The 57,671-nt window shown below is 36.2% G+C and carries 50 protein-coding genes, 1 pseudogene and 1 riboswitch (2 of these 52 running past the window's edge); of the genes and pseudogenes, 22 read left to right on the top strand and 29 right to left on the bottom strand.

From position 1 onward, the window contains the following. The 5 genes from BK577_RS06090 to BK577_RS06110 all read right to left on the bottom strand — a co-directional run. Positions 1–1,345, bottom strand: partial view of an ABC transporter ATP-binding protein gene (locus BK577_RS06090; RefSeq protein ID WP_078432111.1) — the 5' portion only. The gene continues 404 nt to the left of window position 1, outside the view; the window shows 1,345 of its 1,749 coding nt (coding positions 1–1,345); it begins with the start codon at positions 1,343–1,345; the stop codon falls past the left edge of the window. Between the two features lie 499 nt (positions 1,346–1,844). Continuing rightward, complete coding sequence (locus BK577_RS06095) at positions 1,845–2,441, bottom strand: hypothetical protein (protein WP_078432112.1); 597 nt, start codon at positions 2,439–2,441, stop codon at positions 1,845–1,847. 19 nt (positions 2,442–2,460) lie between these two features. Next, a complete protein-coding gene (locus BK577_RS06100) occupies positions 2,461–3,633 on the bottom strand; it encodes a ParM/StbA family protein (RefSeq protein ID WP_078432113.1) in 1,173 nt (390 codons plus the stop codon). 426 nt (positions 3,634–4,059) lie between these two features. After that, on the bottom strand, positions 4,060–4,902 hold the full coding sequence (locus BK577_RS06105) for an oxidoreductase (RefSeq protein WP_078432114.1): 843 nt from the start codon (positions 4,900–4,902) through the stop codon (positions 4,060–4,062). Between the two features lie 94 nt (positions 4,903–4,996). Continuing rightward, positions 4,997–6,046 carry an NAD(P)/FAD-dependent oxidoreductase gene (locus BK577_RS06110; protein WP_078432115.1) on the bottom strand — a complete coding sequence of 350 codons (1,050 nt, stop codon included), beginning with the start codon at positions 6,044–6,046 and terminating at the stop codon, positions 4,997–4,999. Between the two features lie 255 nt (positions 6,047–6,301). Here BK577_RS06110 and BK577_RS06115 point away from each other — a divergent pair, with 255 nt between their 5' ends. The 4 genes from BK577_RS06115 to BK577_RS06130 all read left to right on the top strand — a co-directional run bounded on the left by BK577_RS06115 (position 6,302) and on the right by BK577_RS06130 (position 10,189). Beyond that, positions 6,302–7,147 carry an ABC transporter ATP-binding protein gene (locus tag BK577_RS06115; protein ID WP_078432116.1) on the top strand — a complete coding sequence of 282 codons (846 nt, stop codon included), beginning with the start codon at positions 6,302–6,304 and terminating at the stop codon, positions 7,145–7,147. Continuing rightward, positions 7,098–8,036, top strand: a complete 939-nt coding sequence (locus tag BK577_RS06120; RefSeq protein ID WP_078432117.1) for an iron-hydroxamate ABC transporter substrate-binding protein — start codon at positions 7,098–7,100, stop codon at positions 8,034–8,036. The genes BK577_RS06115 and BK577_RS06120 overlap by 50 nt, the downstream gene beginning before the upstream one ends. A gap of 138 nt (positions 8,037–8,174) precedes the next feature. Next, on the top strand, positions 8,175–9,185 hold the full coding sequence (locus tag BK577_RS06125; RefSeq protein ID WP_078432118.1) for a FecCD family ABC transporter permease: 1,011 nt from the start codon (positions 8,175–8,177) through the stop codon (positions 9,183–9,185). Next, complete coding sequence (locus BK577_RS06130; RefSeq protein WP_078432119.1) at positions 9,182–10,189, top strand: FecCD family ABC transporter permease; 1,008 nt, start codon at positions 9,182–9,184, stop codon at positions 10,187–10,189. Before BK577_RS06125 ends, BK577_RS06130 begins: the two co-directional genes overlap by 4 nt. Positions 10,190–10,249: 60 nt before the next feature. On the opposite strand, the gene BK577_RS06135 is transcribed toward BK577_RS06130, so the two are convergent. Continuing rightward, on the bottom strand, positions 10,250–11,581 hold the full coding sequence (locus tag BK577_RS06135; RefSeq protein ID WP_078432120.1) for a S8 family peptidase: 1,332 nt from the start codon (positions 11,579–11,581) through the stop codon (positions 10,250–10,252). Between the two features lie 175 nt (positions 11,582–11,756). Here BK577_RS06135 and BK577_RS06140 point away from each other — a divergent pair, with 175 nt between their 5' ends. From BK577_RS06140 to BK577_RS06165, 6 genes are all read left to right on the top strand, one after another. Beyond that, the gene (locus BK577_RS06140; RefSeq protein ID WP_078432121.1) at positions 11,757–12,050 is read left to right on the top strand and encodes a Dabb family protein; all 294 of its coding nucleotides are present in this window, start codon (positions 11,757–11,759) and stop codon (positions 12,048–12,050) included. 275 nt (positions 12,051–12,325) lie between these two features. Continuing rightward, positions 12,326–13,018 (top strand): response regulator transcription factor, encoded by a 693-nt coding sequence (locus tag BK577_RS06145; RefSeq protein ID WP_078432122.1) that lies wholly within the window; start codon positions 12,326–12,328, stop codon positions 13,016–13,018. Beyond that, on the top strand, positions 13,011–14,015 hold the full coding sequence (locus BK577_RS06150) for a sensor histidine kinase (protein ID WP_078432123.1): 1,005 nt from the start codon (positions 13,011–13,013) through the stop codon (positions 14,013–14,015). The genes BK577_RS06145 and BK577_RS06150 overlap by 8 nt, the downstream gene beginning before the upstream one ends. Before the next feature lie 104 nt (positions 14,016–14,119). Further along, positions 14,120–14,881: an ABC transporter ATP-binding protein gene (locus tag BK577_RS06155; protein ID WP_078432124.1), complete on the top strand. Its 762-nt coding sequence runs from the start codon at positions 14,120–14,122 to the stop codon at positions 14,879–14,881. Further along, positions 14,871–16,817 carry an FtsX-like permease family protein gene (locus BK577_RS06160; protein ID WP_078432125.1) on the top strand — a complete coding sequence of 649 codons (1,947 nt, stop codon included), beginning with the start codon at positions 14,871–14,873 and terminating at the stop codon, positions 16,815–16,817. The genes BK577_RS06155 and BK577_RS06160 overlap by 11 nt, the downstream gene beginning before the upstream one ends. 134 nt (positions 16,818–16,951) lie before the next feature. Further along, positions 16,952–17,935, top strand: a complete 984-nt coding sequence (locus BK577_RS06165) for a glycoside hydrolase family 43 protein (protein ID WP_078432126.1) — start codon at positions 16,952–16,954, stop codon at positions 17,933–17,935. A gap of 48 nt (positions 17,936–17,983) precedes the next feature. Here BK577_RS06165 and BK577_RS06170 read toward each other — a convergent pair whose 3' ends face one another. Beyond that, positions 17,984–20,077, bottom strand: coding sequence for a carbohydrate-binding domain-containing protein (locus BK577_RS06170; protein WP_078432127.1), 2,094 nt, complete (start codon positions 20,075–20,077; stop codon positions 17,984–17,986). A 413-nt stretch (positions 20,078–20,490) separates the two neighbouring features. On the opposite strand from BK577_RS06170, the gene BK577_RS06175 reads away from it, so the two are divergent. The 5 genes from BK577_RS06175 to BK577_RS06195 all read left to right on the top strand — a co-directional run bounded on the left by BK577_RS06175 (position 20,491) and on the right by BK577_RS06195 (position 27,837). Beyond that, positions 20,491–21,177, top strand: coding sequence for a response regulator transcription factor (locus BK577_RS06175; protein ID WP_078432128.1), 687 nt, complete (start codon positions 20,491–20,493; stop codon positions 21,175–21,177). Beyond that, on the top strand, positions 21,170–22,486 hold the full coding sequence (locus BK577_RS06180; RefSeq protein ID WP_078432129.1) for a sensor histidine kinase: 1,317 nt from the start codon (positions 21,170–21,172) through the stop codon (positions 22,484–22,486). The genes BK577_RS06175 and BK577_RS06180 overlap by 8 nt, the downstream gene beginning before the upstream one ends. A gap of 101 nt (positions 22,487–22,587) precedes the next feature. After that, positions 22,588–23,286 (top strand): polyphosphate polymerase domain-containing protein, encoded by a 699-nt coding sequence (locus BK577_RS06185; protein WP_078432130.1) that lies wholly within the window; start codon positions 22,588–22,590, stop codon positions 23,284–23,286. Positions 23,287–23,340: 54 nt separating this feature from the next. Next, entirely contained in the window at positions 23,341–24,024 is a 684-nt protein-coding gene (locus tag BK577_RS06190; RefSeq protein ID WP_078432131.1) for a DUF4956 domain-containing protein, read from the top strand. A 384-nt stretch (positions 24,025–24,408) separates the two neighbouring features. Continuing rightward, positions 24,409–27,837, top strand: coding sequence for a bifunctional 2',3'-cyclic-nucleotide 2'-phosphodiesterase/3'-nucleotidase (locus tag BK577_RS06195; protein ID WP_425435936.1), 3,429 nt, complete (start codon positions 24,409–24,411; stop codon positions 27,835–27,837). Between the two features lie 40 nt (positions 27,838–27,877). Here the strand turns inward: BK577_RS06195 and BK577_RS06200 are convergent, their stop codons facing one another. After that, positions 27,878–28,810 carry an L-lactate dehydrogenase gene (locus BK577_RS06200; protein ID WP_078432133.1) on the bottom strand — a complete coding sequence of 311 codons (933 nt, stop codon included), beginning with the start codon at positions 28,808–28,810 and terminating at the stop codon, positions 27,878–27,880. A 144-nt stretch (positions 28,811–28,954) separates the two neighbouring features. Between BK577_RS06200 and BK577_RS06205 the strand changes: the two genes are divergently transcribed. Next, positions 28,955–29,485 (top strand): PH domain-containing protein, encoded by a 531-nt coding sequence (locus BK577_RS06205; protein ID WP_078432134.1) that lies wholly within the window; start codon positions 28,955–28,957, stop codon positions 29,483–29,485. Continuing rightward, on the top strand, positions 29,469–30,899 hold the full coding sequence (locus tag BK577_RS06210) for a PH domain-containing protein (protein WP_169908131.1): 1,431 nt from the start codon (positions 29,469–29,471) through the stop codon (positions 30,897–30,899). Before BK577_RS06205 ends, BK577_RS06210 begins: the two co-directional genes overlap by 17 nt. A 55-nt stretch (positions 30,900–30,954) precedes the next feature. Here BK577_RS06210 and BK577_RS06215 read toward each other — a convergent pair whose 3' ends face one another. The 4 genes from BK577_RS06215 to BK577_RS06230 all read right to left on the bottom strand — a co-directional run bounded on the left by BK577_RS06215 (position 30,955) and on the right by BK577_RS06230 (position 36,294). After that, on the bottom strand, positions 30,955–32,088 hold the full coding sequence (locus tag BK577_RS06215; RefSeq protein WP_078432136.1) for a glycerate kinase: 1,134 nt from the start codon (positions 32,086–32,088) through the stop codon (positions 30,955–30,957). Between the two features lie 40 nt (positions 32,089–32,128). Then, positions 32,129–33,397, bottom strand: coding sequence for a GntP family permease (locus BK577_RS06220; RefSeq protein ID WP_078432137.1), 1,269 nt, complete (start codon positions 33,395–33,397; stop codon positions 32,129–32,131). Positions 33,398–33,649: 252 nt separating this feature from the next. Then, on the bottom strand, positions 33,650–35,104 hold the full coding sequence (locus BK577_RS06225; protein ID WP_078432138.1) for a phospholipase D family protein: 1,455 nt from the start codon (positions 35,102–35,104) through the stop codon (positions 33,650–33,652). A 251-nt stretch (positions 35,105–35,355) separates the two neighbouring features. Continuing rightward, the gene (locus tag BK577_RS06230) at positions 35,356–36,294 is read right to left on the bottom strand and encodes a hypothetical protein (RefSeq protein ID WP_078432139.1); all 939 of its coding nucleotides are present in this window, start codon (positions 36,292–36,294) and stop codon (positions 35,356–35,358) included. Between the two features lie 431 nt (positions 36,295–36,725). On the opposite strand from BK577_RS06230, the gene ahpC reads away from it, so the two are divergent. Both ahpC and ahpF read left to right on the top strand, forming a co-directional pair. Then, entirely contained in the window at positions 36,726–37,289 is a 564-nt protein-coding gene (ahpC, locus tag BK577_RS06235; RefSeq protein ID WP_026562954.1) for an alkyl hydroperoxide reductase subunit C, read from the top strand. Between the two features lie 12 nt (positions 37,290–37,301). Beyond that, positions 37,302–38,831 (top strand): alkyl hydroperoxide reductase subunit F, encoded by a 1,530-nt coding sequence (ahpF, locus tag BK577_RS06240; protein ID WP_078432140.1) that lies wholly within the window; start codon positions 37,302–37,304, stop codon positions 38,829–38,831. Positions 38,832–38,880: 49 nt separating this feature from the next. On the opposite strand, the gene BK577_RS06245 is transcribed toward ahpF, so the two are convergent. The 4 genes from BK577_RS06245 to BK577_RS06260 all read right to left on the bottom strand — a co-directional run bounded on the left by BK577_RS06245 (position 38,881) and on the right by BK577_RS06260 (position 43,368). Continuing rightward, positions 38,881–39,537 carry a TetR/AcrR family transcriptional regulator gene (locus BK577_RS06245; protein ID WP_078432141.1) on the bottom strand — a complete coding sequence of 219 codons (657 nt, stop codon included), beginning with the start codon at positions 39,535–39,537 and terminating at the stop codon, positions 38,881–38,883. 28 nt (positions 39,538–39,565) lie between these two features. After that, positions 39,566–40,630 carry an ABC transporter permease gene (locus BK577_RS06250; RefSeq protein WP_078432142.1) on the bottom strand — a complete coding sequence of 355 codons (1,065 nt, stop codon included), beginning with the start codon at positions 40,628–40,630 and terminating at the stop codon, positions 39,566–39,568. Further along, entirely contained in the window at positions 40,630–41,352 is a 723-nt protein-coding gene (locus BK577_RS06255; RefSeq protein ID WP_078432143.1) for an ABC transporter ATP-binding protein, read from the bottom strand. Before BK577_RS06255 ends, BK577_RS06250 begins: the two co-directional genes overlap by 1 nt. Positions 41,353–41,823: 471 nt before the next feature. Continuing rightward, positions 41,824–43,368, bottom strand: coding sequence for a malate:quinone oxidoreductase (locus BK577_RS06260; protein ID WP_078432144.1), 1,545 nt, complete (start codon positions 43,366–43,368; stop codon positions 41,824–41,826). A 384-nt stretch (positions 43,369–43,752) separates the two neighbouring features. Here BK577_RS06260 and BK577_RS06265 point away from each other — a divergent pair, with 384 nt between their 5' ends. Then, positions 43,753–44,310: a PadR family transcriptional regulator gene (locus tag BK577_RS06265; RefSeq protein ID WP_139367275.1), complete on the top strand. Its 558-nt coding sequence runs from the start codon at positions 43,753–43,755 to the stop codon at positions 44,308–44,310. Between the two features lie 2 nt (positions 44,311–44,312). Next, positions 44,313–44,789, top strand: coding sequence for a DUF4188 domain-containing protein (locus BK577_RS06270; protein ID WP_078432146.1), 477 nt, complete (start codon positions 44,313–44,315; stop codon positions 44,787–44,789). A 33-nt stretch (positions 44,790–44,822) separates the two neighbouring features. Here BK577_RS06270 and BK577_RS06275 read toward each other — a convergent pair whose 3' ends face one another. From BK577_RS06275 to BK577_RS06285, 4 genes and pseudogenes are all read right to left on the bottom strand, one after another. Further along, positions 44,823–45,767 carry a GGDEF domain-containing protein gene (locus BK577_RS06275; RefSeq protein ID WP_425435937.1) on the bottom strand — a complete coding sequence of 315 codons (945 nt, stop codon included), beginning with the start codon at positions 45,765–45,767 and terminating at the stop codon, positions 44,823–44,825. Beyond that, positions 45,756–46,396, bottom strand: a pseudogene (locus BK577_RS26345) (histidine kinase N-terminal 7TM domain-containing protein); the annotation flags it as partial. The gene BK577_RS06275 and the pseudogene BK577_RS26345, both read right to left, overlap by 12 nt. Positions 46,397–46,465: 69 nt before the next feature. Next, positions 46,466–47,464, bottom strand: a complete 999-nt coding sequence (locus BK577_RS06280; protein WP_078432147.1) for a Gfo/Idh/MocA family protein — start codon at positions 47,462–47,464, stop codon at positions 46,466–46,468. A gap of 174 nt (positions 47,465–47,638) precedes the next feature. Then, positions 47,639–49,015 carry an L-cystine transporter gene (locus BK577_RS06285; protein ID WP_078432148.1) on the bottom strand — a complete coding sequence of 459 codons (1,377 nt, stop codon included), beginning with the start codon at positions 49,013–49,015 and terminating at the stop codon, positions 47,639–47,641. Between the two features lie 285 nt (positions 49,016–49,300). On the opposite strand from BK577_RS06285, the gene BK577_RS06290 reads away from it, so the two are divergent. Further along, complete coding sequence (locus BK577_RS06290) at positions 49,301–49,591, top strand: helix-turn-helix domain-containing protein (RefSeq protein ID WP_169908134.1); 291 nt, start codon at positions 49,301–49,303, stop codon at positions 49,589–49,591. 76 nt (positions 49,592–49,667) lie between these two features. Here the strand turns inward: BK577_RS06290 and BK577_RS06295 are convergent, their stop codons facing one another. The 9 genes from BK577_RS06295 to BK577_RS06335 all read right to left on the bottom strand — a co-directional run. Beyond that, positions 49,668–50,150: a methylated-DNA--[protein]-cysteine S-methyltransferase gene (locus BK577_RS06295; protein WP_245823440.1), complete on the bottom strand. Its 483-nt coding sequence runs from the start codon at positions 50,148–50,150 to the stop codon at positions 49,668–49,670. Further along, complete coding sequence (locus BK577_RS06300) at positions 50,140–51,051, bottom strand: DNA-3-methyladenine glycosylase family protein (protein ID WP_078432151.1); 912 nt, start codon at positions 51,049–51,051, stop codon at positions 50,140–50,142. The genes BK577_RS06295 and BK577_RS06300 overlap by 11 nt, the downstream gene beginning before the upstream one ends. Continuing rightward, the gene (locus BK577_RS06305) at positions 51,048–51,590 is read right to left on the bottom strand and encodes a bifunctional transcriptional activator/DNA repair enzyme AdaA (protein ID WP_180321212.1); all 543 of its coding nucleotides are present in this window, start codon (positions 51,588–51,590) and stop codon (positions 51,048–51,050) included. The genes BK577_RS06300 and BK577_RS06305 overlap by 4 nt, the downstream gene beginning before the upstream one ends. Before the next feature lie 410 nt (positions 51,591–52,000). Then, positions 52,001–53,350 carry an amino acid permease gene (locus BK577_RS06310; protein WP_078432153.1) on the bottom strand — a complete coding sequence of 450 codons (1,350 nt, stop codon included), beginning with the start codon at positions 53,348–53,350 and terminating at the stop codon, positions 52,001–52,003. Positions 53,351–53,517: 167 nt separating this feature from the next. Further along, positions 53,518–53,597: riboswitch (glycine riboswitch) on the bottom strand. A 435-nt stretch (positions 53,598–54,032) separates the two neighbouring features. Continuing rightward, positions 54,033–54,365 carry a chaperone CsaA gene (csaA, locus tag BK577_RS06315; protein ID WP_078432154.1) on the bottom strand — a complete coding sequence of 111 codons (333 nt, stop codon included), beginning with the start codon at positions 54,363–54,365 and terminating at the stop codon, positions 54,033–54,035. Positions 54,366–54,698: 333 nt separating this feature from the next. Beyond that, entirely contained in the window at positions 54,699–55,283 is a 585-nt protein-coding gene (locus BK577_RS06320) for an AraC family transcriptional regulator (RefSeq protein ID WP_342743273.1), read from the bottom strand. Positions 55,284–55,396: 113 nt separating this feature from the next. Continuing rightward, positions 55,397–56,245 carry a sulfurtransferase gene (locus BK577_RS06325; RefSeq protein WP_078432155.1) on the bottom strand — a complete coding sequence of 283 codons (849 nt, stop codon included), beginning with the start codon at positions 56,243–56,245 and terminating at the stop codon, positions 55,397–55,399. 169 nt (positions 56,246–56,414) lie between these two features. Beyond that, entirely contained in the window at positions 56,415–57,488 is a 1,074-nt protein-coding gene (locus BK577_RS06330) for an ABC transporter substrate-binding protein (protein ID WP_078432156.1), read from the bottom strand. Beyond that, a protein-coding gene (locus tag BK577_RS06335) for an ABC transporter permease (protein WP_078432157.1) crosses the window boundary here: on the bottom strand, positions 57,485–57,671 show its 3' end. It continues 617 nt past the right edge of the window; 187 of the gene's 804 nt are visible here — the last part of the coding sequence; its start codon lies off the right edge, out of view; its stop codon occupies positions 57,485–57,487. Before BK577_RS06335 ends, BK577_RS06330 begins: the two co-directional genes overlap by 4 nt.

Raw genomic sequence — 57,671 nt, forward strand, 5'->3', positions numbered from 1 at the left:
GAAGTGCTTCCTCAATTTCTTTCTCTGTCACCTGTTCTTTTCCAAACTGTAAATTTTCACGAATCGTTCTGGAAAATAAGATTTGTTCTTGTGGAACATATCCAACCCAGGAATGAAGTGTGTCCAGTAAGATGGATTCAATCCGTTGACCTGAAATCAAGATCTCACCGGTACCTGTTGGATACTCCCTTATCAGCTGCTTAAGCAAGGTTGTTTTACCTGAACCCGTTTTTCCAACAATGCCGATTGTTTGACCTCTTTTCACCTTTAAGTTGATGTCTCGAAGGTTATCTGTTGTTGACGTTGGATATTGAAATGTCACATGTGAAAAAACAATTTCCTCGGGAATATTTAGCTTAACAGGTTCATTCACATCCTTAACATCCTCTTCATAAGTCAGGATTTCATTCACCCGGTCTAATGAAGCGTTTCCACGCTGGAGGATGTTAATCAGTTCTCCGACCGCAAACATTGGCCAAATCAGCATTCCGAGGTATATATTAAAGCTTACAAGCTCTCCTAATGTAATCATCTGATGAAAAACAAGATATGCACCATATCCCAAACCGATACAATAGCTTAACCCTACTAATATTTTAATCGTCGGTTCAAAAAGGGCATCAACTTTTGCAACAGCAATGTTTTTCTCATATACATCCTCTGTCATATTCTTAAAACGTTGTTCATCTGCCTTTTCCTGAACGTATGCGCGAATTACCCGTACACCTGCTATTGATTCAAGTACATTGTCATTTAAGTCACCAAAGGCATCCTGGGCAACCGTAAAGCGCTTGTGAATGAGCTTACCGAAGTAGTTAATAGCTATAGCCATTAGCGGCAATGGAATAAGCGCAGCCAGTGTAAGTTGCCAACTAATCGTAAACCCCATCACAAAGATAATAATGATCATAAAGATCGTTGAATCAACTAACGTGAGAATCCCAAACCCTGCTGTCAATGAAATCGCCTTTAGATCATTTGTCGCTCTGGCCATTAAATCTCCAGTTCGATTTTTCTCATAAAAGCTTGGAGTCATTGATAACAAATGTCTCATGAACCTGTATCTCAGAATCCGTTCAATAAGGTGTGCTCCGCCAAACAACTGGTACATCCATACATAGGTAATTCCATAACTAAGAATGATAAGAGCAATGAAGAAAAATAATAGCTCCCATAACCGCTCCCCTGTCATTTGACCAAACTGAATATCATCAATGGCAACCCCAATAATTTTTGGCGGAATCACGTCTAATATACTAACGATAATTAATAATGAAACGGCAACTGCATACCGTTTCCAATGTTCTTTAAAGAACCAGCCTAATTTCCCAAATACTGAAAACATTTACAATCCCTCCCCTTAATATGAATGAATGTCAATCCGGTTAGCCACCCTTCATCCAATCTAAATCAATACGATTAATCAAATGCTTCATCATGTTAAAAACTCCCTTCTCCTTATAAGATAAAATCTATATAAACGAGCTAAAAAGCCCGGATTTGGAAATAAGACACAAAAAGGCATTATGCGAGTGTGCATAATGCCAGATAAACAATATAAAAACGCACATCACGATTATCGTGACCTGCGTTTGAAATAAACGTTCCCAAAAAGGTTTTAAAAAGATTAATGTTGTTGGTGGCGGGTCACTTTACAATATGAAATTTTTAATGGTTTATTCATCATTACATTTTCCATTTTGTAACCCTCCAATTCCGTTAAAAATATGATCTTGCTCCATTGTATTATTTTCCCAATATTTCTGTCAATGCATTTTCAAAAAATATTTACGTGAGGATGACTCAGTAATTTGCGCCTATCTAAGTCTTATTCCTCACGCTTTTTATTTATTCATTTTTGCTAAAAAGTCACCCAGAAGATCTTCCATATCTTCTGATTCCTCTTGAGTCTCCTCTTTAGTAGAAGCAAGCTCTCTTTCTATTCTGGCAAAATCAAAGTCTACTATATCATCATCGTCAAGATTTGGAATCTCTTCTTCTTCAGGTATTGCCGACTCTACTATCTCTACCTGTTCAAGGTCTTGATTTCCATCAACATCCACTTCCTGCAAGTACAATGCTTCATCAATATCCAGCGCATTACTTGTTAATGAGGCCAAAATTGAAGTTGCTCTCACAGGATCTGATAAAATTTGATAGACGATGCTTCCCAGCAATGCTTCTGAGTGTGAATGTTTCAACCAATTCCGCTGATCTTTTGATAAATGCTTGGGCATTGGAAGACTAATCATTTCTCTATCCTTTGCTAAGGAGCTTCCAACGCCTTCTAAAACAAATTCTGCAATTTTACTTGAAAAGTTTCGTTTTTCAGTTTGTTTAAGCTTTTCCAACTGTTTAATAAGATGATCAGGTGTATCAGATGGAAGGCGAAATGTAATAGCTTGTCCCCTTTTTATTGTTGGTGCACCCTTTTTATTCATGTAACCACCTTAATTTGTTTTAGACTGTTTGCTTTTCGTTTTTCTTTTGTGGTTCACTTGTTTTTCTGACAAAGTCAGAGATTAATTTATAGTATGCGTTCGCCATCATCCAGATGCTTTCTTTTTCATCCTCAAAGAATTCAATATTGTAGCCATCTAAACTATTATTTAACATCTTAATATACTCTTTTAAAACAATAGATCCTCCTCCAACGAAATAGCAGATTTCAGTTTGGGAGTTCTTTTGCCAAACATTACGAAGATGACGGTATTGTTTCTTTGCCAGTTCAAGAAGAATGCGATCTGTAATGTCATGAACATTTGTACGGCTTCCTTTTACCATAATATGATGTCTGTCATTTTTTCTTGTAATAATATCCACAACATCACGGCGGCTATCAAGCTCAACTCCGTGCTTTGTTCGAATTTCTTCTCTTATTGCTTCTAATGATTCTGAAACACCTAAATTAAAGCCTTGTGCTTTATCATCATCAACATTTCGATTCTTAATAACCGCAACATCTGTTGATAATCCACCAATATCTTGAATTAAAATCTGTTTATCAATTAAATCACGATTGATGATTTTTAAATCCTTGTCCATCACCAGATTAATATAAGCTGCAAATCCTTCAGGATATACTTTTACCTCATCAAACTTAATATTAACCTTTATACCTTGGTACTTTGGCGTTACTAGAAATTCCACTTGATGAACAGAGCCTAATAATTGTGAACGATAGCCTACATCTTTTCCTTCTTTCACTTCACGAAGTGGTAAGCCTGTCCCAAGTGTGTAATTCGCATCAATGACATTATTTGTCTTTTTAAAAAAATTGGAGTTTTCTTCACGCACAGCATCCAATGCTAATGAAGTAAATAACATGACAAGTGTTTGATCTTCTTCAGACTTGCTGCTGCCTGGATCCAGCTCACTTGGATTATCACTTTTCGTTGCTAAGTTTCCTACACGATAAATAGCATTGTTCTCTTTAAGGGCAGGGGAGTGAACTCTTATATGAATACCATCTAAAGGGTTCTTTTCATTTAACTCTTCTATACCTATGACAGGGCGATCTTCTGTGTCTCTCGCAATAACGTTAGGAATATATAATTCGTAATCTCCTTTTCCAAACAGAGCCTTCACGCAATCATTACCAACATCAACAGCTGTTATTCTTGTTTTACTCATAAAACCATCCCTCTCCTAAAAATGAATATTAATTCTATTACTTCAAGAGTAAGGGGAGGGTGTAAGAGCGTCAATCATACTTTCGATGTGTTCAATATGAATACAAGTGTACGAATTTGTTTACATTCGAAACAAAATTGTATACATCCTATTAAAACGCTATGTATTCATGTTTGTGTACAAGTAAACGCATTTGTACACATTGAGTATACACTTTGTATACATGTTTACAACTATGTAAACATACAAAATTCGTTACTATTCGACCTAAAAAACCCTGTCTTTTGACTTAGTTAGAATCCTTATTAAATGTCTTTTCATTGAAAAAAATGATGGATTTTGGTGAAAGATTTTGGTTATTTTAAACTTAGTTGCTATGTAAAAACTAAATATATTAAAAATAGAGACTTGCCAAAAAGCAGTCTCCTATTTCATCAGTTTATTTAGAATGAATTTTTCTAACCATGACCAGGGTAAAATTGCTTTTAATAGAATGGTAGATTTAACTCCCTTCCCGATTGGGTAGCGTAATGATGTGCCCTCTTTTACTGCGATTGTGGCGACAAGTCTGGCTACATCATAAGGATCTCCAAAATCAGTGGATCCTTTTACAATATACTGCTCCAGTTTTGTCATTACTTTATAATATGGTGAATCTTTACGTAACGATTTATCAGTTACCTGTTTACCACTGGTCCAAATACTTGTTTGATAGGAGCCAGGTTCTATTAAGACAACCTCTATCCCAAATGGTTTGAGCTCCAACCTTAGCGATTCACTCCACCCTTCAAGTGCATACTTGGAGGAAACATATGGAGATAGACCGGGGAAGCCCACACGTCCACTAATGCTGCTCATGTTTATAATCTTCCCCCTCCCCTGCTTTCTCATCGTTGGTAATATGGCTTGTGTCACCCCAATAACTCCAAAAAAGTTTGTCTCGAACTGTTGACGATATTCTTCAAGCGAAACTTCTTCAGCAAATCCTGCTCCGGCAAAACCGGCATTATTCAAAAGAATATCAATTCGACCTTTCTCTTCTATATAACCTTTCAAATGGATAATTGACTCATTCGAGGTGACATCTAACGGGACTACTTCTATGTACTCTTTTACTCCGCATCGCTCAGCTTCAGTTATAAGTGCTATTTTTTTCTTTATATCCCTCATTGTTGCCGTCACATAAAACCCTTTTTTCGCCAGCTCTATAGTCGTTAATAACCCTAAGCCGCTGGACGCTCCTGTAACTACAGCATGTTGTTTATCCATGAAAACCTCCATTGCCATTCTTCTCAAAACTCTTAAGTCTCATTTTATAATATTATCCAATAAAAAAATGCCCCTAAAGAATGGGACATTCATTTTACTTGATCATCTGCTTAACAAGTTCTTTATTCCGCTCTTTAAATAACTCATTATGCGAAGACACCATTCCGACTTTATAGGCGTCTGGTTGAATATATTGCTTTGCTTTATTTACAGCGTTTGCTGCATCTTGAAAAGCTCCTGCAATCAGGTTAAGTTTTCCTTCATGCTTCAAAATATCACCCGCTGCATAAATTCCTTTAATCGAAGATTCACTACTGGATGTGCCTTCAACAAAATATTGATCAATTAAGGATACATCCAACTGACTATTTTTAAGTAATGATGCATCTCGTTCATAGCCATGATTAATAATGACATCATCTACAGGTAAATAGGTGACTTCTCCTGTTTCTTGATTTGTTAATTCTACCTTTTCAATATCTTCATGATTTTCACGAGCAATAAGCTTTGTAATCGATGTTTGATAAATGCAAGTAGCCGTGCTATTCATCAATTGTGTGATTTGGGCTTCATGTCCGGTTAAGTTTGGCTTTCTATGTACTAAATAAACCTTTTTTGCAATTGGTTCCAGTTCATTGGCCCAGTCTATTGCTGAGTTCCCTCCCCCTGAAATGACAACCGTACGATCTTTAAATCGTTTTAACGATTTTACTGTATAATGTAGGTTTGAAACCTCGAACTTTTCTGCCCCTTCAATTTCAAGCTTTTGCGGATTTAATATTCCACCGCCAACAGCAATGATGACTGTTTTTGATAAATGCTTTTTTCCTGAAGATGCTAACAATGTAAAAATTCCATTTTCATCACGTGAAATCGATTCGATTTTTTCACCTAAAACGACTGTTGGATCAAATGTTAATGCTTGCTGAACTAATTGTTCAATTAATTTTTCTCCAAGTATTGGAGTTTGTCCCCCAATATCCCATATCATTTTTTCAGGATATACATGTATTTTTCCACCGAGCTGTGGTTGAAATTCAATTAATTTTGTTTTCATTTCTCTAAGTCCACTATAAAAAGCTGAGTAAAGTCCTGCTGGCCCTCCCCCAATGATCGTAACATCATATATTTCTTGTGAGTCCATTCCTTTCACTCCTTAGCCTGAATATCAATGATTATCATTCTCATTTACTATACAACGCTTTCCTAACTTTTACAACATGAAATTATACATTGACAATAGTAAAATGGAATTATAGAATTTAATTATTCAGTAATGATAATCATTTTCATTACAATAGTTTCTTTATTACGTATAAACTGCGGATAGACATAAAAACTAAGTAAACGCTATCCATTCTAATATTCAAAAAAACCTATATAAACGGAGGTTACATATATGGTTCGCCTTTACACTAATAATTTAAAAATCGGATATGGTGAACGGTTGATTGTAAAAGATCTTAGTGTAGAGATTCCAGATAAAAAAATTACAACCATCATTGGATCAAATGGTTGTGGAAAATCTACTTTATTAAAAGCTATTACAAGGATCATTCCACATCAATCGGGAAATGTCGTTTTAGACGGAGGAGATATTTCTAAGGAAAATACGAAAATCCTCGCAAAGAAAATGGCAATCCTTCCCCAGACACCTGAAAGTGCAAGTGGGTTAACTGTAGGCGAACTAGTATCTTATGGACGCTTCCCCTATCAAAAAGGCTTTGGTCGTTTAACAAAAAAAGACTATGAAGTAATTGATTGGGCACTTGAAGTAACAGGAACGAAGGACTTTAAATTCAGACCAGTTGATGCCCTATCAGGGGGCCAACGTCAAAGAGTTTGGATTGCAATGGCTCTTGCTCAGGAAACTGATATCATCTTTTTAGATGAGCCTACAACCTACTTAGATATGGCTCACCAATTAGAAGTACTTGAACTTCTCCAAAAGCTTAACCAAGAACAAGAACGTACTATTGTCATGGTTTTGCATGATTTAAACCAAGCTGCGCGATTTGCTGACTATATTATAGCGTTAAAAGATGGTCAGATCATAAAAGCCGGAGATTGTAAAGAAGTAATCACACATGATGTATTAAAGAAAGTTTTCCATATCGATGCTGAAGTTGGAACCGATCCGCGTACAAACAAGCCGATGTGCATCACATATAATTTACTTAAGGGAGAAGAAAAAAATGAAGAAACTGTTAATTCCATTCATGCTGCTGCTGTTGCTAGTTATTAGTGCATGCGGCAACAATGATTCAACATCTGAAAACGAAGGAAACGGAAGCACCCCTCCTGAAAATAAACAACCGGAAACCATTACATATGAGTCTGAAAATGGACCTGTTGAAGTTCCGGCTGACCCGCAACGTGTTGTGTTACTTTCAGGATTTGCTGGTAATGTTCTTGATCTAGGAGTAAACGTAGTAGGTGCTGAATCATGGGCAATCAATAGTCCAATTCTTGCAGATGAATTAAAAGATGCAGTAGAAGTAACGGATGAAAGCTTAGAGGAAATTATTGAACTAGAGCCGGATTTAATTATTGGACTTTCCACAATTAAAAACGTTGATAAGTTAAGTGAAATTGCTCCAACTGTAACGTTTACATGGGGTAAAGTCGATTACTTAACACAGCATCTAGAAATTGGTAAGCTTTTAAACAAAGAAGAAGAAGCTAAAGCGTGGGTGGAAGAATTCAAATCCCGTGTAGAAGAAACAGGTAAAGAAATTAAAGCAAAAATTGGTGAAGATGCAACAGTATCTGTCATTGAAAGCTATGGAAAAGATTTATATGTATACGGTGATAATTGGGCAAGAGGAACAGAAATTCTTTATCAAGGAATGGGCTTAAAAATGCCTGAAAAAGTAAAAGAAGTTGCATTGGAATCTGGTTACTATACTCTATCAGCTGAGGTTCTTCCAGAATATGCCGGTGATTACGTCATTTTAAGTAAATATTCAGATGCAGATACTTCATTCCAGGAAACTGAAACATATAAAAACATTCCTGCCGTGAAAAATAATCAAGTATATGAAATGGAAGGAAATGGTGCATCCTTTAGTGATCCAATCACATTAGAACACCAATTAGCCTTCTTTAAAGAATCATTTTTAGGTGAAAAATAAAGGTCAAGCATTGGATTTTGAGTACAGAGGAATTCTTTTAAAGAATTCCTCTCTATTTTTTGTTAAAGTATTAATAGGACTTTAGAACATTATGTAAACGTTACACTTGCGAAAATTTCCAAAGAAAAGATGAGATACATGAAAAAGAACACCCGACTATTCATTCCATTTATATTAAAATATGTTGCTGCAATCCTTGTATTTATCTGTTTGTTTATCATTTCTTTAGTATTTGGAGCTGCTGATATTTCTGTTAAAGACGTGTGGCTTTCGGTTATGTCGAATATATCAAATGAGCAAATTACCATCATTCGGGAGATTCGATTACCTCGTGAGGTTGCTGCTATTTTTGTTGGTGCAGCACTTGCTACTTCCGGTGCTATCATGCAAGGAATGACAAGAAATCCACTTGCAGATCCCGGGTTACTCGGATTAACGGCAGGTGCTAATGCTGCGCTCGCAATCATGGTTTCATTTTTACCCTCAGCTAATTACTTTTGGGTAATGGTTTCCTGTTTTATTGGTGCTGGAATTGGGGCTTTATTAGTATTTGGCATAGGCTCAATGAAAAAAGGCGGCTTTTCCCCTATTCGTATTGTATTAGCCGGCTCTGCTATTTCAGCGTTTCTCTATGCAATTGCAGAAGGAATTGGTCTTTATTCGAAAACGTCCAAGGATGTTTCTATGTGGACAGCAGGAGGTTTGGTTGGTACAACCTGGTCTCAGTTACAAATCATTGTACCTGTTATTATCATGGGAATCATTATTACATTGTTTTTCTCAAAACAGTTAACGATTCTTAGTTTAAGTGAAGAAGTTGCAGTTGGACTTGGACAAAAGACCTTTCAAATTAAAGTCGTTCTTTTCATTATGATTATCTTACTTACAGGTGCTTCAGTCGCACTTGTTGGAAATATGGCTTTTATCGGTCTTATGATTCCACACATAGCAAGGGCTATTGTTGGAACTGATTATCGTTTTATTATTCCGATGTCAGCAATTATTGGTGCAGCCTTTATGCTTTTAGCTGATACCCTTGGTCGGACGATGAACGCTCCATTTGAAACACCAGTGGTCGCAATTGTTGCCGTCATGGGCATCCCCTTCTTCTTACTTATTGTCAAGAAAGGAGGCAGAGCATTCTCATGATTCAAACATCATTAGTCAAAAAACAGCGGCTTTTTATTGCTATTTTTATCGTACTTATTTTCCTAACAATTATTATTGGCCTGGGACTTGGGACTTCTTCTGTCTCATATAACCGAATTATTCCTACTCTCCTTGGCCAGGGAACATTTAAGGATGAATTCGTTTTATTTTCTATACGAATGCCCCGCATTATTATTACGCTACTGGCAGGAATGGCACTTGCATTATCAGGAGCAATCCTGCAAGGTATTACGAGGAATGAATTAGCTGAGCCTGGTATTATCGGAATAAACTCCGGTGCTGGGGCAGCTATTGCGTTGTTTTACTTATTTTTTCCAATTGATTCAGGCTCATTTATCTATATGCTGCCGATCGTTGCCTTTCTTGGTGCTCTCGTGACAGCCATCTTAATATATGTTTTTTCTTATGACCGAAAGGTGGGATTGCAACCAATTAGACTGGTCTTAATCGGGGTAGGTTTTTCACTTGCTCTATCAGGCCTAATGATTGTTCTCATCTCATCTGCAGATCGCGTAAAAGTTGACTTTATTGCCAAATGGCTGGCAGGAAATATATGGGGTACAGACTGGCCGTTTATTCTCGCCCTTCTTCCTTGGTTAATTATCCTTATCCCTTTTACACTTTACAAGGCCAACCGTCTGAACATTCTTAGTCTCAGTGAACCGGTGGCAGTCGGTGTTGGTCTTTCTATTGAAAAAGAACGTATTGTTTTATTATTAACAGCTGTTGCACTTGCAGCCTCTGCTGTATCTGTAACAGGCGGAATTTCCTTTATTGGGCTAATGGCACCTCATATCGCAAGAGCCCTGGTAGGTCCAAGAAATCAATTATTTATTCCTATTGCAGTATTAGTTGGCGGTTTTCTCTTATTATTTGCTGATACAGTAGGACGTAATTTAATTGAACCGGATGGGCTACCTGCGGGGATTATGGTGGCACTGATAGGTGCTCCCTACTTTGTGTATTTATTACTTAAAAAATAATAGACAGGGCAGTCTACTTTCAAATGGTTGACTGCCTATTTTCATTTCTTAGGAAATAACTTATCTTTTAGGAATGGATTTTTCCGCATTAATATATCCTACTCCATATATATTCTGATCTCTTCCCTTCCAGAAATCTGCGCCATTTTTTAATAACTTTTTAATTTCCGGTGGTTGTAAGGACGGATTTTGCTGTTTCATTAAGGCAACGACACCAGCACAAATTGGAGTAGCCATAGATGTTCCTGATAACGTAAAGTATGCTTGCCCAACCCGGTTTGCCCTTTGAAATTTATCCAAATATGAATTAGGTGATCTTACGGAGACAATATTAACACCTGGAGCAACAATATCCGGCTTAACGACTCCGTAAATAGTTGGACCTCGACTTGAAAAGCCGGCAATCACATCATCACTTTTTGTGCTAGGGGTGTTTCGGTCATCTAATGCTCCAACTGTAATGACTTGATCACTAATTCCGGGACTAGAAATTGTTTGACTTTCCGGTCCTTCATTTCCTGCTGCAGCACATACAACAATACCCGCCCGCCATGCAGCTTCAACCATTTGAACCATAGGATCTCTGTTTTCATTACTGTACGGCTGAGCTGTCGCACCTAGAGACATGCTAAGGATATCAATTTTGTCTGTAGGATTTTGCTCATTGTATTGGATACACCATTCCACCCCTTGCATAATTGATTCAAGAGAACCTGATCCTATACTATTTAATACTTTTACACCAACTAAATCAGCTTCAGGAGCCGGGCCTCTATATTTTCGCGATGAAGCTGATCCATTTCCTGCTACAGCACCTGCACAGTGCGTTCCATGACCATTGTCATCATACGGATCTGTACGGCCATTAACAAAATCAACAAAATCGGTAATTCTCCCTTTTAGATCTTCATGCGGATAAATTCCTGTGTCAATAATGGCAATTTTAACTCCTTTTCCGGTTAATACTGTATTATTTCTCACAACATTTTTGGCATTTGCAGATTGCACTGCTACATCAAGCAAAGCACGTACTTCACTATTGGAATGGATTCTTTTAATACTATGACAAGTTGTAAGTAATTCCTCTAACGTATTAGGGGTAAGATCAACACTACTACAAGATATCCTCGGAAAATCCTGTCTAACCTTACTATTAGGGCAATTTTGGATTGTTCCTTTCAATTCCTCACAGCCCTTATCATATAGATCCTTTTCAAATTCAACAATAACCGGTAACTTCTTCCCCCTTCTAATAATATCTTCAATGCTATTGTGAAAAACAAACGGTGTATATTTTAATGGCTTAAATAGATTTAAAATCTGCTCTCTTAATGGCTGGTCCATCTTGTCTGCATGAGTACGAACCAGTTGAATCATTGAGTAACCAAACATTAAAGCACCTCCATATCGTTTAGTAGCAATATATGAAGGGATATTTTAATAGGAACGGTAGATAACCTAGTTCTATTTAATATAATGATGATTTACTAGATTTCTCATGATTGCTATATCATTTGTTAATCTGTAAAATGAACAACGATACTTTTACTAGAATGGAGAGAATAGCATGATTCAACGTACAGTTCTATTAAAATTCAGTGAAGAAACAACTCAAGAACAGCTTCAGGAAGTTATCAAACGCTTTAAAGCATTAGAAGAAATATTAACCGGGATTGTAGAAATTCAAGCAGGATTAAACCTGGCTGAAAAAAGCAAGGAGTATCAAGTCATTCTTATGGTTCGTTTTGAGGATCAAGCTGCATTGGACGCATATACTGTAAACGAAGATCATCAAGCAGTTGCAGCGTTTATTCGTGAATCTGGCAGACTTGATAGTATTGGGGTAGATATTGAGATTTAAGTTTGCTTGTGGAGGGTGCTATATTGTGCCCCTCTTATTTTTTATCTTTTATTGTATTTGAAGTACTTTCATCACCTCTTTATGAAAGAAAGATGTTCCTTCATTAAATGCATTCCTCTTTGTCTCTCATCACCTCTATGAAAGACATTTCCACGCTAAAAATGCACACTACTTTGTTATTAACCCCCTCACTAAAAGCAATAATAATAGAAAAAAGGAATTTTTTACTATAAACTTTACCTATTAGATAAATATATGTCAGTGTGGTGAAAGTAGTGTTTAAAATATTGTTAATTGAGGATGATCGGTCTTTATTTCACGAGGTCAAAGAGCGGTTGGCCGGATGGTCATATGATGTGGAAGGAATTCATGATTTTAATAAGGTTATGCAGGAGTTCACTGATCATAAGCCTGATCTTGTCATCATTGATATTCAATTGCCCAAGTTTGATGGATTTCATTGGTGTCGATTGATTCGAAGTGTTTCAAAGGTTCCTATTATCTTTTTATCGTCACGAGATCATCCGACTGATATGGTTATGTCCATGCAGCTTGGGGCAGATGATTTTGTTCAAAAGCCCTTTCACTTCGATGTTCTCATTGCAAAAATACAGGCTATTTTACGTCGCGTGTATGACTATAGTACAGAACAAACGAATGTGAAAACATGGTGTAATGCTACTATTGATTTCGAAAAAAACACAATATTCAATGATGCCGGAACAATTGAATTAACCAAAAATGAGATGTTTATTTTAAAGCTTCTTATTCAACATAAAAACAATATCGTCAGCCGGGAAAACATCATTAACAGTTTATGGGATGATAAACGATTTGTAAGTGATAATACATTAACCGTCAATGTCAATCGACTTCGAAAACGGTTGGATGAGATTGGATTAGGACAGAATATAGAAACAAAGGTAGGACAAGGCTATCGTGCGATTGAAGAGGACATCTATGATTAAAGAGTTTTTAATCGAGAGAATTAGTTGGATCCTGTTCATCTTTGCCACGCAGCTTCTCATCCTGTTTGTTGCTTATCTTGATCCTGTACTAACACTTAAACCCATCCTTTATATTGTCTTTATTATTACATTACTTTTTATGATTTTTCTCATTTTCCGATACAACAAGGAAACGAAATTTTATAAATTGTTAAAAGAAAGGGAAAATAACTTTGATTCAACAGATTTACCCAATCCTGAAACACCTTTTGAGGAAATCATTACTACAAGCAGTACCGAACAAACAGAAAGATTAAAACAATTAGCTTCTCAAAACAAAATAATTCTTGAGCAGGAAAAAGATGAGCTCCTGTCATGGATTCATGAAGTCAAAACACCGTTAACAGCTATGCACTTAATTTTTGACAGGATTGAAGATCCAAAACTCAAGTCAGATGTAACGTATGAGTGGCTAAGAATTCATTTATTACTGGATCAGCAGCTTCACCAAAAAAGAATAAGTTTTATCGAAAATGACTTACATATAGAAAAAACAAATTTAGAGCAGTTACTTTTTGATGAAATCAAGACTTTACAAACCTGGTGTATACAAAAAAGGATAGGTTTTGATCTTAAATTAAATACAACTGAAGTGTTAACAGATGCAAAGTGGCTTGCCTTTATAATAAGACAGCTTTTAACAAATGCTGTTAAGTATAGTGAAGACTCAGATATTACCGTAAAAAGTCTAACTAAAAACAATCAAGTCATCCTACAAATATCTGACTCCGGCCGAGGCATTGACCCAAAAGATATTTCACGTATATTTGACAAAGGCTTTACTTCTACTACCAATCATTCTGATCAATCCTCTACTGGAATGGGCTTATATTTAGCTAAAAAGGTGGCCCAAACCTTGCATATTCATATAGAGGTAGAGTCAACATTATATGTTGGGACAACCTTTACATTGATCTTTTCAAAGAGAAATGAATTTATAGATGTGATGGGCATGTGACAACATTGTCACATGCTTTTTTATTTTGTTAGCTTAATCGAAGGAAATGGTTTCTCTCCCTTTTTATAATGAAAGTATCATTTTTCAGATAAGGAGTTTTTACAATGAAAGTATTAGAAGCTACGAAAATTCATAAAAGCTTTGGAAATAAGTTCAATAAACAGGAAGTGTTAAAGGGAATAGATATTAGTATTGAAGAAGGGGAATTTGTCAGCATCATGGGTGCTTCAGGATCTGGAAAAACAACCTTACTTAATGTTCTTTCATCAATTGACCGTGTGAGTGATGGCACAATTTTCATACAAGGAAAAGAAATGACAAAATTGAAAGAGAAGCAATTGGCTGAATTTCGGAAGCATCATCTTGGATTTATCTTTCAGGAATATAACCTGCTCGACACTTTAACAGTGAAGGAAAATATACTATTGCCTTTATCAATTACAAAAACTCCACGAAAAGAAGCAAATGAAAAGTTTGAAGCTTTAGCTACACAACTTGGAATTCATGAACTGCATAACAAATATCCAAATGAAATCTCCGGCGGACAAAAACAACGTACATCTGCTGCAAGGGCATTTGTTCACAATCCTAGTATTATTTTTGCTGATGAGCCTACGGGTGCACTTGATTCAAAATCTGCTTCAGATTTATTGCAAAAGCTAAGTGAGTTAAATCAAAAACGTAAAGCAACGATCGTAATGGTTACACATGATCCAACTGCAGCAAGCTTTTGTCACAGAGTTATCTTTATTAAAGACGGTCAAATTTACACACAATTGCATAAAGGTGTCCAGGAAAGACAGGAGTTTTTTAAAGACATTATAAAAACCCAAGGTGTTCTAGGCGGTGTACAATATGAGCACTAATCAATTAATTGTTCGGAACTTAAAGAAAAATATTAAAAATTACTCTCTCTATGCATTTGCCTTAATCTTCACGGTTGCTCTATACTTTGCATTTGTTACTTTACAGTATGATCCTGCTATGGATGCTGCAAAAGGATCTATTAAAGGTGGAGCCGCTATTAAATCGGCTTCGATTCTACTTGTTGCCATTGTCGGTGTTTTTCTCTTGTATGCAAACACCATCTTTATCAAAAGGCGGAGTAAAGAAATTGGTTTATTTCAATTAATCGGAATGACCAAACAAGAGATCTTTCGTATTTTGAGTTTTGAAAATATCATTCTATATTTTAGTTCATTAATTGTCGGGATCTTTGTTGGATTTTCCTTTTCAAAACTGATTACGCTAATCTTATTTAAGGTTACTGCTGTAGAAAGCGTCGCAACTCTTCGCTTTTCCACACAGGCCTTTATCCAAACAGTCATTGTCTTTAGTGCGATTTATCTTGTCATTATGACAATGAATTTTCTTTTTATAAGAAAACAGAGCATTTTATCCCTGTTTAGAGTGAAGTCATCATCAGAGGAGAAAGTAAAAAAGATCTCTGTAGTGGAAATCTTAATTGGAGTTCTTGGATTAACCCTTATTATTTCGGGCTATTATGTCTCATCGAAATTATTTGGTGGAGATTTCACATCAATGACAGCACTGTTTTTAGCTATGGTGTTTATCCTTGGTTCCGTTATTATTGGAACTTACCTATTTTACAAAGGCACTGTTCGTTTTCTTGCCAATGTGATACGCAAGAAAAAACAAGGATATCTTAATATCCATGAAGTGTTGTCTCTTTCTTCTATTATGTTTCGTATGAAATCAAATGCCATGCTCTTAACGATCATTACAACCGTTTCTGCTCTTGCAATTGGACTGTTGTCACTAAGCTATATCTCATATTACTCAGCTGATCAGCAAGCAATTAATAGTGTTCCTGACGACTTTTCCTTTACAATTGAAGAAGATGCAGAGCAATTTAAACAAAAATTAACAGAGGAAAATATAGAGTATCAAGAAACAGTCATTCCTGTTCTTCAAGCTAATGTAAATGTGAAAAATATAATGAATACGAAGCTTGAGGGATTAAATACTGATCCAAACTCAATGCAAATGCCTGTTGTTAGTGATGAACATATTGATGGTATTGATGTTTCAGCTGATGAAACTATTTTCACAGGATATAATGACCTGCTCCAAAAATTTATGGGCTTGAAAGACTCAGGTGAGATTGTATTTGTCGGCGGCAAAGAGGTTATCAACCAACATTACTTAGGCTTAGAGAAACACTATCCTATTTCTTGGTACTTCACTAGTGGCGGAATACCAACTGCTATTGTTGATGAATCTACATTTCAACTTTTAGAAAAAGACCTTGTTCAAGATATCCAAAAAGAATCGAACCTATATATCGGAATTAGTTTAATAAATGAAGACGATATTCAAGCAGCAAATGATATCTTTAAAGACTTAGGATTTAACGAAAGTTCAGTTCATGATTCACAGCTTAATATGAGCAACAATCAGAAAAATTCAATGGGTCTTGTTATGTTCATCGTAGGCTTCTTAGGTTTAACCTTCCTCATCACATCCGGATGTATCCTTTACTTCAAGCAGATGGACGAAAGTGAGGATGAAAAACCAAATTATACAATCTTACGAAAGCTTGGCTTTACTCAAACTGACCTACTTAAAGGGATTCAGGTAAAACAGGTTTATAACTTCGGTATTCCACTAATCATTGGCCTTCTGCATAGCTACTTTGCCGTACAATCAGGCTGGTTCTTATTCGGAACAGAGGTTTGGACACCAATGTTAATTGTCATGGGGCTATACACAGTCTTGTATTCTATCTTTGCAGTTCTATCTGTTATGTATGATAAAAATATCATTAAGAGTGCTTTATAAACATTATAAAGGGGACAATGTCCTCTTTTTTGATTTTTTAAAAAATAGTAGATTTATTACTCACCTACTAGAAAGACACTGATATAATAGATATGTTAAGCGCTTACTAATCTTTCTATATAAGGGGTAATCGAATGGAAACGAAAACAAAGCCAAATAAACCGATTGTGGAACATATTTTCACAGCAGATCCATCAGCACATGTATTTGAGGGAAAACTGTATATTTATCCGTCCCATGACCTTGATCATGACGAACCATCGAATGATAATGGAGATCAGTATAAAATGGAGGATTATCATGTTCTTTCAATGGACAATTTTGATTCTCCATGTGTTGATCATGGTGAAGTTCTTCATCTAAAGGATATTCCATGGGCAAAGAAACAGCTTTGGGCACCTGACGCTGCTTATAAAAACAACACCTATTATTTATTTTTCCCAGCACGGGATCAAAATGAAATCTTCAGACTTGGTGTAGCGACAAGCGAAAATCCAGCAGGTCCTTTCACACCACAAGAAAACTACATACCTGGCAGCTTTAGTATAGATCCTGCTGTTTTGGTAGATGACGACAACAAAGCTTATGTTTATTTTGGCGGTCTTTGGGGTGGCCAGCTCGAAAAGTGGAAAACAGGTACATTTGATCCAAATGGCAAAGAACCGGCTGCAGATGAGCCAGCACTTGGGCCAATTGTAGCTGAATTATCAGAAGATATGCTTTCCTTTGAAGGAAAACCTCAAGAGATTTCAATTGTTGATGAAAATGGAGATCCAATTTTAGCCGGTGATGAAGATAGACGATTTTTTGAAGGAGCTTGGGTCCATAAATATAATGGTTATTACTACCTCTCTTACTCAACAGGTACAACTCATTATATTGTGTATGCCATGAGTAAAAACCCACAAGGTCCTTTCGTCTATAAAGGAAAAATTCTTACTCCTGTAATCGGCTGGACAACACACCATTCCATTGTTCAATTTGAGGATAAGTGGTATTTGTTCTATCATGATTCTTCATTATCAGATGGTGTGAACCATAAACGAAGTGTGAAATATGCTGAGCTGCATTATAACGAAGATGGTACCATTCAGACGATTGATCCATACGAAAAGTAAAAATGCGTAAAAAAGAGTAGGGATTAAACTCCCTACTCTTTGCTTTGTTTATTGTTCTGTTGGCGGTGTACCTCTTTGGGGCATCTCTATACCAAGCTCTTTCAGCTGTTCTTGAGCTTCTTCCTGCGTTATTGTGCCATTTCTTTGTTGCTCCATAATTTCCTGCATTTTTTGTCTTGTCTCCTCATCTAAATCAGAAAACATATCATCTCGATTTCCCATATCAGGTCTGGCTTGATCACCACTTCCAGGTGCTCCACCTCCTCCAGGGCCATTAGCAGCTGCTTCTGTTACACCGGACTCATTTAACCATGTGACAGTTTCAGAGATGGTAAAGTCTATTACCTTTGTTCCACCTTCAGCATTTCCGTCTGCGTATAGGCCGTCTGCTTCCTCTCCGGTTGATGTTCCTCCAGAATTAAGCGTATATGAAGCATCTTTTGTTAATTCAGGTGAGCTAATAAAGACCGATTGATAGTCTTTAGCTGGTGTGAAGCTTACTATATTTTTTCCATCACTATCTTCAAGATGAATCATTGTACCAGCTGACTGTATTTCAGGATAAGTCATTAAGACACCTGTCTGTGAAGAGTCTTCAGAATGTGATTGGCTCATACCTGAGCTTCCTACGGCTACAATGAAACCACCTGTTATGTTAAAGCTACTATCGTAATCCAGCGAACCGTTCATATTTTGTGTTGGACCATTGACGATCACAATTCCATCTGTCATGGAAATTGAACCATTGGAATCCAGTCCATCACCTTCCGCATTTACAGATATATAACCGCCATTTATTTGTAATGTCCCACTACCTTCAGTAGCAGCTGCAGGCATATCCATACCTGAAGCATCATTTCCTCCGGCAACATTAAATCCATCATCACTTGATATAAGCTGAATTTCACCGTCTTCTATCGTAATGTTTTTTCCTTCAATTCCTTCATAACTTTTTGTGATGTCGATATTGCCACCTGTTGTAGCAACAGATGAATCAGCGTGAACTCCATCATCACCGGTAGAGATCGTAAATTCACCACCTGCTAATGTAACATGTTGATTACTGTGGACTGCATCATCCTCAGAATCAATCGTAAAGTTTCCTCCACCTATTGCAATATCAACAGATGCTTTTAATCCTTTATAGCTTTCAGATTCTGTTGCAGTTGTTGTGGCAGCTGTACTTATCTCTTGTCCTGGCATTCTTTCTTCATGATTACTAATCGTTTCAGGACTTCCTTCTCCTGATTTAATTGTATACGTACCATCCGTTATCCATAATGATGCAATGGATTGAATAGCATCGTTTCCAGATGTAATATCAAATGTTCCACCTTCAAGTGCAATAGTTCCTTTTGACGTATCTTTATCATTTGTCGACTTGATTCCATCTCCACCTGCTTCAATCTGTATTGTTCCCTCTTTTACTGCAACAAGATCTCTTCCCATGATTCCATCATCAACTGCATGAACGTTTATTGTTCCACCAGTAATTTTCAACTTATCTTTACTTGCAATTCCATTATTGTAATTTCCTTGAACAATTAACGTTCCTGTTCCATTGATTGTAAGATCATCTTTACTGAAAATCGCTGCATTCGGCTCATCTTCAGATGAATCTTCATAAACATACTGCTCTGCATCACTGACGGTATTTTCTGTACCTTTCACAAGTGAAATTGTTGCTTTTTCTGCATTCATCACATAAATAGCTGAACTTGTTGAGGATTGAATGTCCACTCCATTTAAGATCAGTTTTACGGTATTTTTGTCTTCCGCGTCTACAACAATTTGTCCATTATCCAATTGCCCATTCAACACATAAGTACCACCTGTTTTTATTGTTAGCACATTATTATCAAAAAGAACCGCAGCTGATGAATCAAAGGTTGCCTCTGTTCCATTTAATTCAATGTACGTTGGATCCTCGTTTTCCCAATCTGTATAGCTATCATCCTCTTTATAGGAAACAGTCTCACTGACTAGTTTACTTACATCTGTATTCACTAATGTACTGGTACCCGCTGTTTCTGCTTCTGTCTCACTTGTGACAGTTGTCGTGTCATTATTTGTACATGCAAATAACAAGGTTGTACTTAATAAAGTTGCAGCTAATTTATAATAAGTTGATCTTTTTTTCATACCTTCATCTCCTTCTCTCTCTATACGTGTTGTTCCCTTGTGAGTAACATTATTAAGTACGAACCTTAATAAAACCTTAAAAATACCTTTTCAAAAAAATTTTGCATTTCAACTAAATTTGGATCTATAATCAAATCTATTCTTAGTTTTTATAAAATGATTTTCTTTAAGGTTCATATTCCTATGCATAAAAAACTATTTTGGTTGATTGGAGCGAAAGGTGCGAGACTCCTGTGGGAGCAGCGCTGCAGGTGAGACCCCGCAGACGCAAAGCGTCGAGGAGGCTCACCGCACGCCCCACGGAAAGGGAGCCTCCTGTAGCGGAAATCAACCACTCCCTATACTTCTTATAAAGCAATAAATTTTACTACGGCTATTTTAAAAAGTAATTAATATAATAGAGGTGATCAAAAATGAAATTATTAATCATAGAAGATGACAAATATCTCTCGGCAACAATTAAAGAAACAACAAAAGAAATGTTTGAGGCAGAACAGGCTTTTGATGGAGAAGAAGGACTTTATTTAGCCGAACAGAATATCTTTGACTGCATCATATTAGACATCATGCTTCCTAATATGAATGGCTATAAAGTCCTTCAAGAACTAAGAAAGAACCAAATTAAAACGCCTGTTATTATGTTGACTGCAAAAGACGGCATTGATGATAAAATTCAAGGCTTTAAGGTAGGTGCTGATGATTACCTTGTGAAACCTTTTCACCGGGAAGAATTACTTTTACGTTTAGAGGCCATTGTCAGAAGAGCTGGTGGGGATTTAAAGGAACATGTCATTTCCTTCAAAGAGTTAAAAATGAACCTAAAAAACAAAACAGCTTATATTGGCGATGAAACTGTAAAACTAAATGGAAAACAGTTTGATCTTCTGGAGTATTTAATCAACAACAAAAATACGATCCTCACAAAGGAACAAATTTTTGATCGAATATGGGGATTTGAATCTGATACATCGACAACTGTTGTTGAGGTTTATTGCAGTAATGTCCGGAAGTCCTTAAAAAAATTCGGTTATGATCAATACATCAAAACATTTCGTGGACTAGGCTATATGTTAATCGAGAACGGAGAAGGCAATGTTTAAGCAGAAGATTTTCCGAAAAGAACAGCTGAAATTTATGGTATTGAATCTTATAGCCTTTACTGTTATTTTTACAATCTTTGGCTTTATTATTTATGGACAGGTTCAAACAACCCTCTTTACCAAAACAGATGAGGAAATAAATGAGTTTAAATCGATGATACTGGAGAATCAAACATTAGGAATGAATTCTCTAAAGCATGAAAACAAGCTTGATCGGGAACTTCCGCCTGACGAAAGAAAAAGATTTTTTCCAAATCCTCGAATCATGATGGTGAATTGGAATGAAAATGGAGAAATCATCAACCAGGATCAAATTGGAACATCTTTATATGAAAATTATTTACAAGACTATGAATTGGATACTCAAAATTTAGATGTGATTACAAATATAACACTTAATGACCTATATGACTTCCGATACATTGTTTTCAAAGATACAAATGAGAATGATGATGTCGAATATGTTCAACTTTTCATTAACACAGATGCAGAGCAAACAATCATCCATAACTTTGGAAATCTCATTATTCTTTGTTCCTCTGTCTTTGTTATTCTATCAATTTCTGCAAGTTTCGTTTTATCAAAAAGAATGATGAAGCCTATTATTCAATCTTGGAACAAGCAAACAGAGTTTGTTGAAAATGCCTCACATGAATTGAGAACACCTTTGACGATTATTCAAAATAAATTAGAGTTATTACTCACAGAACCTCAGGAAAAAATTATGAACAAGTTTGAGAATATTGCCCTGAGTCTGTCAGAAACAAGAAGATTATCGAAACTTACTTCTGACTTATTAACTCTAGCAAGAGCTGATTCAGCTGAAACACAGCTTGTTAAGCAAGTGATCGACGTAGATTCCTTTGTTAACAATGTTTGTACACCTTATATTGACATTGCGGAATCACAGGACAAGCATCTTTGGTTAAAACTGAATAGCAAAATAAACATAGAAGCAGACGAACAAAGGCTTCACCAGCTTCTAGTTATTTTGCTTGATAATGCATTAAAATACACGGCAGAACAAGATAGCATTGGTGTAAAAACCTATGTTGAAGACAATAAAATCGTTCTTGAAGTGACAGATACCGGAATTGGCATTAAAAAACAAAACATGAAATACATCTTTGATCGCTTTTACCGTGAAGATCGTGCCCGTTCCCGTGACACAGGCGGTACCGGTTTAGGGCTGTCCATTGCACACTGGATCGTGACTAAACATAATGGCACGATTACCGTTAATCAAAATCAACATAAAGGAACTGCGTTTAAAGTTAGGCTACCTAAAAAGGAGATTACAAAACCGTAATCTTCTTTTTTTGAATTCTTTTTAATCTTTTAAGGTTTGTTTAAGGTTCATCCCTAATAATGTGAACACAGAAGTTGAGACAAAAAAGGAGAGAAAAAAGGATGAAGGCGATGACCCTTAATGGCTCAAAGGGTAGAAGAGAATTAAAGCATGAAATGACACAGAGAGAAGTGTTTCTGCTTAGAAATAAGCTAAAACACTATATGGAGGTAGACCCTCATGCAAAGAGTGACGGGAAGTATTTTATTCGAAGTGTTTACTTCGATAACTTTGAAAATAAAGTATTAAATCAGAAAAAAGAAGGCTATTATGAGCGTGATAAATTTCGGGTAAGATTATACGATTTTAACACCTCATATCTGAATTTAGAAAAAAAGAGCAAACGAAATAACTTAACATACAAACAAAAATGTCGTATAACTTCTGATGAATATGAACAAATAAGGTTTGGAGATATAGCCTGGATGGAACATGATTCACGGCCACTTATCCAGGAATTATATTATCAAATGAACCTTTCTCAACTAAAACCACTTACAGTCGTTGATTATGAGAGAGAAGTATTTATTTATGAATATGGAAATGTTCGAGTTACCTTTGACGGCTCCATTCGAACAAGCTTTCGAAATAATGATGTGTTGAATCCGAACTTGGCGATGATTGACACCGATCCTGATATTGTTGTGCTCGAAGTAAAGTATGATGAATTTTTACCATTAGTTATTAAGCAACTATTACAAGTCAACAATTTAAGAGCAGGTGCTTACTCTAAATATCAAATTAGTCGAATGTATGGATAAGCACAGGCAATGAGTAATCGAATAAACGGAATAGAATTTTAGGAGGAAAAAAGAATGGAAAATGTATCTTTTAATGATATTTTCAAATCAAGTATTTTAGAAAAAACAAGCAGTTTTTCAATTGTAGATTCCCTTATCGGGTTATTAGTAGCTTTTTTTGTAGGATTGTTTATCTACTTTGTATATAAGAAAACTTTTTCAGGTGTTATTTACTCACACACCTTTAATATTTCTCTTATCATCATGTCGATGGCAACAGCTTTAATCATTATGGGGATTTCTTCAAATGTCCTGTTATCACTCGGTATGGTTGGTGCATTATCAATTGTTCGTTTCCGTACACCGATTAAAGATCCGATGGATATCGTCTATATTTTCTGGGCTATCGTTTCAGGTATCTTATGTGGAGCAGGATTTATCCCTCTAGTTGTGATTGGTTCTATCCTAATTGGAGCTGTGCTGATCGTTTTTATTAACAAAATTAAAATTGAAAATCCTTATTTATTAATTGTGAAATATAGTGACCTAAATGTTGAAAATTCAATCGAACATGTTGTATCTGAGAGCTCTAGAAAATATTCAGTAAAATCTAAATCTGTCATGCCTGGCCATGACTATGAAGTCACATATGAAATTCGTGTTAAAGACGAAGATTTAGGATTTATCAATAATATATCTGATATGGATGCAGTAAAATCAGCTGTTATGTTAAGCTATGACGGTAATTTTACAGCTTAAGTGATCCCTTAATTAGTTTGTCTAATGAAAAATTAGTAATGGCTGACTTAATGTTATGTGATCCTCATTAAGTCAGCTTTTTTTGTATCGTACATAGTCTAATGTCATGGATTCATAACATGATTTATACCCTATTATCTCTTTCGGTATATGCTAACATAACTAGGTTTTTGATAGATTGAAAGAAGGAATATAGGCATTTCTATTCATTATTCTACCAGAATAATTTATTCTAAAATTATTCTGCTATATTTAAGATGAGAGACTTTAGGAAACTCATATTAAATTAAAGGATGGATGGATCGAATGAAATGGCAAAGCAATCTAAAAAGTCTGAAGATTTTGTCTAGCACACTTGCAATTAGCCTGTTATCAGCACCTTTTATGGCGAATGTTGTTCATGCAGCAAAGCCAGCTACCTCCAAGGTTCAATCACAAGTTGAACTCCGGATTATGGAAACAACAGACATTCATACTAATCTACTAAGCTTTGATTATTACAAAAATGACCAAGCTCCTAAAGTCGGATTAACCAAAACGGCTAGCTTAGTGAAGCAAGCCCGATCAGAAGTAGATAACTCCATATTAGTAGATAATGGTGATCTCATTCAAGGAACTCCATTAGGCACATACAAAGCAAAGATTGACCCACTTGAAGATGGAGAGGTACATCCAGCCATTGAAGCAATGAACATCATGGACTATGACATGGCAACACTCGGAAATCATGAGTTTAACTATGGATTAGACTATTTAGATGAAGTCTATGATGATGCAAGCTTTCCTGTTATTAACTCAAACGTATATGTAGATGATCATGACGATGATTCTACAAATGATAAAAATAAGTATACCCCATATAAAGTCGTAAACAAAAAAGTGACAGATGCATCTGGAAAAACAAAGGTCATTAAAATTGGTTATATCGGCTTTGTTCCACCACAAATTAACGAATGGGATAAAGCACACTTAGATGGTAAAGTAATCACCAAAAACATCGTTGAAAGTGCTGAAAAATATGTTCCTCAAATGCAAGAAGAAGGAGCAGATGTAATTATTGCATTAGCACATTCAGGCTTCAGCAGTAATGAAGAAAACACTGAGGATACAGTATATGCCTTAAGTAAGGTGCCTGGTATTGATGCAATCACTTTTTCACACACTCACAAAACATTCCCTGCTAAGGATGTTGCCAGCTTAGACGCACTCTTTAAAGATGCTAATGGACAACCTCTGCCCGGAGTTGATAATGAAAAAGGAACAATTAATGGAGTTGCAGCGGTTCAAGCAGGATATGGCGGTGGTTCTCTTGGAATTATCGATCTTACCCTTCAAAAGGTAAAAGGTAAATGGGACGTTTCCAGCTCTCAATCTTCTACAAGATCTGCTGAAAAAACTGAAGCCGATCAAGACATCGTAAATGCGGTAAATGATGTTCATGAAAAAACAATTGAGTATGTAAATACACCTATTGGAACTACGACAGATGATATTTATAGCTACTTTGCGTTAGTTCAGGATGATCCATCTATCCAAGTTGTGACGAATGCTCAAAAATGGTACGTAGAAAATTATATTGAACTAAACAAGCCAGAATTAAAAGACCTTCCAATCCTATCAGTTGGTGCACCTTTTAAGGCGGGCCGCAATGGTGTGGAAGAGTATACTGAAATAAAAAAAGGTGATTTAACAATTCGCAGTGCTGGTGACCTATACCTTTACGACAATACGTTAAAAGCAGTAAAAGTAAAAGGCTCTATTGTAAAAGAATGGATTGAAATGTCAGCAGGTAAATTTAATACAATTGACCCTAATAAAACAGCTGAACAGGAGTTATTAGATCCTTCATTCCCAGTTTATAATTTTGATGTCATTGATGGTGTTGAATACCAAATTGATGTCACAAAACCTGCTCGCTATGATAAAAATGGAACACTTATTCATCCTGATTCCAATCGTGTTGTGAATTTAGAATATAATGGTGAATCAATTGATCCAGAGCAAGAATTTATTGTTGTCACGAATAACTATCGTGCTGGTGGCGGCGGAAACTTCCCAGGCCTAAAAAATAGTGAATTAGTTGTTGATTCTGCCGATGAAAATCGTCAAATTCTAATGGATTATATTTCAGAACTAAAAGAAGTAACACCAACTGCTGATAATAACTGGTCTATTGCCCCAATATCAGGTGATGTGAACGTTACCTTCAAAACCTCGCCAAAGGCAGAGCAATATATCACAGAAGGTAGTCCATTCTCATATACTGAAAAAACAGATGCTAATGGTTTTGGAATCTTTACCTTTAACCTTAATCGCGGAGTGAACATTCAGCTTTTAGGCCTAAATGATTTACATGGACAGTTAGATACTGTTACAAATGTAGGTGATTCTAAAGCAGGACGAATTGAATACACAGCCGCAGCATTAAAACAAGAAGAAGCAACAAACCCAAACACTCTTATGGTTCATGCAGGTGATATGATTGGCGGTAGCCCTCTCGTTTCTGCTCTCTTTCAAGATGAGCCAACAGTTGAAGTATTAGAGGAGATTGGATTTGATGCCGGAACTTTTGGAAACCATGAGTTTGATGAAGGTATTGATGAACTAAAAAGAATGATGGATGGCGGAGATCATCCAAACGGTACTCCAGGCTATGACGGAATGAATTTTCCTCTTGTTGCAGCAAATGCCTACGACACAAGTGATGGAAATTTAATTACTGATCCTTATACAGTATTGGAAACAGGTGGTCAAAAAATTGGGGTTATTGGTGTTGTTACACAAGAAACTCCGTCTATGATCGTAAGAAAAGGTAACGAAACACTGCACATTACAGAAGAGGTTGACGCTATTAATAAATATACACTCGAGCTAAAAGAACAAGGTGTTGAAGCAATAGTGGTTTTAGCCCATAATCCTGCTACACAAACGGGATATACAGATTCCTTTGACGCAAGTAGAATTGCTGAACAAATCAATGATGAAGTAGACGTGATTTTCGCCGCTCATAATCATGTGAAGGTTAATAGATTAGTAGATAATAAATTGATTGTACAAGCTTATTCTTATGGATCTGCCTTTTCAGATGTTGACTTAGAAATTGATCCATTTACAGGTGATATTTTTAGTAAGACAGCTGAGATTAAAACTGTTTACCAAGACAAATTCAACCCAGATCCAGAAGTAGCTGAGATTATGAAGAAGTATTCTGAAAAGGTAGAGCCAATTAAAGCTGAAGTTGTGGGAAAATTAACAGCAACTCTTGAAAAGGGCTATCCAACAACAAATGAAATGAGTGACCTCCCTTTAGGTAATCTAATTGCAGATGGAATGAAAGCTGCTATGAAATCAGATTTTGCTTTAATGAATGGTGGCGGTGTAAGATCTCCCCTTGAAGCTGGTGATGTTACATTCGGTGATTTATTTGCCGTTCAGCCATTTGGGAATGTTTTAAATAAAGTAAACTTAAGTGGTGCAGATTTAGAAGTTATCCTTAATGAACAGATTACATCAAGAGGGCTTGATTATCATATTTCCGGCTTTTCATACACGTACACATATGATGATTCAACAAAATCCGGAAAAGTCGTGGATATCTTCCTACCAGATGGAAGCAAGATTGATCCAGCAAAAGAATATTCAGTTGTGGTAAATAACTATATGTATGGAAACATTAGCACAAGTATTGGAAAGCTTTCTACAGACATGGAAGTAGGTCCGGTTGATCTGGATGCTACTGTTGAATACGTTAAAACTTTACCTTCACCATTTGATTATCATTCTGAAGGACGAATTAAAAGAGTTAATCTATGATGTTAAGGCCTGTTTCAGTAGAGACAGGCCTTAGCTTGTTTCACGCCCAGAATTGCGCTTGAATATCTTTTAATGTATTTACAGAGTTTGCAAACTTTGCTTTTTCATCATCTGTTAATTCCAATTCAACGACCTTTTTAATTCCTTTACGATTTATAACAGACGGAATCCCAATGAAGACATCACTATGGCCATTTTCACCTTCCAGGAGAGCACCAACAGGTAAAACTACATTCTCATTTCTTAATATCGCTCTTGTGATTCTTGCTAATCCCATTGCAATACCATAATATGTTGCACCTTTAGATTCGATGATTTTATAAGCCGCATCCCTTACCTGTACAGCAATTTCTCCCTTTCGCTCCTCTGATAACTTTGGTGCTACAGGTGTTCCGGAAATGTTTGCTGAACTCCATACCGGCAATTGAGAATCTCCGTGTTCGCCAATAATATATCCATGTACACTAGTTGGAGCTGTATCAAATTCTTCTCCCAATAAATAGCGGAATCTCGCTGAGTCCAGAATCGTCCCTGAGCCGATTACTCTCTCTTTTGGCAATCCCGAAAACTTCCATGTTGCATATGCAAGAATATCTACCGGGTTTGTTGCAACAAGGAATATGCCATTAAATCCGGATGACATAATTTGCTTCACGATTGAATCATAGATGTTTACATTTTTACTTACTAAATCTAATCGTGTTTCACCCGGTTTTTGTGCTGCTCCTGCACAAATGACCACAAGTGCAGCATCTTTACACTCCTCGTAAGAACCAAATTTTATATTCATTGCATTAGGTGCATAGACAATCCCATGATCCAGGTCCATCACATCACCTTTTGCCTTATTTTCATTTAAATCAACAAGAACAATTTCATCACTAACCCCTTGATTCATCAGCGCATAGGCATAGCTTGATCCAACTGCCCCGGTTCCTACTAAAACAACCTTATTACCAAGTGTCATACTCATTACACATACCTCCTAGTGTAAATCACTTTTATATTTACATTATTATCCTTACAGCATATAGAATAACCTGTTTTACACATATATCCCAATAATTATGAAACTATTTTCCTGTATATCTCGTATATGTTATGGAGGTGAAGATCATTGTATATCAATATTAATGAGCCGAAAAGAGAGATCTCTCCTGAAGCTGTCAAGGTGTGGAGAATGTCTAATACAATCGGTCATATCATTGCACTAGTTATCATCGCCATTCTATACATTTGCTCTGAGCGATTTGATTGGTATAACTGGGTTAGTATTGTTCTTTATTGTTTAGGCGGGCTTGCTATTTTATCAGGTATTTATTCCATTTTGATTGAACCTGTCTATCTACAACGAACCTGGCGTTATGAAATTGATCAAGAGTTTATTCAGCTAAAACATGGAAGATGGAACCAGCAACATATATTAATTCCTATGGAAAAAGTAGAATATGTGCGCACAGAACAAGGTCCAATTATGCGTCGACATAAGCTATACAACATCGAGGTTGGTACAACAACTTCTAATCATGTTATCCCTGCCATTCCCGCAGAAGAGGCAAATCTATTAAAGGCACAAATTGCTACTTTTGCAAAAATAAAAGAGCCAGAGAATGGTGAAGGAGAAAAAGAACATGCAACCAACAACTAAACGTTACCATCCTGCGATGATAGCGGTAGACCTTATTTCATTTATAAAAGGTTCAGTAGGAATTGTTCTTATCTTATTTATATTTAAAGCAACATCTACAGCTACGTGGGTTGTATGGGGCAGGTACATATTTATCATTGTTTGTATTTTCACTCTTATTTGGACCATTTTACAGTGGATGTTCTGTCAATATGAGGTTACTCAGAATTCAGTCATAGAAAGAAAAGGGGTATTTATAAAATCACAACGAACCTTGCCATTTAGCAGCATCCATAATCATAAATCAAATACAACATTTATCCATCGTTGGTTCGGACTTACGTCACTAACCCTTGAAACAGGTACAAGCGGAGAACATGCAAACTTTACTTTTCCCGTTATTACAGCTAACGAGAAACGTCATATTCTCCTTCTTTTAGAACAATCACAGGATCAACAAAATAGTGAAACACTACAACCAGTTATTGAACGAACCATTCATTTTCAATCGAATAAAAAAGACTTAATAAAGGCTTCTTTTACATCGCTTAGCTTTTTGGCCTTTTTCCCTTTATTAAGTGCCCTGTATTTTAATTTAGCAGAGCTTTTTCACATTGAAGATTCAGCCAAAAGTGCGTTCGATTATTTACTCATTCATTGGTGGATGCTTATTATTATACTGATAATAGCTATGATTCTATCTGTCTTATTTGGGTTGTTTAAAACCTTTACTAAATACGGTAACTTTGTAGTTAGTGATGATAAGGATAGAATCTATATTGAAAAAGGAATGGGAAATGTTGTTAGTTATTCAATCCTTAAACATCGGGTTCAAGCTGTTGTTATAGAACAATCCCTCTTAAAACGTTTACTTAGGCTTGTAGAAGTGAAGCTTATTAGTGCAGGAGGATCTGAGGATGGAAATGGCCAGGATACAAGTTCTTTATATCCTTTTATGCCTAAAAAACAGGCTTATCAAATCCTGCAATCCATGCTGCCTCAATATATCATTGAAGAGCGTATGGAGAGATTTCCGATTAAAGTTCTGTGGCTCAAGCTTTTTCAACCATATTATTTAACAATTTTATCAATCATTGGATTGGCCATTTTCAAAAGAGAATGGCTATGGGTAGCAGCCATTGTATTTGTCCTCTCTGTTACTTCAAGAATCCTTGATTATTGGTTCACAAGCTATATTCGCCATGGAAAAACAGTTCAAATAAGAAAAGGCGGATTTGTGAATGAAACATTTGTTACACATCACGAACGAATTCAGCAAATCACGATTAAACACTCCTGGTTACAGCGGAAATTTAATGTTGCTACACTAGTTTTTCTTAATAGAGCCAAACCAATGCATGAAAGTAGACTATATGGTCTTTCCAAAGAAGAGGCTGGTACATTTTACACTTGGTATCATGGCCATTCGAAATAAAGCTATTAACTCTTCACACATTGCCCGAAGGAGTCCTTCGGGTCCTTCCATTCATTTATTTCGCAACCTTCATAGTCGCAGCAATGTTTCTTGCTGTCAATTCCATGTAATCAGCAGCATGTTCAAAGGCATCTGGAAGTGTTGTAACACCTGGCACAATACTAAAAAGAGCATCAATACCATGTTCGTATACAACATCACAATCTTTCGATAGAGAGCCTGCTATACCAATCACAGGCACACCATATTTTTTAGCTGCCTTTGCAACACCGATAGGAGTTTTTCCAAAAATAGTTTGAGAATCAATTCTCCCCTCACCTGTTATAACGAGATTCGCGTCTTTTACTACTTCATCAAAATTCACTGCATTAAGAACAATTTGAATCCCTCTTTTTAGTTCAGCATTCAAAAAAGCTACTAGACTTCCTCCTAAACCTCCAGCAGCACCTGCCCCTTCTATATTTCGAAATGATCTTCCAAGTAATGCCTCAACAACATCGGCAAAGTGCGTCATATTCTGATCAAGCAATTGGACCATCTCAGGTGTTGCTCCTTTTTGGGGACCAAATATTGCTGATGCACCTCTTGGCCCTGTTAATGGATTATCCACATCACAGGCTACTTCAATTTTGACTTTCGTTAATCTTTGATCCAGTCCTGTCAAGTCGATAGATGAAATTTCCGAAAGCTTACCACCGCCTGCCTTCATATCATTTCCATCTGAATCTAGTAATCTCCCACCTAACGCTTGGACCATCCCTGCTCCTCCATCATTTGTGGCGCTTCCACCAACCCCAATAATCATATGCTCTACACCTAAATCAAGGGCGGATAGAATTAACTCTCCTGTACCTCTTGTCGTCGTTACTAATGGGTTTCGTTGTTCAACAGGAACCAAATGCAAACCGGATGCAGCAGCCATTTCAATAACCGCCGTTTTTCCATCACCCATCAAACCAAAGAAAGCTTTAACCGGATTTCCAAGTGGACCCGTCACAATTCTTTCTTTAATTGAACCGTTAGTTGCATCGACTAAAGATTGAACTGTACCTTCTCCACCATCCGCCATTGGCATTTTATGATAATCAGCATTTGGAAAAATCATTTTGAAGCCTCGCTCTATTGCAAGAGCTGCCTCCATAGCAGATAAGCTTTCTTTAAAAGAATCAGGGGCAATGACTATTTTCATCTTTTAAATCTCCTTTCTAAAAACGTTTTTTTAATTATCGTTAACCAAAAAGTTTAAACACTCCGAATATGAGGGTGGAAATGACCGCAAGCGTGAAACCAACCAAAAATTCATATGGCATTAGCTTTAAGCGCTCTTTAATTTCCATGTTGACACTTCCTGCTGTTGCATGAAAGAAACTTCCGTGCGGCAAGTGATCAAGCACTGTTGCGCCTGCATGAATCATGGCAGCCCCCGCTAATGCTGAAATTCCCACACCTAAAATAGTACTACTGAAAACACCGCTTGCTACAGCTGTACCCGCTGTGGTTGAAGCTGTTGCCGCAGACATGAAAATTCCGGATACAGGTGCCAATAAATAGGCCGGCAAGCCAGATGAGCTTAATCCATTGATCATAACATTCTTCAATTCAGAATTAGCGATGATCCCAGCCAATGTTCCAGTTCCTAATAGCATAATTGCAACACCAGACATTTTACTTAATCCTGAAACGGCATAATCATTAAGTTCCCTGGTCTTATTCATCGCAATTGCGCCAATAATTCCTCCTATAGGCAGGGCAACCATCGGGTCAATATTAATATCAAATAATGGTCTTAACACCAGTAAAATAATTGTAACGAGTGGTCCAATCATAGCTGTCATAAATAAAGGCTTTTTTTCCATACCTGAGACTTCAACATCTAGGTCCATGACAACAGAGCCTTTTTTTGCTACCTTTTTTGCTAAATAATACGTTACTGCAATACCAAAAATAGCCGGAATGATTCCTGCCGACATAATCGATGTCAGCGGTACATTAAAGGCATCAGATGCTGCAATTGCATTTGGGTTTGGTGACATGATATTTCCTGCTTTTCCTCCACCAATCATCGCTAGTAAAATAGCAGTCTTAGAAAGATGTACCCGCTTAGCAATAGCTAACGCAATCGGTGCAACAGTAATAACAGCTACATCTACAAAAACACCGACAGTTGTCAAAATCATTGTTGCTACAGCCAACGCTAAGAGCGCTTGTGATTCTCCAAACTTTTTGACAATTTTTTCTGCTATTGATGAAGCTGCACCAGATTCAATTAAAACACCTGCCAGGACACCCGCAGCCATTATTCTCAATACTGCCGGAATAATATCTTTTGCACCCGCTATCATTAAATTCACTGTATTCGTAATATCAACGCCACCTATCAACCCTCCGATCAAGGCTCCGGCAACCATTCCATAAGCAGGTGGCACTTTTTTTAGAATTAACACAATCGCAATGATCAAGGCACTTATTGCTCCTAAAGCGCTTACTGAAACATCCATGCTGATTCCTCCCCAATGCTGTTTTTTATATGTTAATTGTTACATTGTGAAAGAAAAGACCATCTGCAAATGCACAATAAAATATATTATGTATTAATTTTGCTAGATATAACTCTATTAAACCGTATATAGGCAGGCCTGTTCAACAATTTCCATTAGCAGGTTCATGGAATAATCATTGCCTACTACATTCCTGCCCCACAACTTGTTCCTGCTACAAATTAATAAAGGCTCTCTGTTACCGCTAGTAACTTAATAAGTAGTCATCTGGAATACTTTTTGAATCATATACATGATGTATTTAAATACTGGTAACTGATCCTGATATTCTTCATAATCTACTGTGTAAGTGCCGTCTTCATTGCTCCAAATTCGATTGAAATAGTGATCAACTGACTCTACAAACTTACTTTCTGTTGGTGCTATTATTTTGATCCCTTCTTCTACATTATAGTCATCGAGATTTCGCGAAGTAAAATTGCTCGAGCCTCCTATGACAACGGACTCCTGTTGACCCTTTATATAAATCAGTTTTGAATGATATTGCTCTTTGTTTGTAGCATACCAGCGAATTGTAATATTTTCATAGTCTAGATTTTGAAGTTCTGCTGCAATGGGTAGATTCGGCAAACCGATTTTTTCTTGTCCAAAAGCATTTTGATTTGGATCTAATACAATGTTAATTGTAACTCCCCTTTTTGCAGCATCCTCTATACCATGAATGATATCCCTATCAGCCAAATAAAACATACCGATCCAAACCTTATCTTCTTTATTAGCCTTATTCAGAGCATTTACAACATGTGTTTGAACCTTTCTTTCTGTAAGAATCTGAGCATGCAATGATAATCCTTTTTCTAATGAAGAAGGTTTAATTTTCTCATCTAATTCAACCTTTGAAGGAAATACGTTTAAGTTTCCGCCTGAAAATGCAACTATTGCTTTTTCAGCTCTCACCATATCTTTTAGGATTGCTCCTTTTACTTTAAATCCTATATTGGAATGAAACCCGCTCGCATCATGTGGATTCGCAGATAAAACCAATCCGGAATCTTCTGTAATGACTACTTTTCTGTGATTTGCTTTGATATTCAATAATTTTAAATAAGAACGTGCTGTTACTTCTGGCGCAGACTTTTCCATTGGATTTGGGAGCCAACCGTTGTCATCCTGTCCAAACCACTTTACTGTCGCTCTCCAAAGTCCAGAATATAAAAGATTAGGATCCCGTAATCGGTCCAAGTTCGTATAAACAACTTCCACACCAAGATCCTCCAGTGGATCGATTTGCTTGGCCTCATGAGATCCATATGTAGTATTAATTTGATCGGTAATAAAAACTACTTTTAAATTAGGGTACTTCTCTTTTTGTTTTTCAATTGATTTCATTAATCTTTCACTAAGCTTTGGGTACAAACGTTTACCATCTGTATACCCATTAACTAAGAAAAGATCGAGTATTAGAAAATTCTCCGCCTCCTGAATTGTTTTAAATACCTCGTCAAAAATAGAGCGATCATACACTTCTTCCCCCTCTTTTTGATACGTGAGATCATATAAAAAATCAATATCTTGATCTGATATTGTATGGACCTTACTTTGATAGGAAAGTCCGGGTGGAAGAGGCTTAACTCTGTGATAAAACATGATTACTGATAAAACTATGATTATAATGACGCTAATTATCCATTTTTTCTTCATATTCATTTGATTCCCTCATTTAGTTTTTCTCTCTATATACCCTTTTTTGAGTTCGGGAAATCCTGTGCTAACTAAAATGTTTCACGTGGAACGAAATTTAAGAAAAAAATGACTTTTTTCAAGCCTCTTTCTTTCATTTCACCCTATCTTTCAACACTCAATAAAAAACTCCTTCACAAAACAAAAACAGCAATCTTATCCATACAAGATTGCTGTTCCTTAAACTTCTGTTCCAAAGATTATTGAATCCCGCATCCCTACAAACTCTCAATTAACTCCTTTCTTTCGTGACCAATGGTTTCTACCTCTCCTTTTCTCGCCTCAAACTGTTCCGATAAATTCGATAAAATTTCACTAACCTTTGTGAGTTGGCTTTTTGTTTGTTCTAAAGAGTCGTTAATCTTTCCTTGAACCATCATATCTACATAGAAGCCATCAAAAAAGAAATCGGCAAATTTAAGCATGCCTGAGATATCAATTTCGAGATGCGCTTCTTCTTTTATGTCTAATAGTTCTTTTTGAAAATATCGCATACTTGTTTGAGCTTTATGGATGCTGGCTTCAGCTTCATCCAAGTGTTGGTGTTTTACAAAACTGGAGATTGAACCACCGCCGAACATATCAAATGTTCCCCAGTTACTTGCTTTTTCTAGAGATGTTTGAGCTTCCAAAAGATCATGTTTTACGCGTGTTCCAGCAACAATAGCTTCTTCTAACTCTTGTATATAGGCTTTAAGAATCCCCTCTTGTTCACTCAATTCAAACATTTTATCTGCATGAGGGGAATGACTTGCTTTAATCATTTTCTCTTTCTCAGAAAGAAGTTGCTTGTAGCTAGATTCTACGTTGTTTAACGTATGTAATTTATTTTTCAGATCAAGAATAGCCTTATTTATTTCAGATTTTGTTTTGCTTGCTTCTTCCAGTTTATGCTTAGCAGCAATGAGTTCCTGCTTTTCCTTTGAAAGTTTTTCATCCTTTGTTCCGGATAATAGAGCAAATAGATTTTTCAGAGTCATTTTTTCAAGCTGAGTAACATCTTTTTCTTCTGATTTGTAGATCTTTTGCAACTGGGCAATTCTCTCCTCAACCACTTTATATTCTTTTTGAAAATCCTCTATTTGAGCTTCAAACTTTTGTTTTTTACGTAAATTCCCTTTTATCTCAATTAACTTAGTATTTATCTCTGAGAACATCATATTCCTCCAATTTTTCCCCTTTTATCTATTTTACGAAATACTTTGGGAAAAGTTTCAACTCGAGTATGGAAGCATTCCTTGTTTAAGTTATTTGATTTTGGGAATTCTAGTGATGTTGTAATTCCTTATCGATCATTTAAATTTCGTTGATAACACGAATCCAAGGATTGCAAACTTCTTTCTCATTTAGAGTTAGAAATTCAAGTAAATCCCAAGAATTAACTAAGGTTAAATTCCTCTACTATTTTCAAATTGATTATAACACCTTTGACAATATAGCAAAGAAAACACTTACATTATTTTTTATTAAAAAGATATAATCGTTTCACTTGACTAAAAGCAAATTCTATTTGATAATTTATATAAAATTAGAACAATTATTGAAAGTATTTAATAGTTGTTCAAACACATTTAGGAGGAATATAAACATGTCATTAATCGGTACTGAAGTAAAACCTTTCGCAGCAAAAGCATTCAAAGATGGTGAATTCATCGATGTAACAAACGAAAGCTTAAAAGGTCAATGGAGCGTATTCTGCTTCTATCCAGCAGATTTCACTTTCGTATGCCCAACTGAGCTTGAAGATTTACAAAACGAATATGAAAACTTAAAAGCTCTTGGAGTTGAAGTTTACTCTGTTTCTACTGATACTCACTTCACACATAAAGGTTGGCACGATAGCTCAGAAAAAATCGGTAAAATCAAATATGCAATGATCGGTGATCCATCTCAAGTGGTTTCTCGTAACTTTGAAGTGTTAAATGAAGAAGAAGGTCTTGCTGACCGTGGTACTTTCATTATTGATCCAGACGGAGTTATCCAAACTGTTGAAATTAACGCTGGAGGCATCGGTCGTGATGCAAGCACGCTTATTAACAAAGTTAAAGCGGCTCAATATGTTCGCAACAATCCAGGTGAAGTTTGCCCAGCTAAATGGGAAGAAGGTTCTGAAACACTTAAGCCAAGCCTTGATCTTGTTGGAAAGCTGTAAGGAGAGTCATAAATGGTACTTGATGCAGAAATTAAAGCACAGTTAGAACAATATCTTCAGCTATTAGAAGGCGATATTGTTCTAAAAGTTAGTGCTGGTAGTGATAAAATCTCAACTGACATGTTGGAGCTGGTGAATGAGCTAGCTTCCATGTCTTCAAAAATTGCTGTTGAGAAAGCAGAATTAACCAGAACACCAAGCTTTAGTGTAAATCGTGTTGGTGAAGATACAGGTGTTACTTTTGCCGGTATTCCTCTTGGTCATGAATTTACTTCATTAGTTTTAGCTCTCTTGCAAGTTAGTGGAAGACCACCAAAGATTGATCACAGTGTAATTGATCAAATTAAAGGTATTAGTGGTGAACATCACTTTGAAACATATGTAAGTTTAAGCTGTCACAACTGTCCTGATGTTGTACAGGCTCTTAATATTATGAGTGTGTTAAACCCTAATATCACACATACGATGATTGATGGAGCTGCCTTTAAAGAGGAAGTTGAATACAAAAATGTTATGTCTGTGCCTGCTGTTTACTTAAATGCAGAATTTTTAGGTGGCGGCCGTATGACACTCGAAGAAATCCTTGCTAAAATCGGTACCGCACCTGATGCATCAGAGTTCGAGAACAAAGAGCCTTATGATGTTTTAGTTGTTGGTGGTGGTCCTGCTGGTTCAAGTGCAGCTATTTACGCAGCACGTAAAGGGATCCGTACAGGTATCGTTGCTGAACGCTTTGGCGGTCAAGTTCTAGACACAATGAGCATTGAGAACTTCATTAGCGTAAAAAGCACTGAAGGCCCTAAGCTTGTAGCAAGTCTTGAAGAGCATGTTAAGGAATACGGCATCGATGTCATGAATTTACAACGTGCTAAAGGGATTGAAAAGAAAGATCTTTTTGAACTTGAGCTTGAAAACGGCGCTGTGCTAAAAAGTAAAAGTGTGATTGTTTCTACAGGTGCTCGCTGGCGTAATGTTGGTGTACCTGGTGAACAGGAATTCAAAAACAAAGGTGTTGCTTACTGCCCTCACTGTGATGGTCCCTTATTTGAAGGTAGAGATGTTGCCGTTATTGGTGGCGGAAACTCAGGTATTGAGGCAGCAATTGACCTTGCAGGAATTGTAAAACATGTTACTGTTCTTGAATTCATGCCAGAACTAAAAGCTGATGATGTCCTACAAAAACGTTTATACAGCCTTCCAAATGTAACTGTTCTAAAGAATGTGCAAACAAAAGAAATTACAGGAACAGACAGTGTGAATGGTATTACGTACATTGACCGTGAAACAGGTGAAGAAGGACATGTTGAACTACAAGGTGTCTTTGTTCAAATCGGCCTTGTTCCAAACACTGATTGGTTAGAAGGTATTGTGGAACGTAACCGTATGGGTGAAATCATTGTCGATAAACATGGTGCTACAACTGTACCTGGTTTATTTGCTGCAGGTGACTGTACGGACAGTGCATATAACCAAATTATTATTTCAATGGGATCTGGAGCTACCGCAGCATTAGGTGCTTTTGATTACCTTATTAGAAACTAAGCTCGTTAAATTGAAAGCCGCTCTTACATTATGATGTAAAGCGGCTTTATTACTGTTCTTTATTTCTAATACCATCCATCACAAAACGAACTGCATCTTCAATTTCTTCTTCAGTAATAGAATAATCATTTAATAATACTAAGCGGGAGGCTAAAAACCCCGCAATAAATGTTAACACCATTTTTACGATACGGTCTGTCGGTATATCTACAAACTCACCACGTTCTTTAAATATATCCAAAGCTTTATTTACACGTATGATAAAGTTCTCTGATAAAATGGGCAATAAATTGCTTTTTAGTTCTTCATTATATAAAATTTCCTTTATAACAACCTTAGCAATCTCTTTGTTTTCGAAAAAGAAATTGATTCTGTTTTTTAGAAAGGCTTTAAGAAATTCCTCAAATGTATGAACATTTGAAGACATAATTTCGTTAAACACTTCCTCTGCCATGATCGGAAAGGATTCTTTAAAAAAAGGAAGAATAACAGAAAGTAATAAATTATCTTTCGTTCCATAATGTCTAAAAATAGTTCCTTCTGCGACTCCAGCAGCTTTGGCAATTTCACTAGTAGATGTATTGGCATAACCTTTTTCAGCAAAAATTGTGATGGCTGCTTCGACAATTTTCTGTTGTTTTTCCGTTTGCTTCTTCGATAATTTTGCTTGAGCAATTAATGCATCCAACAACTTACTTTCAGACACTTACCACACGCCCCTTCATTACCCACTATTATAGCTTACGGTACTTTTTCAGAGCAAATAAATTCAATATGATAAAGATTATGGCAAAAGCAGCCAAGGCATAGAGGTCTCCACGTATACCTGCAAATCCTAATCCCTTATACATAACACCCTTCAAGGCATCTGCTGCATAATACAATGGCATGATCTTTGCGATTGCTTGCAGCCAATTGGACATCCCTTCCAATGGTAAAATTCCTGAAAAGAAAATCTGTGGTACTACTGCTACAGGGATAAACTGAACCATTTGAAACTCTGAAGATGCAAACGATGATAGAAGAATCCCTAAGGATAATGCAACTAAAGCAAGGAGTAAATTAATTAAAATGACATTCCAAATTGAACCGATCAGAACCATGTCTAATACATTTATAGAATAAAAAACAATTACAACCGTTTGAAGAATAGCAAATACTCCAAAGCCGATTAAGTAAGCAGTTATAATTTCCCCTCTCCTAATAGGTGTTGCCATTAATCTTTCTAAAGTACCTGTTGTTCGTTCTTTTAATAATCCGATACCGGAGATTAAAAACACAAAAAAGAAGACAAAAAAGCCGATTAGAATAGGACTAAGAACATCAAAAAACACTGTTTCGCTATCTCCATATACATATTTAATTTCTAACGGATCTTCTGAAGGCATCTCTAGCTTCATATTACTTTTCATCATCAATTGTGATAATAACTGTTTATTCGTTATCTGTTTTATTTTCATTTGCAAGCCTTGTGCTAAATTAGGGTCACTATTTAATAACGTCAATTTCCATTTATCATCTTCTACTTTTAAATACCCATCTAAATCTTGTTCTGCGATTATTTCTTCTATATTAGAAGTTTTTTCGAATTCCTCTACTAAAATATTTGCCTCTTCAAACTGCTCAATTAATTGGTCACTAGCATTCTCTACACCTAATGTCGGGTCTATATTTTCTCCATTAAATACTAAGTACATGAGAGTTAAGATTAGTAAAGGGGCTATAAATAAAAGCGCTAAGGTTCGTTTATCTCTAAGCATTTGTTGAAATATTCGTCTAACTAATGCAGTTATTCTCATCATTTTTTTCTCCCTGCGTTTAAGAATACTTCATCAAAATTGCTTGCCTTGTATTGCTCTTTTAGTTCCTGTGGTGTACCACTAGTAATGATCGCCCCATCCCTAATCATTGCAATGTGATCACATTTTTCCGCTTCATCCATCACATGAGTAGTGATAATAATCGTTTTTCCTTCTTGCTCCTTTAATCGGATAAGCTCCTTCCAAATACTAAACCTCAGCTCTGGATCAATTCCTACTGTTGGTTCATCTAAGATAAGTATTTGAGGATTTTGAATTAATGCGATAGCAAGAGATAAACGCCGTTTCATTCCACCTGAATATGCCAAAACTTTTTTGGAAAGATGTTCTGTGAGATTAACTAAATTAGCCGTGTAAGCAATTCGCTCCTTTATTTCAGCTTTATTTAACTTATAGAGGGAAGCAAAAAATGTGAGATTTTCTTTACCTGTCAATTCTGCATAGAGTGCATCTGATTGAGCCATATACCCAATTTCTTGCAGCAGCCTCAAATTAGGTACTTTCTCCTTAAGAACATGAATAGCCCCACGATCTGGTTTATCCATCCCTACAATCATTTTTACTAAAGTCGTTTTTCCTGCACCTGAAGGACCAATAAAACCGTAGATGGATCCTTCTTTAATACTTAAATCAATATCATTTAATACGACCTTATTTCCGAAACGTTTACTTACCTTCTGAATTGAGATAGTTTCCTTCATGTTAACCTCCCATAAATAAAATAAGTGAGTAATTACTCACTTATTTTATAACACAATCTATTTTGTCCTGTCAACAAAAAGTGAGTGTTTGCTCACCTTTTTGCCATACCTCATATATCTGGTAGCCCATAAAGTGAGTCCATCCTCATACAACAAGTGTGGAAACCTGATTCATCCCATTTTAAGCCTTCCCCCTTCGATCTATATGACCAAACCTCCTTTCTATGATTGATAAAGAAAAAACCAAATCCAAGATCAGCTATCCATTTCTAATATCCTTATAGAATAATTAGCTAATTTCAATAATTCCTATCGTATCCATAATATCGTGCGGGTTAAATAATGAAACAAAAGCCGCTTACCTTTATATTGGAAAGCGACTTTTGGTTTAAAGTATTTTTTGCTTGTTATATTAGCGTCTAAGTATAGATAAAACTGGGACAGGTTACCTGTCCCCTTGTTCCATTTTGCTTAATTCACTATATTGCTAGTTGTTACTGGGACAAGGTTCCTGTCCCTGTGTTCCAATTCTTTTCCAGACAGACCAAGAGTCTGAGCTGTTGATGTGTGGATTTGGTGGAGAAGTGCCGGATTTTCTAATAGGGATTTGCCGTATGATGGAATCATTTGTTTGATTTTTGGTTCCCATTCATTGATATGTTCAGGGAAGCATTTTGTTAGAACTTCAAGCATGACATGAACGGCAGTTGAGGCACCTGGAGATGCTCCGAGCAGTGCTGCAATTGAGCCGTCTGATGCACTAACAACTTCTGTACCAAATTGCAGTGTTCCTTTGCCACCGGCTTCAGTATCTTTGATTACCTGTACACGTTGTCCTGCTACAACTAAATTCCAATCTTCACTTTTGGCATTGGGAATAAATTCGCGTAATTCTTCCATTCGCTGCTCTTTCGATAACATCACTTGCTGGATCAGGTACTTTGTTAATGACATGTTTTTTGCACCTGCTGCTAACATTGTTAAAAGATTATCTGGTTTAACAGATGTGATTAAGTCAAACATGGATCCATTTTTCAGGAACTTTGGTGTAAAGCCTGCAAATGGTCCGAATAGTAGCGACTTTTTATTGTCAATAAACCGAGTGTCGAGATGGGGCACAGACATTGGCGGCGCACCAACCTTAGCTTTTCCGTATACCTTTGCATGGTGCTGTGCGACAACATCAGGATTATTACATACCATAAATAGGCCGCTCACCGGAAATCCTCCAATATGCTTGCCTTCAGGAATACCAGTTTTTTGCAGTAAATGCAGACTGCCTCCTCCGCCTCCGATAAAGACAAATTTTGCAGTATGATGCTCAACAGTACCGCTATCCAGATTCTGTACTTTCAATTCCCATAAACCTTCACTTGTTCGTTTGATATCCTGAACAGTATGTTTATAGTTTATTTCAACATTTTTTCTCTCTAAGTGGTCAAATAACATGCGTGTTAATGCACCAAAGTTGACATCCGTCCCCGTGTCAATTTTGGTTGCGGCTATAGGTTCATCCGTGGAACGGTCTTGCATAATTAGTGGTATCCATTCCATTAGTTTTTTTGGATCCTCGGAAAATTCCATCCCTTGAAAAAGTGGATTTTTTGATAGCGCTTCAAATCGCCTTTTTAAAAACGATACATTTTGTTCTCCTTGGACTAAACTCATATGTGGCAATGACATGATAAAATCCTCTGGATTTTGAATCAGCTTGCTTTTAACAAGATAAGACCAAAATTGCATTGAAACCTGAAACTGTTCATTGATGTTTATTGCTTTACTTATATCTACAGAACCATCCGGCTTTTCAACCGTGTAATTAAGCTCACAAAGTGCTGCGTGCCCCGTTCCTGCATTATTCCATTCATTGGAGCTTTCCTCTCCTGCTTTAGAAAGCTTTTCGAATACAGTTATTTCCCAATCCGGTATTAATTCTTTCAAAAGTGTCCCCAAAGTCGCACTCATCATACCGGCACCAATTAAGATTACGTCTGTTTTTTTCTGTATGCTGCCCATTATAACCTTCCTTATCCCCTATATTTGTAAGAAAACCTGACTTATTGCCAAGCCTTGATCTCGTCTGATACTACCAACTGTAAAATTTACTGCGTTGTGATCGTACATAAGGAGGAGCTCCTGCTTGGGAGTTACAGAAAGCAAGGAACACCTTTAGAAAAATCCTTTTCTGTCTTACCTATAATTATACTACTATTTTATCTATTTTTTGATTAAAATTTCTACCATTATCTGATTATTATAAACTATTTAACGCTTCCAAAAAAGGATGAACTCCTTTAAGTAAAAAACAAAACCCAGCTTCCACAAATATATTGCAAGTATTTTCCATGTAAAGTATTATATATCTTAATGATATATATCTTTTTGATAGGTGAGGAAGTAGTGAAAAATTATACCAATACAACGTACGCAATTTTAGGAATTTTAACAACTGAATGCAATTCAGGTTATTCCATTAAACAATTCATTGATGAGAGCTTAAATCACTTTTGGAAAGTTAGTTATGGTCAAATTTACCCAACACTGAAATTTATTGTTCAAGAGGGATTAGCTGAAGTTCAATCATCTTCTACTGCAGGTAAGCCAGACCGAAATGAATACAAACTGACTACAAAAGGAGTAGAAACATTAAAAAAATGGTTAGAGGAACCAATCAATCAGCTACCTGTTGAAAGAAATGAACTTTTATTAAAGCTGTTTTTTGGACACTATCAATCACATGAACAAACGATCTCTCTCCTTCAAAATTACAAACAAGGATTACATCACCGGTACCAAACCTATGAATCAATTGAGCAAGCTATTTTACAGCATCAACATCACGATAAAAATTCTTTGTATTGGTTATTCACTTTAGATTATGGAAAAAGAATAACGAAAGCTGCAATGGAATGGTGTGAGTGTACTCTTCAAAAGTATGTTTCAATTAAGGAGGATTAAAAGTGGCCAAACAGCTTTTTACCGGGCGTTTTACGACTGAAAATGAAGAGGATATTGTTGTTTTTATTATTGGAATGAGGGTGAATAATCGACTCGCAGTACACAAGTGGTTCCCAGTCTTTCAAGCTATGCCTGGAATGATTAAGGAACTTTATACAAACAAAGAGGACCTTGGCTTTTTATCTATGGAAAGCTATTTTGGGTTAAGAACGACCGTCATGATTCAATACTGGCGTTCATTAGATGATCTGCTTGCTTATGCTAATTTTGAAAAACACTTAACTGCATGGAAGAATTTTAATCAAAAGGTTGGAGCGAATCGTGCAGTCGGAATTTACCACGAAACCTATCAGGTAAAAAAGGGAAATTATGAATCTTTCTATGGAAATATGCCCTATTATGGGTTAGGTAAAGCGTTAAAGCATATTCCAGTTGCAACTAAGCATGAATCAGCCCGCAAACGCCTCAAGTTAGAATAGTTGTATTAATAATAAGCACCTTAATTCAGTTCGTTAAGGTGCTTTTATCATTTCTCCCTTTTCACCGTTGAAGACATTCACTTGATTACGTCCTTCGCCTTTTGCTCTGTATAATGCATTATCAGAATGATTCAAAAGCTGATATAGTGTTTCATCTCTCTCTTCTGATGCTTCGGCTACACCCAGGCTTAACGTAACATATATATCGCCCTTATCGCTTCGTAGAGGCTGTGTTTCTACATATCTACGTAACTTATTCGCTATCTCTTCTCCCTCTATTGCTGTACAGCCTTTTAAGGCAAGAACAAATTCTTCTCCGCCATAACGAGCAAATAACTCACCCTCGTTTAACTGAGTTTGGCAGGCTTTTACGACATGCTTTAACAATTGATCACCAATATGATGTCCATACGTATCGTTCACTTTTTTAAAATAATCAATATCAATCAATATCATTGTAAACGGAATTGATCTCTTCTTTGCTTCAGCAAATTCCTGCTCACTTTTTTGAAAAAATGCCCGGCGGTTGTAAATTTGGGTAAGCTCATCATAATAAGCTAATTGCTCTAATTTAACTTGTAATCTTTTAAGTTCTGTTATATCAGTAAAAATAATTAATAAACCCTTTTCATACTTTGCATGCTGTAATGAGGAACTTCGCACCTGATATATTCGATCAGAAGCTAGGTGTATTTCCTTTGTAAAGGTAGAAGTTCTTTCTATTTTAGTAGGAAATGGGCTTCCTGATAATTGAAGCCAAACCTTTTCAAACCCCGTTCCAAGCATGGATGTATTGATGTTAGGAAACATACTTTTACATGATTGGTTAAATTCGATTAATCGATAGAATTCATCCAACACAATCACTCCATCATTGATACTATTAAAAATAGTAGTCTTGGCAATAGGTGTAAGAGTAAACAAACGTGAGGTATTAATCGACCACAAATATAAAAGAGAGGATAGCCATAAAACCATTGGTACTGGATCGACTCCTGGAGGTGTTAATCCAATTAAATAGATAAAAGCGGTCAGCATCGGTACTAATTGTCCGAACATTAACGCAGTTAATTGCGGGCGATATATCTTGGCCGTTTCTTTCCATTGGAAAATAAGCAGCAAAAACGCAACAAACATACAGGAAAATGTAAAATACCATGCACAACATACCATATTCCTATCTCCTGATGAATAAAAGGAGCACCTAAGATTGGATCAACCTCATACACTCTATAATGGAGATGATGGATATCATTTGTAGCTACCATAATAAGGCTAATAACCGGTATAGTAAAAAGGATCATAATCCTACTAGGCGTTGTTTTTATTCCTAAATATTTCATAATAAACAGCAATCCCAGTAGTGGTGAAAACGGCATTCCAATATATAAAATAATTGTCCAAAACTTTATTTGCTCAAGATTTGTTGCTATTAAACTAAATGCAGAAGCAAAGCAATAAATGGTAATCGTAATCATATATAAAATAAAAACACGAGCAATATTTGAATATTGATGGCGTCTTAAAAAAACCGATGAGCATAAATACAAATTCAGTACGCCTGATGTGCAAATAAGTGTAATATAAGCTGTCAGTTGAGAATTCACGATATGATACCTCTTTTGGATAACAATGTTTACACTAAATGTAGCATATATAAAATGCCTTGTTAAAAATTATTTGTTGTTATATGTTTGACCTTTAACTAATTCACCCATAACCCAGTTTGTTCTCGCACCAGTTACACCGGTACTTGGACACCGTCTATTCCCCCCAGTTAATTCATCAACAATTGTTTCAAGAAGAGGTTGGTGGACATGTTGAGGGCGCTCAAAACTCCATTCTTTTTTTCCATCAGCGGTAGTTAAAACAACTGGATCATCGCCAAAAGTGGAAAAGGCAATCTTACCTTTACTGCCAATGATTTCATTCACATCCACATTTTCAAAAGCTGAAAAACACCAGCTTCCAATCCCATGGATCCCTGACTCAAATTGATAGGTTCCTGTCACGATGTCTTCCGCTCGATATAAGCCAGCTTGATTAGAAGCAATACCATTTGCCTCCTCTATAGGACCAAGTAAAAAATCTAAAATATCCAGTGTATGGCTGGCTAAATCAAAAAACAGTCCCCCTCCGGACAACTCAGGCTGAACCCTCCACGGGAGATTTTCCGGGGTCATCACATCTTCCCTTGCCTTTTGATACTGTGTCGTTGATACAAAACGAATGTCTCCAATTATTTTACTTTCCAACAACTCCTTTATTTTAATAAATCGGGACTGTGCCCTACGGTAGTAAGCAACATATAAAGGTACACGCGCTGATTTACAGGCAACAATCATGTCATTGCATTCAGCCCAATTGAGTGCCATCGGCTTTTCTACATATACAGGTTTACCTGCCTTTGCAGCTTTCAGGGTATACTCCTTATGAGAACCCGGTGGTGTTGCAATATAAACTGCGTCAACATTCGGATCATTGATTAGTGCGTCAGCATCATCGTACCATTTGGGAACATGGTGTCTTTTTGCATAGTCCTCAGCCAGTTCACCAGTTCTTCGCATAACAGCTACCAATTCGGAATTTTTTATTTTTTGGAATGCCGGTCCACTTTTTACTTCCGTTACATTCCCGCATCCAATCATGCCCCAGCGAACTTTTTCAAATTTCATAAAAATGGCCTCCTCTTTACTCAGCACGTTTTTTATTCATTATAACAATCTGTCCATATAAGGACGTCCATAAGTAAAGGTAGCATATGCTGGCCACTCGTTCTACTACATATTTTCCTTAAGAAGCAAAAAAAACTTCCCAAACCTACTTAATTGGGAAGTTTCCTTTTATCATTATGCCGATTGAGAAGAACTATTGTAGACACTGGTATCCAAATCTTTTGTTGCCTTACTCGTAATAACACCAGCTGTCATACTTCCGCTAACATTTAGTGCTGTACGTCCCATATCAATAAGCGGTTCAACAGATATGAGAAGACCAGCTAAACCAACCGGTAAATTCAATGCTGAAAGGACAAGCAAAGCAGCAAATGTAGCCCCGCCACCTACTCCAGCAACACCAAATGAGCTAATTGCTACAACGGCAACTAGTGTCAATAGGAATGATGGTGTTAATGGATCTATTCCTACCGTAGGGGCAATCATAACGGCTAACATGGCCGGGTAAATACCCGCACAACCATTTTGCCCAATTGATAACCCAAAAGATCCCGCAAAATTGGCTATACCCTCAGGTACTCCCATGTCCTTCGTTTGTGCTTTAATATTTAAAGGTAATGCTCCGGCACTTGTTCTTGAAGTGAATGCAAAAGCAAGTACTGGAAATGCCTTCTTCACATAAGTCACTGGATTTAAACCAGCTATTGCTAAAATAAGTAAGTGAATAATAAACATAACAATTAAGGCCGCATAAGATGCCAAAACAAATTTACCCAGCTTCCAGATTGCTTGATAATCACTTGTTGCTGTTACTTTTGTCATTAATGCCAATACACCATATGGAGTCAGTCTTAAAATTAAGGTAACAACCCGCATAATCAATTTATAAAAAGTCTCTACAATATCTGCAAATTTTTCAGCATATACCGGTTCCTTACGTCTAATTCCTAAAAAGGCAATACCGAGAATAGCGGCAAAAATAACGACAGAAATAGTTGATGTTGGATTTGCTCCTGTTAAATCCAAGAATGGATTAGTAGGAATTAATGAAACAATTTGTTGAGGTATCGTCATATCTTGAACAGAAACAACTTGTTCCTCTAATTGAGCTGCTCTGCCTAGTTCTGCTTCTCCTTGATCAATTTGTACAGCTTCCAAATTGAAGAGTATGGCTGAAGCAATTCCTACAGCAGCAGCAATAGCTGTTGTACCAACTAATGTTCCCAAGATCCATCCGCTAACTTTTCCAAGATTGTTTTCCATCTTTAATTTTGTAAAAGCAGAAAGAATAGATATGAAAACCAAAGGCATGACAATCATTTTTAAGAAGCTAACATACCCGCTTCCAACTATATTGAACCAATCAATTGATGTTGAAACAGCTTCTGATTCCATTCCATAGGCAAACTGTAATCCCAATCCAAACAGGACACCTAACCCAAGTCCTGTAAATACTCTTTTTGAAAAAGAAATATGCTTTTTCTGCATAGTATATAAACCAAAAATAAGTAATAACATAATAATAATATTAAGAATAACGAATATATACATTTCTCCACTTCCTTTTTTTAATATAACAATAGAGATATTATCACCGTAATTCCTATATGTAAAGTAGGAAATACTGAGATTGGCACATAATAAAGAATTTATTCGAGTTATCCTTCCTTCATTACCCGATTACCTTTATAAATATTCTTCGGGAAGAGTAAATTAAAAAAACTCAGCCTTATCTATGAGCTATTTGATCATCTGTATGAAGAAACAAGCAAGAAAAATAAATCGAAACCTATGATTAGGAAAGATTGGATCAAAAGCGGCAAGGATTTTATTGATATGTATTATAGTGAAGGAATCTCTGTCAATGATGTAGCTAAATACGTGGGTATTAATCGAACTCATTTTTCAAATGTTTTCACAAAAAAGATAGGGATAAGTCCAACCAACTATATCCAACGAAAAGTAATGGAAAAAGCAGCACAATTGTTAGAAGAACATACAAATAGTATGACAGAAATTGCTTTATCCCTTTACTATTCAGATGTATATTCATTTTCAAGATCATTCAAAAATTACTATGGTATCTCTCCATATGCTTATCGTGAGGAGAAGATGAGGAGTATCTAGTGAAGAGAGTAGGTATGGAATTGCTTTCTATGCTTACTCTTTAATCTAGCTATAGATACCAGTGTTTCTTTTGTAACTACCTACTAAAAGTCCTTTCATGCCGGAGCAGCCATTCTTTTCTCCATAGCCCGCCTGCATACCCTGTTAATTTTCCATTTGAACCAATAATTCTGTGACATGGAATCACGATGCTTAACTTATTTTTGCCATTCGCACTTCCGACAGCTCTGATTGCTTTTTCATTGCCAATTGAAACCGCAATATCTTTATAAGATCCTGTTTTAGCATAAGGGATTTCTTTTAGTGCGTTCCATACTGTTTTTTGAAAATCTGTTCCCTCATATAAATAAGGGAAGGTAAATTCACACCGCTCACCTTTAAAATACTCATTAAGTTCATTGAAGCAATGCTTTAAACTCTTTGGCGTTTCTACATGATTGAAATTTACTATTTCTTCCCGCTCAGAAAACATGATTGAACAGATAGCTTCTTCTGTTCCAACTATCTCTAGAATACCTATTGGTGACTTATAATCTAATTTATGCAATCTACTCCTCATATAAAGACCTCCATAAATAAAAGGTAGCATACGCTTGCCAACCTCTCCAATTTAATGACAACTCTTCGATTTCCAAAATTGTCGGTTTACGCTCAAGTCCCAATTGAAGCTTTAATGCATTATGAAGACCTACATCTGCCTTCGGAAATGCAGAGGAATGATGTAAGCATTTCATCATCACATAATCTGCTGTCCAAGCTCCAACACCTTTAATTGCCACTAAAGATTCCTTTACTTGCTGATAATTCTGTTGTTTGAGTAAAGCTTCTTTGGTCACTTGACCACTTGCCATCGATTTAGCTACACCAATAATATATTCTGCCTTCCTCGAAGTAAACTGAAGCTTTCTTAAATCCTCTATATTTAGAATAGCTATTGTTTCACACTCTGGAAATGACCAGAATGTCGTTCCTTCGAAAGTAACGCATTCTCCATAGTGTTCAACAAAACGTCTCTTTAGTATATAAGCAAAGGTTAAATTGATTTGTTGTCCTATAATAGCCCAAGTCAAAGCCTCAAATAAATCTGGAATACATATAATCCGTAAACCATGATACTTACTAGAAATTTTCTGTAAGACCTTATCTTTATCAGCCATTTCGTAAAAATTCTCCAACTCTGTATTCAAATCAAACAATTCCCATATATAGGCTGCAACTTTTTCACGGACACTTAGAGTTGGGCTACTAATTGGGAATTCTATTCGAATTGAATGTGAGGTTTTCCCTATTTTTAATAGAACCAATTCTCCATCTATTTTTATCAGTTTATATACATAGCCATCTCTTATTTGATGTAATACTTCATGTACAGACCTTCCTAAAAACACTAAACACTCTTTAAAATTGAATTCCATAGGTGGGTAAATTTCAATAAATGAACCTTGATCACTCCACCTCATTGCTGCTTCTCTTTTCTTATCAGGATTCGATATTCACTTGGAGAACAATTTTTCAACCGTCGAAATACTTTATAAAAATTAGAGGGACTTTGAAATCCAACCTCATAGCAAATCTCAAGATTTGTTCGATTTGTATTTTTTAAAAGATATGTCGCTTTATCAACTCGTATCTTTTCTAAATAGGTACGAGGAGTTTCTAAAGTTTCCTTTTTAAATAGCCGCTCAAGATAAAAGGTACTAACACCTACATGTTTCGCAACATCCTGTAATTCAAGCTTGTGGTTATATTGATTTACTAAGAAAGCAATGACCCTTCTGACGAGTTCAATATTCGGTGAATGTTCAGACTCTGGCTGACATCTTTTGCAAGCACGATAGCCAGCCTTTTCAACTTCCTTGATATCATAAAAGAATTCCACATTTATTTTCTTGGGCTTCTTTGATCTACAGGAAGGACGGCAGTAGATTTTGGTTGTTTTCACTGCCGTAAAAAAGAGCCCATCATACTTACTGTCACAGTCAATAATTTTCTCCCACATTTCTTCAAAAGAAAGCTTTACTCTGGCTATCACTTACTCTCCATCCTTCCTCGTTTAGTTTCTCTTAAAGTATCCTATACTCTTGTTCTTATCTCCCATAGTTTAACACGTAATTCTTTAAACTTATGACGTGTATTATTTAATGAAAAAAGAGAACACATCACAAAAATTCCATCGTTGTTGGACCCATTTTAACAGGTAAGCTATTTTCATTTCGTCCTCATTCTTGCTCTTATGGTCCATATTTGAGAAAAACACGACATACTACCACACAAATGGTGGAAGTCGATGTGTTTTCTTTTACTTTAATCCCTTGTAAAATTAAAGTATAAAAAAGAGAAATCAAAAGAGCACCTTTCATCGAAAGGTGCTCTTTTGATCATTATCAGCTTATAGCAGATTAAGGAACTTTACTTTTCCTTCCTTTTTGTTCTGTATGAATACATCATAAATATTAATATAAACCATAACGGTGTCAGCAACAATGCAGAACGTGTTTCATTTGCAAACAACATAATAATAAGGATCATAGCAAATAACGTTAGAACGACATAATTAACAAACGGCGTAAACGGTGCTTTAAACGTTGACTCAGCATGTAATTGCGGACATGTTTTTTTATACTTTAAATGACAAACAATAATTACACCCCAAACCCAAATAAAACAAATAGCACTTATTGTTGATACAATTCCAAAGGCTTGTGACGGAATAAGTTTGCTCAAAAGTGCTCCCACTGATACGACAAGTGTGGATATGAACAATGCGTTACCAGGAACATGGTTTTTATTTAGTTTTGCTAAGTTAGATGGCGCCTGTTCACTCCTGCTTAAATTATATAGAATCCTGCTTGTCGAAAACATCCCGCTGTTGCAGGCAGAAGCAGCTGACGTTAACACTACAAAATTAATAATACCGGCAGCAATTGGAATTCCAATTAAGCTAAATGTTTTTACAAATGGACTTTCCTCCGCATTCAATTCGGTCCATGGGTTAATGCATAATAGAACAATAATGGAGCCAATGTAGAAAAATAGTATTCTTAAAGGAATCTTATTAATAGCCGATGGAATATTTTTTCTTGGATTGGCTGTTTCCGCTGCTGATACACCCACTAACTCTACACCAACAAAAGCAAATAAAACCATTTGAAAGGAAAGTAAGAAACCTGAAATACCATTTGGAAAGATCCCACCGTGTTCCCATAGATTTCTGATTGTAACCGTCCCTGCATCGGTCTTAAAACCTATCACAAGTAAAATAATCCCAACACCAATTAATAAAAGAATTGTAATGACCTTTATTAAAGCAAACCAAAACTCTAATTCTCCAAAAAGCTTAACCGTTAATAGATTGAAACCTAATAAAATAATCAAACAGATAATGGCAGGAACCCATTGTGGTATATCAAACCAATACTGCACATATACACCAACAGCAATAATATCTGCCATTGCGATCATAATCCAACAAAACCAATATGTCCAACCAGTCACGAACGCTATTCTAGGTCCAAGATAGTCTTGGGCAATATCTGTAAACGATTGATAACCAACTTTAGATAACAAAAGTTCTCCCAATGCCCTCATAATAAAAAATACAGCAATACCCACCGTTAAATAAGCAAAGATAATAGATGGACCTGCCAGTTGGATTGCTTTACCGGATCCTAAGAATAATCCGGTACCAATAGTGCCTCCAATGGCAATTAATTGAACATGCCGGTTGGCTAAATCTCTCTTTAATTCTTGTTGTGCCAAATCTACTCCTCCTTAAAATTTGCCACAATCTCTTGTGTGACACAATGAGCAGCATAAACATAATCCATCAAAAAAAGAGATTGGATATCATCCAAATCTCCTGGTCATAAGAATATTAAATAGTATTTGTTGTACTAGTAAAATGATTAGTTTAACAAATAGGTATTCTATACTCTTCTGTCCTTTTGCCTGAGATTATGAATCCTTCGGCGCTGCGGAATGCCGCAGTCTCTCCAGAAGCTGCTCCTGCTATAGTTTCATCCATAGCGATCATAGCTCAATTATAGTTTTAACTTAAAATTATTTTCAAATAATTTATAATTCTAGTCTTATTCACTTACCTTGTCAAGAACAAAAGCGCAAGCGCCTTGATCAGCCTCGGGCAAATAAGACGCAAATGAATAGAAGATGTTCTTTGTCTTCAATTCATTTGTGGCTAGGTGCTGGAGCTGGATGTCGCGCACTTATCCACACAGTTGAATTTTATAGATTCCTAAGCAATAAAAAATAAAAATAGAGGCTCAGAAAGCCTCTATTTTTCATCTAAATGAAACAAGTTATTATAGTTGTTCACCATGAGGTTGCGTGATATAGCGAAAAAAAGAAAAGACAGGGTTCCCTTTCTTTTCTTTTTGTAATTCATCATACCGTTGCCATTTATTTATAATTAAACAGTTCTGAATTATGAAATTATTGCTCCATTCCTAACGAATTCATCTGGTTTTAAAAGAACAACATCTCCTTCTTCCGGAACCCCTCCTAGTACAAGTACCTCAGATTTAAATCCTGCAATTCGCATTGGTGGGAAATTAACTACTCCTACCACTTGCCGTCCGCAAAGTTGTTCAGGATTATATCTATGTGTAATTTGAGCGGAAGATTGCTTTATTCCAATCTCCTCTCCAAAATCAATTTCCAGTTTTATTGCAGGTTTTTTTGCTTCAGGAAAAGGTTTTGCACTTATGATTGTGCCAACACGAATATCCAGTTTTAAAAAGTCTTCAAGATTTGCCATAATGCTTTAACCACCTTTTACAATTTTATTTCCTTCTTAAGCTACTCTGTGTTTTTTGCTGCTACCAGAACTCTTGGAAGATCCAATTATTATTCTGTTCTCTAGGCATCAAGATGAAGGCTCTTAATTATCATCGTATAAAAAAGGATAAAAAGAACTATAAACTTATCATAGAAAATTCCCTTGAAATTTTCTTCACCAAGTTTAATAACCTTTTTATCCTGAATGAAGGATTCTATATTTTTGTGGAGATATTCCTTCAGCATTTACAAACCACCTTGAAAAAGAAGAAGAATTCTCAAAACCTAACTCCTCACTAATTTTTGACATCGATCATCCTGAAGAATTTAATAAATGTTTAGCCTCTTTCAGACGAAGTTCAGATATATATATTTTTAAGCTTTTTCCGGTCTTTTTCTTAAACCATGCTGAATAATATACTGGATGGTAATGCTCTATTTTGGCTAAAGTTTCTAATTTTATTGACTCCTTATAATGCTTATGAATATATTCAATTGAAGCAGGCCTAGAGACGTGAAGTTTGCTAGTGACATATCTGGTTAGATCTACTAAAGAGGAGATATCTTGCTGGCACTTTGCTTCCTCCAATAGTAAATAGCGGATTGAAGCCCACTGTTTATCTACCTTTAAATACATACTGCTTGTATTTTCCGGTAAATATTGAATTGGAATATCTAGGATTAAAAATTCATTCCTATCTATTGATCGAAAGTTATGAGCAAATCTCGGGGGAAGATATAAACAGTAATCCGAGTTAAGGTTTATATCTTGCCACTCAGTCTGTATATCTAAGGAGCCTTGTAATGGAAAAAGAAATTGACCAAACTCATGTTGATGAGATTCATATTCCTTAGCATAAGACCTTTTCTCACAAGTTATTTGGTTAACACTTTCCATTTACCTTCCTCCTTAAGCTTTGTTTAGTATCTATTATAATTTTAACCAAAGCTGTAATAAAGAATAAAAAGGGAGGAGCATGGAGTAATTATTTCATCAGAATTTGTAATTGCCTAATATCTAGTTTCTTTCCCTTTTTCCACGGGGTTCTCATCATATGAGACCCAATCACTATAGCTCCCAGCATATAATTTCACATTTTTATAACCGGCTATTTTTAAAGCAATGTAATTAGGAGTAGCGGTCACTCCTGATCCACAATAAACGATTATAGGCTCCTCCTGATTTAACTCAGAAAATCTCCTTTTCTGTTCTTCAGTATTTTTATAAATCCCTTGTTCCAACCCTTCTGCCCAAAATTTATGAATAGCACCCGGGATATGGCCGGCTAGTCGATCAATTGGTTCTATCTCCCCTAAATAGCGTTGTTCCTCTCTTGAATCTATTAATATTGGAGATTTTTTCTTTTTTTGAACAATCTCTTTTACAACCTCGTAGGTAGCCAGCATCTCTTTTTGAATATCCACATCAAAATTAGTTAATTCAAACTTTGGTATTTCCTTTGTTGTTGTATATCCGGCTTCTACCCAGCCTTTAAAGCCTTCATTTAACACATACACGTTTTCATGTCCTATAAAGGTAAGCAACCACCAAAAACGGGATGCATATTGCCCCTCCCCACCATCATAGGCAACAACCGCTTTTGTGTTATCAATTCCCGCTTTCTCGATATCGAGTTTAAACTGATTGATATCAGGAAGCGGATGCCTACCACCATGCTTTGCAACAGGAGCAGATAACTGTTTTTCTAAATCAAAATAGACAGCACCAGGGATATGGCTCTCTTGATAAAGCTTTTCTCCTTTCAAAGAATTTCCTAATTCAAACCGGCAATCTACAATTTTAACCTGCCCGTTCTGTAATTGTTCATTAAGCCATTCCTTATTAACTACATACTTCATCGTTAACTACCTCCATCAATTTGAACTAATAACCAGATAATTCTCTTGTAAAAGGAAATATCCTCTCCCTACTGTGAATAATTTTTACATCAGTTCAATCAATGTAAAAAACCGAAGATAACAAGTTTCTATACAAAACTCGATATCTTCGGCTTACTCATTTACACTATCATTTTTTATACATTTTAAACTCTAAAAAAAGTTCGTTATAATAGGCAAGCATTCTTTTCCCTAGGTTTTCATATACTTCCAGCTTATCTGTTAATTGTGGATCCGGGTAAAATCGTTTATCACCTGATATCTCTTCCGGTAATAGGTCAAAGGCTTTTGCATTAGGTGTTGAATATCCAACATATTCTGCATTTTGAGCTGCATTCTCAGGATCTAACATGAAATTCATAAATAAATGAGCCCCTTCTATATTTTGGGCAGTCTTTGGTATGACCATATTGTCAAACCAGAGATTCGATCCTTCTTTAGGTACGACATAATTCAGATTTTCGTTTTCACTCATCATTTCAGCGGCATCACCTGACCAAACAATCCCAATGGCGGCCTCTTCATTTGCGATAAGCATTTTGATTTCATCTCCGACAATAGCTTTTATATTAGGAGTCAGGCTTTGCAATTTTTGTTTTGCTTCCTGAAGATGTTCTTTATTTTTATCGTTCAAGGAGTAGTTCAGGCTATTTAAACTCATCCCCATTATTTCTCTTGCTCCATCGACTAAAAGGATTTGGTTACGCAGGCTCTCATCCCATAAATCGTTCCAGCTTGTTATTTCTTTTCCCTGCAGCATAGAAGAGTTATAGATAATTCCTACAGTCCCCCAAAAATATGGAATAGAATATTCATTATTTCGATCAAAGTCCAAATTCATAAAACGTGGATCAATATACGTTAAATTTGGCAATTTTGAATGGTCAATCGGAATGAGCAAGTTTTCTTCTTTCATTTTTTCAATGGCATATTCTGATGGTATGGCAAGGTCAAAGGTCGTTCCACCTTGGGAGATTTTCGTCATCATTGCCTCATTTGAATCAAATGTTTGATAAATGACCTTTAACCCTGTTTCCTGTTCAAACTTGTCAATAAGTTCAGGATCAATATAGTCTCCCCAGTTATAAATTGTAAGAGTATTCTCTCCTAAGTACCCTTCAGATGTATTTAGATAATTGGTCCAATATAGGAGGATAAGGGAAACAACAAAAACCAGAGCAAACATACGAACGATCTGTTTCATTTGCCTCCCCCTATTCCATTTGTTTTAAGACTACGTTGATTAATGTAGTAGTAGCCAATGACTAGAATGATTGTAAATAAAAAGATTAACGTTGTTAAAGCATTGATTGTTAAAGATATTCCTTGACGTGCCAGCGAATAAATCTCAACTGATAATGTTGAAAAACCATTTCCGGTTACGAAA

It is taken from the genome of Metabacillus halosaccharovorans, assembly GCF_002019635.1.
GTDB lineage: Bacteria > Bacillota > Bacilli > Bacillales > Bacillaceae > Metabacillus > Metabacillus halosaccharovorans.

What these genes read in the sequence shown, in the direction of transcription:
- ahpF (WP_078432140.1), top strand. Translation starts at nt 37,302, where the DNA reads ATGGTACTTGATGCAGAAATTAAAGCACAGTTAGAACAATATCTTCAG.
- BK577_RS06140 (WP_078432121.1), top strand. Translation starts at nt 11,757, where the DNA reads ATGATTCAACGTACAGTTCTATTAAAATTCAGTGAAGAAACAACTCAA.
- BK577_RS06300 (WP_078432151.1), bottom strand. Translation starts at nt 51,051, where the DNA reads ATGAGGTGGAGTGATCAAGGTTCATTTATTGAAATTTACCCACCTATG.
- BK577_RS06225 (WP_078432138.1), bottom strand. Translation starts at nt 35,104, where the DNA reads ATGAATATGAAGAAAAAATGGATAATTAGCGTCATTATAATCATAGTT.
- BK577_RS06215 (WP_078432136.1), bottom strand. Translation starts at nt 32,088, where the DNA reads ATGAAAATAGTCATTGCCCCTGATTCTTTTAAAGAAAGCTTATCTGCT.
- BK577_RS06320 (WP_342743273.1), bottom strand. Translation starts at nt 55,283, where the DNA reads ATGGAAAGTGTTAACCAAATAACTTGTGAGAAAAGGTCTTATGCTAAG.
- BK577_RS06150 (WP_078432123.1), top strand. Translation starts at nt 13,011, where the DNA reads ATGATTAAAGAGTTTTTAATCGAGAGAATTAGTTGGATCCTGTTCATC.
- BK577_RS06260 (WP_078432144.1), bottom strand. Translation starts at nt 43,368, where the DNA reads ATGGGCAGCATACAGAAAAAAACAGACGTAATCTTAATTGGTGCCGGT.
- BK577_RS06325 (WP_078432155.1), bottom strand. Translation starts at nt 56,245, where the DNA reads ATGAAGTATGTAGTTAATAAGGAATGGCTTAATGAACAATTACAGAAC.
- BK577_RS06170 (WP_078432127.1), bottom strand. Translation starts at nt 20,077, where the DNA reads ATGAAAAAAAGATCAACTTATTATAAATTAGCTGCAACTTTATTAAGT.
- BK577_RS06115 (WP_078432116.1), top strand. Translation starts at nt 6,302, where the DNA reads ATGGTTCGCCTTTACACTAATAATTTAAAAATCGGATATGGTGAACGG.
- BK577_RS06130 (WP_078432119.1), top strand. Translation starts at nt 9,182, where the DNA reads ATGATTCAAACATCATTAGTCAAAAAACAGCGGCTTTTTATTGCTATT.
- BK577_RS06195 (WP_425435936.1), top strand. Translation starts at nt 24,409, where the DNA reads ATGGCGAATGTTGTTCATGCAGCAAAGCCAGCTACCTCCAAGGTTCAA.
- BK577_RS06095 (WP_078432112.1), bottom strand. Translation starts at nt 2,441, where the DNA reads ATGAATAAAAAGGGTGCACCAACAATAAAAAGGGGACAAGCTATTACA.
- BK577_RS06155 (WP_078432124.1), top strand. Translation starts at nt 14,120, where the DNA reads ATGAAAGTATTAGAAGCTACGAAAATTCATAAAAGCTTTGGAAATAAG.
- BK577_RS06175 (WP_078432128.1), top strand. Translation starts at nt 20,491, where the DNA reads ATGAAATTATTAATCATAGAAGATGACAAATATCTCTCGGCAACAATT.
- BK577_RS06125 (WP_078432118.1), top strand. Translation starts at nt 8,175, where the DNA reads ATGAAAAAGAACACCCGACTATTCATTCCATTTATATTAAAATATGTT.
- BK577_RS06190 (WP_078432131.1), top strand. Translation starts at nt 23,341, where the DNA reads ATGGAAAATGTATCTTTTAATGATATTTTCAAATCAAGTATTTTAGAA.
- BK577_RS06275 (WP_425435937.1), bottom strand. Translation starts at nt 45,767, where the DNA reads ATGGTTTTATGGCTATCCTCTCTTTTATATTTGTGGTCGATTAATACC.
- BK577_RS06330 (WP_078432156.1), bottom strand. Translation starts at nt 57,488, where the DNA reads ATGAAACAGATCGTTCGTATGTTTGCTCTGGTTTTTGTTGTTTCCCTT.
- BK577_RS06280 (WP_078432147.1), bottom strand. Translation starts at nt 47,464, where the DNA reads ATGAAATTTGAAAAAGTTCGCTGGGGCATGATTGGATGCGGGAATGTA.
- BK577_RS06180 (WP_078432129.1), top strand. Translation starts at nt 21,170, where the DNA reads ATGTTTAAGCAGAAGATTTTCCGAAAAGAACAGCTGAAATTTATGGTA.
- BK577_RS06305 (WP_180321212.1), bottom strand. Translation starts at nt 51,590, where the DNA reads ATGTGGGAGAAAATTATTGACTGTGACAGTAAGTATGATGGGCTCTTT.
- BK577_RS06295 (WP_245823440.1), bottom strand. Translation starts at nt 50,150, where the DNA reads ATGAGGAGTAGATTGCATAAATTAGATTATAAGTCACCAATAGGTATT.
- ahpC (WP_026562954.1), top strand. Translation starts at nt 36,726, where the DNA reads ATGTCATTAATCGGTACTGAAGTAAAACCTTTCGCAGCAAAAGCATTC.
- BK577_RS06220 (WP_078432137.1), bottom strand. Translation starts at nt 33,397, where the DNA reads ATGGATGTTTCAGTAAGCGCTTTAGGAGCAATAAGTGCCTTGATCATT.
- BK577_RS06250 (WP_078432142.1), bottom strand. Translation starts at nt 40,630, where the DNA reads ATGAGAATAACTGCATTAGTTAGACGAATATTTCAACAAATGCTTAGA.
- BK577_RS06105 (WP_078432114.1), bottom strand. Translation starts at nt 4,902, where the DNA reads ATGGATAAACAACATGCTGTAGTTACAGGAGCGTCCAGCGGCTTAGGG.
- BK577_RS06210 (WP_169908131.1), top strand. Translation starts at nt 29,469, where the DNA reads ATGCAACCAACAACTAAACGTTACCATCCTGCGATGATAGCGGTAGAC.
- BK577_RS06185 (WP_078432130.1), top strand. Translation starts at nt 22,588, where the DNA reads ATGAAGGCGATGACCCTTAATGGCTCAAAGGGTAGAAGAGAATTAAAG.
- csaA (WP_078432154.1), bottom strand. Translation starts at nt 54,365, where the DNA reads ATGGCAAATCTTGAAGACTTTTTAAAACTGGATATTCGTGTTGGCACA.
- BK577_RS06100 (WP_078432113.1), bottom strand. Translation starts at nt 3,633, where the DNA reads ATGAGTAAAACAAGAATAACAGCTGTTGATGTTGGTAATGATTGCGTG.
- BK577_RS06230 (WP_078432139.1), bottom strand. Translation starts at nt 36,294, where the DNA reads ATGTTCTCAGAGATAAATACTAAGTTAATTGAGATAAAAGGGAATTTA.
- BK577_RS06160 (WP_078432125.1), top strand. Translation starts at nt 14,871, where the DNA reads ATGAGCACTAATCAATTAATTGTTCGGAACTTAAAGAAAAATATTAAA.
- BK577_RS06200 (WP_078432133.1), bottom strand. Translation starts at nt 28,810, where the DNA reads ATGAGTATGACACTTGGTAATAAGGTTGTTTTAGTAGGAACCGGGGCA.
- BK577_RS06165 (WP_078432126.1), top strand. Translation starts at nt 16,952, where the DNA reads ATGGAAACGAAAACAAAGCCAAATAAACCGATTGTGGAACATATTTTC.
- BK577_RS06110 (WP_078432115.1), bottom strand. Translation starts at nt 6,046, where the DNA reads ATGGACTCACAAGAAATATATGATGTTACGATCATTGGGGGAGGGCCA.
- BK577_RS06120 (WP_078432117.1), top strand. Translation starts at nt 7,098, where the DNA reads ATGAAGAAACTGTTAATTCCATTCATGCTGCTGCTGTTGCTAGTTATT.
- BK577_RS06290 (WP_169908134.1), top strand. Translation starts at nt 49,301, where the DNA reads ATGTATTATAGTGAAGGAATCTCTGTCAATGATGTAGCTAAATACGTG.
- BK577_RS06285 (WP_078432148.1), bottom strand. Translation starts at nt 49,015, where the DNA reads ATGTATATATTCGTTATTCTTAATATTATTATTATGTTATTACTTATT.
- BK577_RS06135 (WP_078432120.1), bottom strand. Translation starts at nt 11,581, where the DNA reads ATGTTTGGTTACTCAATGATTCAACTGGTTCGTACTCATGCAGACAAG.
- BK577_RS06255 (WP_078432143.1), bottom strand. Translation starts at nt 41,352, where the DNA reads ATGAAGGAAACTATCTCAATTCAGAAGGTAAGTAAACGTTTCGGAAAT.